Raw genomic sequence first — 57671 nt, 5'->3', positions numbered from 1 at the left:
TGAAGAAATAGGCGAGTGCCGAGATGGCGAAGTCAGAAATGATCTTCGACAAGGCATTGACCTGGTTCTTGTGACGTACCGTCCCCACTTCGAGAAAGGCGAAGCCCGCATGCATGGCCAATACCATGATCGCGCCAAGCAGAATGAACAATGTATTGGAACCGTGAATCAGGGTTGCCACGGCACTGTCGAGATTTTCCATCGTGCTACGCACTCCAGCAGCAGAAAGCACCAAAGCAGTTCAATCGCTCGCCATGCCGCACCACAATGAAGCCAGAAGGACCTGCCTGGTTGGCATGTGGTGACCCGAGCCGGCGCACGGGCGATGGGCAGTCAGAAATCAAAGCTAGGATTTTTCTATGTTTTTCATGTTGTTGGCGCAAAAAACCGGCATCAACCCTCTTCCCTGGAACGCTCGAATAGAGGGCAAGTTGACCGTCCGCGCACCATGAAAATGCAAGCGCTGTACCAGAGATTGGTTTGAACCATCTGCGCTCCGTGGTACTCCTACCGCTAGGAACCCTCAGCAACGCCAAGGAGACATCTCATGCCACGCAAAACCACTTCGGCCGCTCAAGATGAACTGATGGCTGACTTCAAAGCACTGGTCGGCGACACCGAAAAATTGCTGCAACACACTGCGGAACTCGCAGGCGATCAGGCCGACGAGCTACGTGAGCAACTCAGTGCCAATCTCAAACGTGCCCGCGACACCCTGCATAGCACCGAGGAAAGTCTGCGTGAACGTGGTCGCCAGGCTGTCGAAGGCGCCGAAGATTATGTGCAGGAGCACCCATGGCAATCGGTAGGTATTGCTGCCGGCGTCGGCTTTCTGCTCGGCCTGCTTGCTTCTCGGCGTTGATCCCATGAGCCTCGACATGGAGTCGGGCTCGTCCTCGACGGGCCAATCGCCATCGCTGCTGCGTTTGTCAGCAGCGTTCCTGGGCCTGCTGCACGGCCATGTCGAATTGTTCGGCATGGAACTGCAGGAGCAGAAAACCAACAGCCTGCGCCTGCTGCTCTTTGCAGGCCTGGCCTTGCTGTGCAGCTGTCTGCTACTGCTCAGCTTATCGACCCTGGTCCTGATTGCGCTGTGGGACACCTACCGCCTGCACGCGATCCTTGGCCTGTGCCTGTTCTATGCACTGGCCACGTTGTTCTGTGCGGTACGTCTATACAGTGTCCTCAACGACGAATCCTCGCCGTTCAGTGCGACGCTGGAAGAACTCGCCCGTGACCGGGAGCGCCTGTTGCCATGAACCTGCCAGACCTTCCCCGTAACGGTTCTCGCCGCGAGATGCGCAAAGCGCTGATTCGTATGCGCCTGGAACTGCACCGCCAGGAACTGCGCCATGAAACCCAGGTTCTGACCCGCCCCTTGCGCCAGGTTCGCAGCCTGGCCACGGAGTTGCCTCAGAGTCTTGGCCTCAAGCACGCACCACTGTGGGGCATCGCCGGCGTTACTGCAGTGAGCTTTCTGCTGGCTCGCGGCGGCGGTGCCAGTCACTGGCTGAACATCGGCATGCGCCTGCTACCGGCCCTGTTGAAAAACCTGCGCGCTGGAAAAACCTGATCCCGAAGACAACTGGCCACATTCTTGCTATGCCAGAGCGGCTGTCACTTATGTGTCAGCCCTCCTCTGGCTCTTGAAGTAAGGATGTATCCGTGATCGACGGGCACCCGCTTGCCTGCTTCCAACCCTTCATTGACACCGCCACTGGCCGTATTGCCGGTGTTGAGGCGTTGGGACGTCTGCGCCAACCTGATGGTCAGTTGCTGTCGGTTGGCCCCCTGTTCACTGACCCCAAGGTCTCCCCCGCAAGCTTGAGGCGGCTGGACAGGCAGATCCGTGACGATGCCCTCAGTCGCTTGCATGAGGCTCCGGAGGACTGGTTCCTCAGCATCAACATCTCGCCACGCTGGATCAGCAAACTACGACCCAACCAGTTGCTGCCGAGCCTCAAGCAACTGCAGAAATACGGAATCCCACCACAGCGCGTGGTATTCGAGATCACCGAGTTGGGTGGCGGCAGCCAGAAACTGCCTGAAGTCGTCGCGCGTTATCGCGAAGCAGGGGCCCGCATCGCCATCGACGACTTCGGTGCCGGTTACTCCCAGCTTGATCGCGTACTGGCCCTGCAACCGGACATCCTCAAACTGGATATGCGCCTGTTTCAGGAAGCCGCTCGCGGCGGGCCAAGCGGTGAAGTCGTCAAGGCACTTGCGCAAATGGCGGAAAAGACCGGCTGCTGGATCATTGCCGAAGGCGTGGAAACCGAAGCCGAGCTGGATTTCGCCCTGGAATGTGGTGCGCGCTACGTACAAGGCTTTTTGTTCGCCAAACCGGACCTGGCGTTCTTCCCTGCCGACGCGTTCGTTAATCGCTTCGCCAAACTGCGCGACCGCTACGTGCAGTACAAGCTGGCCGAACGGGCCAGGCTGATGAGCCTGCGTTTGCAACTGACCGAACTGATGAACCGTCTGCGGGATTGGGCAGAGCACGAACAACCGCTTAGCGCCCTGCCCGACCCACTCACCTACCCCTGGCTGCTGCGTATTTACCAATGCGATCGCAACGGCACCCAGCTCACACCGAATCTGGAGTGGGACGGCGCTGCCTGGCAGGAGGATGCTCGCTACCTCGGGCACAACTGGTCGTGGCGTCCGTATTTCTACCAGTTGCTGGCCGAGGGCTGGGAGGAACGTCGCCTGACACTTTCCACTACCTACCGCGACGCCACCACCAACCAGTACTGCCTCACGGCAGGCCAGTTCATCGACAACGGCGCGCGCCTGCTGCTATTGGATATCGACGCTGCCGGCCTCTGAGCAATCGCCTCGGTCAGATACGGATCGAGCGCGGTACGGTAGCCATTTCCATACGGTTGCGGCCGTTCTGCTTGGCCTTGTACAGCGCCTTGTCCGCCCGTTCGATCAGGCCGGGAATATTTTCCTGCTGATGATACTGGGCCACGCCAATCGACGCCGTGACGCGAAACCCCTTGGGCAATCCTTCATAGGTCGTCGTCGCCAATCCTTCCTGAATGCGCTTGAGGCAATGCTGAGCCATCTCGATGGAGGTTTGCGGCAGGAACAACAGAAATTCCTCGCCGCCATAACGCGCAAAGAAATCGGTGCTGCGCAGCAGCGGTTGGATGGTAGCGGCAAAGCTCTTCAGCACCGTATCGCCTGCCTGATGACCATGGGTGTCATTGACCCGCTTGAAGTGATCAAGGTCGAGCATGCAGACGCAGAACCCGGCTCCCCCACGGTCTGTCCGGTTCTTCTCGTGGCTGAGCATTTCCAGCAGGTAGCGTCGGTTGTAGACCCCGGTCAGTTCGTCGTGGGTCGCCAGCTCGGTGACCTGCCGCAAGACCTCCTGCAAATGCGCGTTGCTGGTCACCAGCTTCTTGCGTAACTGGTTGATGCTGCCACCCAGCACCGAGATAAACGGCAGGAAGATCGAAAAACTGCACCAGAGCACAGCCTCCACGCCCAGGTTGAATTGTTCGCCTTCGACCTCGCGCACCAGCGGCAGCGTCAATCCATAGGCAAAGATGGTCAGCAGGCTCATCAGCAACAACTGGCGCGTATGCAGCTTGTAGGAGCCAAACACCATAATGATCAGCAATACCACCAGATAGGCTCCACGTGCCTCTCCCGCATAGATCTGGGTAAACAGCACCAGAGCGATGGCCGCTGCCATCTGCGCGATGGTCAGGCTGGGGTCTTTGAAGCGCAGATTGAAGCCGAAGCGGAAGGCCAGGTAGAACGCGAGGTTGATCACGACGGCATACACCGCCCAGACCAGCATCACCCAACCGGGCGAAAGCCCGTTGTACAGCGCTACCGCCTGGGGTACGCCACTGAGGAAATACATGGCCACACTCATCAGGAAACGACGAATGCGCAGTTGCTGGTGCGAATCGGCGGGCAGCAAGGTGCTGGAAATCACGTGCGTTGTTCTCTTTTTTGTAGGTGCATACGCGATATCACGACGATATCACCCCGCCTGAACACTGCATACGCCAGCCCACGCACCGCCCGTCGCCTGCCGGACGGACCTGCAATTACCCCCAACAAGGCGGCGCACTACTTGCAGCCACCGCAACGAAGCCCGAAGCTAGGGCATCTCTACGGCGAGGACAGCCCTTGGACTGGCAAACCCTGCTTACCCGCGAACGCCTCGGCAAACCGGTACACAGCCCTGACGAACTCGGACGAAGCCCGTTCCACAAGGATCATGACCGCATCATCTTCTCGGGTGCCTTTCGCCGCCTGGGGCGCAAGACCCAGGTTCACCCCGTCTCCAGCAACGACCACATCCACACGCGCCTGACCCATTCCCTGGAGGTCAGTTGTGTCGGACGTTCGCTGGGCATGCGCGTGGGCGAGATGCTGCGCGGCGAACTGCCGGAATGGTGCGACCCGGTCGATCTCGGCGTGGTCGTGCAGTCCGCCTGCCTGGCCCATGACATCGGCAACCCGCCCTTTGGCCACTCCGGCGAAGACGCCATCCGCCACTGGTTCCAGCAGGCAGCCGGACGTGGCTGGTTGGATGACATGGCCGATGCCGAACGCGATGACTTCCTCAACTTCGAAGGCAACGCCCAAGGCTTCCGCGTCCTGACCCAGCTGGAATATCACCAGTTCGACGGCGGCACCCGCCTCACCTATGCCACCCTCGGTACCTACCTCAAGTACCCCTGGACGGCACGGCATGCCGAAGCCCTGGGCTACAAGAAGCACAAATTCGGCTGCTACCAGAGCGAACTGCCGCTACTTGAGCAGATCGCCAGCAAGCTCGGCCTGCCGCAACTCGAGGAACAGCGCTGGGCCCGCCATCCGCTGGTCTATCTGATGGAAGCCGCGGATGACATCTGCTACGGCCTGATCGACCTGGAAGATGGCCTGGAAATGGAGCTGCTCGACTACCCCGAGGTCGAGGCGCTGCTGCTCGATCTGGTGGGTGACGACCTGCCGGAAACCTATCGCCAACTTGGCCCCCAGGACTCGCGCCGGCGCAAGCTGGCCATCCTGCGTGGCAAGGCCATCGAACACCTGACCAATGCCGCCGCCAGTGCCTTCGTCGCCCAGCAGGATTCGTTGTTGCGAGGCGATCTGCCTGGCGACCTGGTCGAGCACATGCACGGCCCCGCCCAGCACTGCGTGCAGCAGGCCAAGGCCCTGGCAAGACAAAAGATCTTCCAGGACAAACGCAAGACGCTGCATGAGATCGGTGCCTACACCACCCTGGAAATCCTCCTCAATGCCTTCTGCGGCGCGGCACTGGAACAGCACGGCGGGCGCACGCCATCGTTCAAGAACCGACGCATCCTCGATCTGCTCGGTAACAATGCCCCCGACCCACAGTGGCCGCTGTACCGCTCCTTCCTACGCATGATCGACTTCATTGCCGGCATGACCGACAGCTACGCGACCGAGATGGCCCGGGAAATGACCGGCCGCTCCAGCCCGGTGTAAAACGATGAAGGCCTTGCTACGGCAAATCCTCGGCTGGCACGCCGGCCCACCCGACTGGGCACCGGCCATTGTCGCCGGCCTGGGCTGCGGCCTGCCGCTGATACTCGGTCTGTTCAGTGGCCACTCAGGGTTTCTCTGGGCGTCGGCCGGTGCATTCCAGGCAGCCCAGGCCAGCCCGTTGCACCGCTTCGGCATGCTCCGCCTGTTGCTGCTCACGCTGCTCGGCGCTTGCAGTGCCGGGCTGGGGTTCTGGTCCGGCAGCCACCCGTTACTCAGCCTTGGCCTGTTCGCAGCCTTCGGCTTCCTTCTCGCCTGGCTGCAGCGTTTCGGCACCGAGGCCGGCAAACTGGGCATTGGCCTGGCCGTTTGCCTCTGCCTCGGGCAGGGTCAGTACGGTATTGGCAGTCTGAAAAATGCCGATGCGGTCGCGGCGCTATTCGTCCTCGGCGGCCTCTGGGTCGCCTTGCTCGCCTTCGGCCTGCGTGGCTTGCGTGGCCTACGCATGTGGCCGCACATGCCGCGTTTCGTCAGCATCCTGAAAATACTCAAACGCCACGCCAAACGCCTGCCCGAGCAACGCTGGCGCCTGCATGCACTGCGTTGCACGGTGGCCTGTGCCGCCGCCGGCCTGATCGTCAACCTGGCCTCGCTGCCCCGCGGCTATTGGCTGACCCTCGCGCTGATCAGCACCTTGCAGCTGGAGTTCAAGGGCAGCCTGGTGCGTGCCGTGCAATCGAGCATGGCCAGCCTTGCGGCCGCCGTGTTGCTGATCTACCTCGGCCATACCCTGCAGAGCCCACCGCTGATGGTCGCCACCATCCTGCCGCTGATCGTGCTCAGCCGGGCCTTCCAGGCTCACAACTATGCCCTGTTCGTGCTGCAGGTAACCCTGTGCTTCGTGCTCCTGGCCGAAAGCCTGTCGCAGGACTGGCACCTGGCTCAGGTTCGCCTGTTCAACAGCCTGATCGGCGTATCCCTGGCCATGCTGGTGGCCCTGATGACCTACGGACTCGAGCAGTGGTTGCTACGCCGCCACAAGCAGGATGAAGCCGTGCCATAGATCAATACGGCAGTACCGGTGCAACGCACTATGCTTTTTCCTGCCACTGGATGGACCCAAGGGAGTGAGATGCAATGAACGTGAAAGCCCGCGCCAGAGAACGCCGTTATCCGCTTCACGTTCATATCAGCGCTTTGTTCGCCCTGTTGCTGATCAGCAGCGGTGTAGTACTCGGCCTGTTCAATTACCGACAGACCAGCCAGATCATTCTGACCAGCAGTGATCAGCTGTTCGCGCAGATTCGCCGAGAAGTCGAATCCGACCTGCAGAATACCTATCAGCCTATTCGACACCTGCTCGGCCTGCTGGCCCTCAATGAACAGAACCAGATGGCCGACGGAAACCAGCGCATGGTTCTGCTGCCGCTGTTCGCCCAGGCCCTGCGCGACAATCCCAAACTGGCCTCGCTGTACCTTGGCTATGCCGATGGCGATTTCTTCATGGTAAGGCCACTGCGTACAGCACGGCTCAAGCAGATATTCGATGCACCGGATAACGCCGCCTACCAGGTCTGGAGCATTGATCGCAGCGGGCAGGCGCGCGCGGTGTCCGAGTCGCAGTACTTCGATGCCGACCTGAAGCTGATCAGCCGCCGGCAGAACCTCAACGAACGCTACGACCCCAGCACTCGCACCTGGTACACCAGCGCCCTGGCAGACGGCGAGCAGATCACCACCGAACCTTATGTGTTCTTCTCCAGCGGCGAAATCGGCACCACCCTGGCCCGAACCAGTCACGAGCGAACCGTGATCGCCGCCGACCTGACGCTGGAGGACCTCTCTGCCACGCTGGCCCGGCATGTGGTAACGCCGTCCACCGAAGTGGTGCTGTACCGCCCGGATGGCGCCGCAATCGCCTACCCCGACAGCAGCCGACTGGTCGTACCGGGGGAAAAGGCTCATCTGGTCCAGGTGCAGCAACTCAGCCCGGCCCTGCGTGATCTGTTCGACAGTGCATTGCAGCAGGACAAGCAAGGCAGCATGCAACTGGCCAACCGACGCTGGCAGGTGTCCTATACCGCCCTTGCCGAAGGCGGGCCGAATGGCCTGCGCCTGGCCCTGCTGACGCCCGAAGATGAGCTGCTGGCCGATGCCTACCGCATCCGCTGGCAGGGCGCGATGCTTACCCTGGGAATCCTGCTGCTGTGCATTCCGTTCGGCTGGCTGATGTCGCGTCTGCTCGTTCGTCCGCTACATGGGCTGGTGCAGGAGGTCGAAGCCATCCACCGCTTCGACTTCGATCATCCTGCGGGCGGGCGCTCACCCGTGCTTGAGGTCGACCAACTGGCTGCGGCCATGGCACGGATGAAAAAGAGGCTGTGCGCCTTTCTCGCTATCAACGCCAACCTGTCTGCCGATGCCCGCCTCGATACCCTGTTGCAACGCGTGCTCCACGAAACCCTGGCGCTCAGCGGAGCACGTTGTGGCCTGCTTTACCTGCGCGACGCTAATGACGGCCTGCTGCGACCACGCAGTCTGCTGATTGACGATCAGCCGCGGGATATCAACGAATATCGCATCCCCGGCGATACCACGTCTCTGCCGCACTGGTTGGAACAACCGGCCAACGGCGGTGCCAGCGCGGTGATCTCGCTCGGTTTCGACCAGGCAGGTGCCTTTCAACCACTGCTGCATGCACTGGACAGTCCGCGGGCGCACGTGGTCAGTTGCGGCCTGCACAATCGCCAAGGAGACACCATCGGCGTACTGGTGCTGATACAGCAAGACCAGGGTGAGGAGCGCGACCTCGCTTTGCTACGTCCCGAACGGGTTGCTTATATAGAAGCTGTCGCGGATGTTGCGGCGGTGCGTATCGATACGCTGCAACAGAAATAGGCCAGCGCTGACCGGATGCGCTCAAGAGGGGGAATTCGAGCGGACTGACACAAAGCCGTCCTAGGGAAACAGAGTGGCAGATACTCTGTGGTGGCGCAGTGGAACTAGACGCGACAGACGTCACGTCTGGTCCACACGATGATCAGCTCGGGTTGACCGGATTTTCCGGGTACCAGACGTCCATCAGCGGGCTGAGGGTGAAACCGCTCAGTTCGCTGCGGCTCTTGAGCCACGCTTCAACCTGACCACGTTGCTCGGCATTCATCGAGCCACGTTTGCCCAGGCAGACGAAACCGTAGTCATCGCCACCGACATAACCCAGGCCATTGCCTTCGATGGCATCACCAAGGAACTCTTCGACGAAGGTATCTACCTGTACATCGGACAGGCCTTCGTTGAAGTTCAGGGTCAATTCGCAGCCCAGCTCCTGAAACTCGTCGACGCAGAGTTTCTTGCGCAGACGGCGGGAACGGTTAGTGGCCATGTAACACTCCTCAAATCTTGACGGTAATAACCGGCGGCACTCTAGCAGCTTGGCGCGCAGACTGCTCGCCTACGGCGGTTTTAACCTAAAGCATCCGATATTCAGGCGATGACGAATGGGCGCTTGAGGCATAATGCAGCGCACTTTCAGGTTACCGTGCGGCCAGTCAACGCGTACGTTTCTTCAGCCCTCGACCTCTTTTTCCGGGCCCGCCAATGATCAAATCGCTCCGCAGCATCGCACTCGCCACCCTGCTTCTGCCCTTTTCCCTGCCTATTAACGCCGCTGTCAGTACGGCTCTTCCCGCCAAGGTTCAACAATCGTTGACGGCCAACAAGCTCGGCGCCAACAGCCTGTCGCTGGTCGCCATCCCGCTCAATGGCCCGGGCACCAGCATCGTCTACAACGCCGATGTCTCGGTTAACCCGGCCTCGACCATGAAGCTGGTCACCACTTACGCAGCCCTTGAACTCCTCGGCCCCACGCATCAGTGGCAAACCGAGTTCTACGGCGACGGCGAGCTGAAGAATGGCGTACTCAATGGCAGCCTCTACCTCAAGGGCGGTGGCGACCCCAAGCTGAACATGGAAAAACTCTGGTTGCTGCTGCGCGATCTGCGTGCCAATGGCGTGCAGCGCATCACCGGTGACCTGGTACTGGACCGCAGCCACTTCAACCTGCCGCAACTGCCCGTGTTCGACGACGATGGCGGCGACCAGAACAAGCCCTTCCTCGTCGGCCCCGATTCGCTGCTCGTCAACCTCAAGGCCGTGCGCCTCATCGTGCGTAACGACAAGGGCAAGATCAGTGTGCAGATGGACCCGCCCCTGACCAATGTGCGCATCGACAACCAGATCAAGGCGCTGCCCGCGGCGAAATGCCCGGGCTGGCCGGATGTACGCTTCAACCCGGTGAGCCAGTTCGACGGCACCACGCTGGTGGTCACCGGCAAGCTGGCCGATGGCTGCAGCGGCCAGAGCTACCTGTCCCTGCTCGATCATCCAGCCTATGCCTCGGGCGCCATTCGCGCGATCTGGCAGGAACTGGGTGGCACCATCATGGGCAAGGACCGCAGCGCCGACGTGCCGAAAGGTGCGCGACTATTGGCTCGCGCCTTTTCGCCTGACCTGACGGAAGTCATTCGCGACATCAACAAATACAGCAACAACACCATGGCCCGGCAGCTGTTCCTCAGCATCGGCGAGAAATTCCGCGACAAGGCCGATCCTGACGATGCCAAGGCTGCACAGCGCGCCATCCGCAACTGGCTGGCCCGCAAAGGCATCACCGCGCCGCACCTGGTGATCGAGAACGGCTCGGGCCTCTCGCGTGACGAGCGGGTCAGCGTGCGCGAAATGGCAACCATGCTGCAGGGGGCCTGGCAAAGCCCCTACTCTGCCGAGTTCATCGCTTCCCTGCCGCTGGTCTCGATGGATGGCACCATGCGCAAGCGCCTGCGCAACACCGGCATGGAAGGCCAGGCACACATCAAGACCGGCACCTTGAACAATGTGCGTGCCATTGCCGGTTTCAGCCGCGACATCAAGGGCACCACCTGGGCGGTCGTGGCCATTCTCAACGACCCGAAACCCTGGGGCGCTTCGGCCGTGCTCGATCAGATCCTGTTGAGCATCTACCGCCAGCAGCGCTGACAACCTACCGAGGCGGCCAACAGGTCGCCTCGGTCCGTTTCATCAACGTGCAGTCAGGCGCCAGGCCCGATGGATCTTCGGGTTACGTGCGAAATCCTGGTCGATGGTACTGGCGCTGATCTCTTCCACCGCATAGCGCGCCACCACGCTTTCATCGAGCTGGAACTTGCGGAAGTTGTTGGAGAAGTACAGCACCCCGCCCTTGGCCAGGCGGTTCATCGCCAGATCCAGCAGTTGCACGTGATCACGCTGCACGTCGAACACCCCCTCCATGCGCTTGGAGTTGGAGAAGGTCGGCGGATCGATGAAAATCAGGTCGTACTCACCACGATCCGTCTCCAGCCAGCTCATCACATCACCCTGCTCCAGACGGTTCTTGTCGGAAAAGCCGTTGAGCGACAGGTTGCGCCGCGCCCAGTCCAGGTAGGTTTTCGACAGATCGACGCTGGTGGTGCTGCGCGCGCCGCCCTTGGCCGCATGCACGCTGGCCGTCGCCGTGTAGCAATACAGATTGAGGAAACGTTTGCCAGCCGCCTCACGCTGGATGCGCAGGCGCATCGGGCGATGATCGAGGAACAGGCCGGTGTCCAGGTAGTCGGTCAGGTTGACCAGCAGCTTGATGCCGCCTTCGCTGACCTCCATGAACTGCCCCTGGGTTGCCTGGCGCTCGTACTGTTTGGTGCCGCTCTGCCGCTCGCGGCGCTTGATCACCACCTTGTCCTGAGACACCCCCAGGGCCACCGGAATTGCCGCCAGCGCATCAAGCAGGCGGGTCTGGGCCTTTTCCGGGTCGATCGAACGAGGCGGTGCATATTCCTGCACATGCACCCAGTCGTGATACAGGTCGATGGCCAGGGCATATTCAGGCATGTCCGCGTCGTACAGGCGATAGCAGTCGATGCCCTCGCGGCGTGCCCACTTGCCCAACAGCTTGAGGTTCTTCTGCAGGCGGTTGGCGAACATCTGCCCACCTTCGGACAGTCGCGCCGCCTCGACTACCGGTGCGCTCGGCGTGGCCTTGCGCTCGTTTGAGGTTTCCGCAGCGGCCTTCTGCTCCCGCTGGGCAGTCGAGCGACGCTCGCCAGTGACGAACTGATCGGGCAGGATCTTGAACAGCAAGAGACGGCACGGCAGCGCGCCGTTCCAGAAGGCGTACTGCTTGTGACTGCGCAGCCCCATGCGTTTGCCGAGTTCCGGTGCGCCGGTGAATACCGCCGCCTCCCAGTTCAGGCAAGCCTGGCGCAGGCGCTCGCCGAGATTCTGATAGAGATACAGCAGGCTTGCTTCATCGCCCAGACGCTCGCCATAGGGTGGGTTGCTGACCACCAGACCGGTCTGGTTCTGGTCCGGGCGCGGCTCGAAGGTCGCCACTTCGCCCTGATAGACCTTGATCCAGTCACCCAGGCCGGCACGCTCGATGTTGTTGCGCGCGGGCTGGATCAGACGTGGATCGGCCTCATAACCACGAATCCACAGCGGGGGCTTGGCCAGACCGGCAGCGGCCCGTGCTTCGGCCTCCTGGTGCAGGCGAGTCCAGATCGCCGGCACATGGCCGAGCCAACTGCTGAACCCCCAGCGCTCGCGTTTGAGGTTGGGTGCGAGGTCTGCTGCAATCATCGCGGCTTCGACCAGAAAGGTACCGACCCCGCACATGGGGTCAGCCAGGGCGCCTCCCGCCGCGGCAATTCGTGGCCAGCCGGCACGGAGCAGTACCGCCGCCGCAAGGTTTTCCTTCAAGGGCGCCGCGCCTTGCTGCAGGCGATAGCCACGCTGGTGCAGGCTGTGGCCGGAGAGGTCCAGGGACAGCACCGCCTCGCCACGGTCCAGGCGCAGATGAACCCGCAGGTCCGGATCGATCTTGTCGATCGACGGACGCGCGCCGTCGGCCTGGCGCAGCTTGTCGACAATTGCATCCTTGACCTTCAAGGCGCCAAAGTGGGTGTTGTCGATGCCCGAACCATTACCGCTGAACTCCACGGCCAGAGTTCCGGAAGACTCCAGGTGCTCGGCCCAGTCGACATCCAGCACGCCCTGATAGAGCGATTCGGCGTCCTGCACCGGGAAACGGCGCAGCACCAGCAATACGCGGTTGGCCAGGCGCGACCACAGGCACAGGCGATAGCCGGTTTCCAGAGTACCGAAGCCGCGTACGGCGGCGGTCTGCTCACGCACCTCCTCCAGCCCGAGGCTGGCTGCTTCTTCGACGAGCAGGCCTTCCAGGCTTTTCGGGCAGGTAAGGATCAGTTCATAGCGGTCCGACATGTGTCACCCAGTCAAATAGCAGCGGCTTACTAGCCAAAATATGTGACAGAAAGTCGCAACGCGACCCTTTGTCGGAATAACGACAACCTGCATTCGCAAGTCATTCGCAATGGCAAATTGCCGCTGCGTTTAGCCAAGACTCCCGGCCTATGCGGGGGTCAGTGAAAAAGGCCAAAAAAACATATTGAACCTTATGGCCCACACCGCAAATACGTTACGTGCTTATGACAAAACGATCATTCACAGGGTCGGCTTCATTCGATAGAACTCATCTCAGGCCGACACCGCAACGATGTCGGCAGGTGGTCCGCGACGCCGGCAGCGGCCCCATTTGGCAGTAGCAATTCTGCCTTGGTCCCTACAGGGGACCCACAGGACATAACAGTCAACAAGTGAGGGCAACACCCTATGAGAAGACTTAAGCGTGATCCTTTGGAAAGAGCGTTCTTGCGCGGTTATCAGCACGGCATTCACGGCAAATCCCGCGACCTGTGTCCTTTCACCCATGCTTCCACACGTCAGGCCTGGATCAACGGCTGGCGGGAGGGACGCGGCGACAACTGGGATGGCCTGACCGGCACTGCCGGCATCCATAGACTCAACGAACTTCACGCCGTCGGCTGAACCAGGATCACCCCCCGACTTCACCATACCGCCCCATCCGGGCGGTGGGCGCAAGCCCAAGGGCTCCTTCGGGAGCCCTTTTTTATGGCCTGCCATCCATGGCAGCCACCCCTCCAGAAGATCGCAGATGGGTTCTTATGCGCGCGGCACTGCAGCGATGGCATCGACGGCCTCGCGGATCAACGCCGGCCCCTTGTAGATGAACCCCGAGTAGATCTGCACCAGGCTCGCCCCCGCGGCGATCTTCTCGGCAGCATGGGCACCTTCGGTAATCCCACCCGCGGCGATGATCGGCAAACGGCCCTTGAGCTCGCCAGCCAGTACCTTGACCGTGTGCGTGCTCTTCTCGCGTACCGGCGCTCCCGACAGACCACCCGCCTCTTCGGCGAATGCCAGGCCCTCGACACCTTCACGTGACAACGTGGTGTTGGTGGCGATCACTGCATCCATGCCCGTTTCCACCAGAGCACGGGCGACATCGGCCGTCTCCTCGTCGCTCATGTCCGGCGCGATCTTGATCGCCAGCGGCACACGACGGCCATGCACCTGAGCCAGGTCTTCCTGACGCTGGCGCAGGGACTCGAGCAACTGCTTGAGCGAATCACCGAACTGCAAACTGCGCAGACCCGGTGTATTGGGCGAGCTGACGTTGACCGTCACATAACTGGCGTGGGCATAGACCTTGTCCAGGCAGATCAGGTAGTCATCCACTGCCCGCTCTACCGGCGTATCGAAGTTCTTGCCGATATTGATACCCAGCACGCCTTTGTATTTGGCTGCCTGAACCCGCGCCAGCAAATGATCGACGCCCAGGTTGTTGAAGCCCATGCGATTGATGATCGCGGTGGCTTCAGGGAGGCGGAACAAACGTGGCTTGGGATTTCCCGGCTGCGGCCGTGGCGTCACGGTGCCGATTTCGACAAAGCCGAAACCCAATTGAGCAAACCCGTCGATGGCGTCGCCATTCTTGTCCAATCCTGCCGCCAGCCCTACCGGGTTGTCGAAGGTCAGCCCCATCACCTGGGTTGGCAGACGAGCAGGCGCCTTGCCAATCAGACCATTGAGCCCAAGGCGCCCCCCTGCCCCGATCAGGTCGATGGACAGTTCATGGGAAGTTTCCGGGGACAGCTTGAACAATAAGGTGCGGGCCAGGTCATACATGGGCAATTTGGCTCGGTGGGTACAATGGGAAATAGGCCGCGATTATAGCCATCCCCACTCGCCTACGGCGAGGCAAGCGCGTAATAAGGCCCAGGGGCAAGACGATGGGAGCATGGTTGCATATCGACTCAGCTATTGCAGTTGGCGCAGTTCCAGCAGTTCGCCACTGACACTGAACTCCAACTCGAAGACTCCGTTGATACCATCGTGGCGTAGAAAGGGCTTCAAATGGTGGGCCGGCAAGCTAACCTTGCGACCATCACGACTGAACAGCATGACCCGATTGGCACGTCCTTGGTAAACGGCAAGGAAACGCTCTGCGGGTAGAGCGATATCCAGTACCAGGCTGGGCATGGAGACGACCTCAACAATGTTTCACTCAATTCTGCCACAAGCAGTCCGCTTCTCTGCGGATCAAAAAAACTCACTTCTTGCCCCATCCAGTGCGTACGGGCGTACCATCTGCCACACTGTTCACCATGTTTCCGGGATGTATTGCGGGTCATGAGTCTGTCCGATTCCACTACCAGTCTGGCGTCACGTTTTTCCGCTCTGGCCCAACGCCTTGGCCTGAGTGGCCGTGGGTCACGTCTGGTGTTCGAGCGCGCTCGCAAGCTGCGCCTGCCTTTCATCGCCATGCCGGTTCCACGACAAAGCATCTGGTGGCAGGACGGCCCTCCACTGCAACGCCTGGTCGACCTGCCGCGCGACGCGTTCTCCGGCCCGGTGCAGGAAGACAAGGCCGCCGCCAGGGCGGCCTTCATGCAGGTGGTGGAACATCAGCACGAACAGCTCGCTCACTTCGACCTGCGCCAGATTGATGGGCTCTTCGGCCAGCCTCTCGAACGCGGCGGCACCCACAGTAATTTCGAAGAGTTGGCCGCCAGCCCAGCATGCCGCAACCTGCGCATTATCAGCTACAAGGATTTCCTCAGGACCATCAGCCGCGCCCTGCCGCGCTTTCTCGCGGGTGACCCCATCGAGCTATGCCAGGCGAGCTGGCATGGCAAACGCATTTTCTGGACCGGTGAACAGCACGTCGAAGATTTTGCCAGTGCAATTGCCTACGCTCGCCTTCGCGGGCTGGAAGTCAATCTACCCGCCAAACTGACCCGTTATCACCTGAGTACATCCGGCCTGAGTCAGCTCAAGCAGCAGTACCACTCCCTCGGCATGCCCTCCCAGGCCTGGAGTGATCCGGCCTTCATGGGGCTGCTGCTGGACAACCGCTTGCCCTACGCACGCCTGTCACTGCTGCGTATTGCGGGCGCGCCTGAAGTATTGATGTTGCCGAAGGCTTCGGCCGAAGCCAATGCGCTGGGTGAAGGCCTGCGATTAGCAGGGGCGCCTGATGTGGTGACCTACCTGGAACACCTGCAACGCCGCGAACTCGCCTGAGAACCTAGAAATATGAAACGCCGGCTGCCACCCAGGCAGCCGGCACACTCCGGGCAGATCATTCAACTGCCCCGCAGATGTACCTCCTGCGTCACGCCCCAGCCATCCAGCACACCACCCAGAGGCCCGACCAGCGATTCGAGGTTCTGCTCGAAATCATCGATCCCCGAATGCGTGGCATACATCACCTTGCTCACCAGCAGGTGCCAGGCACCGTCCTCACGGACGCTGACCTGGGCATTGAGTGACTCACCGCGAAATGTACGTGCAGCCAGACGTGCCCGGTCCTCATCCGGGAAAATCGCGTGAAACTCGATGGGATGAACGCGGGCGAAATCGAAACCGCCCTCTTTCATACGGCGCAGAACGTTACCGCTGACATCATCTTGGAAGGTTGTACTCATGAAACGACCTCCTCTCAGGCGATTGATAGGCCGCAACCAATGGCAGTGGCGGCCTTGCGACACCTTGTGGTGCCGCCCGAGAGCCGGACAACGATCGTGTCCGACCTTAATGCGCCAGGCCGCTGCGCTGACCTGGCTGGCGACACCCCTGCAAACAGGCAGGCCATGTCGTTAGCCCTCAGAGTAGCGCCTGAGACGTGCCCGTGTCGCGGCGATACATCATTGGCAATACACCTGACGACAGGTGGCCCGTGCCGGAATCCGCAGTTCTACAGATATGACAAGGCCGGCAATCGCCGGCCTTGTCATCAGCTACGCGGCACCCTCAATCCGCTTTGCCGCTGACCGCTCCAGAGCGGTTGTTCAGCAAGCTCTGCGTGGCGCTCTGCAGGAAGGCTTCCAGGCGCTTGTGCAGGGCCGCCTCGTCTGGATCGTCCTGCAGGACCTTCACCTCGGCATCAGCGCCCAGACGGTACTCGTACAGGCGAGCAGGCAGTTCCTTCGGCTGGATGAGGATCTTCCCGCCATCGATGATTGCCACCGTCTGATCGCTGCCCGACGGCTTGATCACGCCCGTGCCCTGGTCACCTTCCGGCAGGCTCAGCAAGTCGCGCCCCCAGCATTGATGCTGCACATCGCCGCCCAGTCGACCCATGATGGTCGGCACCACGTCGACCTGGGTACCCACAGTTTCCCGACTGGTGCCGAACTGATCCTGAATGCCCGGCGCGATAAGCAGCAACGGCACGTTGAAACGGAACAGGTCCATCTCGGTCAGTTGTTTCGAGCTGACAAAACCATGATCGCCCAACACTACAAACAGAGTGTTTTTGTAATACGGCTGTTGTTTGGCCTTTTCGAAAAACTGCCCTAGCGCCCAATCCGCATAACGCATGGCAGTCAGGTGTTCATTGTACGAGCCATGGCCCGTTACCGGCTCTACAGGCAGATCCTTGGGCAAGGCATATGGCGTGTGGTTGGACAAGGTCTGCAGCAATGCATAGAACGGCTTCTGCTGATCCATTTTCGCCAGTTCCTGCGCGCCACGGTCGAACATGTCCTGGTCCGATACGCCCCAGGTCGGGTCGATGTACACCGGATCGACGAAGTCTTCCCGGCCGATGAAGCGACGCATGCCCTGGTTGCTGAAGAATCCCGACTGGTTGTCCCACTGGAAGTTGCCGTTGTAGACGTAGACGTCGTCGTAATCACGGGCGCTGAGCAACTGTGGCAGACCGGAGAACTGGTGCCCGCCTTCCGGTGTGCGCATCAGGTACTCGAAGCTCGGCAGATTGGGGAAGCAGGCCATGGTGGCGAACATACCCTGGTGGGTGTGCGTGCCATTGGAGAAGAAGCGCTTGAACAACAGCCCTTCCTTGCTCAGGCGGTCGAAGTTGGGCGTGATATTGGCATCGCTGCCCAAGGCACCGACCCAGCGACCGGCAAAGCTTTCCATCAGGATCACCACCACATTGCGCACGGGTAGCGTATTGGCCTGCGGTGGTTGATAGATCCGGCGCACGGCCGCCTTGTCCGCATCGACCAGGGTGTCATGCTCCCCGAGCAACATGCCACGCACCACTTTCAGCGCCTCGTCTTCCGGCAAGGTCGACTTCCAGGCGTGGTCGCGGTGATCGGAGAAACTGTTCTTCGCCGCATCCACCAGCGTCAGCGTGCCATTCAGGCCCAGGTGGTTGGCGAACATCGAATCCGTGGTGTAGGCATCGCCCCAACGCAGTGGCGGCCCCTGTTTCAGCGTGCCACGCGCGGCGATCACCGCAACCAGCAGGCACAGGATGAATACCACCACACGCCAGTACCAGGCCGAAGCGAGCTGCCCGTCTCTTGGCCGGGTAGAACGCTCGATGCGGATAAACAGCCAGGCCAGGACCAGGGTGGCCAGCGCCCAGGCGATCAGGTAGCGCACCACCGGGAAGCCATACCAGATCATGCTCAGGACCGTGTTCAGGTCCTCTTCCAGGTACTGGAACACCAGGCTGTTCAGGCGCTGGTGAAACTCACGGTAGAAGTCCAGCTCACTGACACCGAGAAACAGGGTCAGGCTGGCGAACAGGGTCAGCCAGATCACGTGCAGCCGGCGCGCGCGCATGGCATGCACGCTCAGGACGGACAGCAGCAACGGCGCACAGGCGTAGACCACCAGACGCAGGTCGAAACGCAGGCCATTGAAGAAGGCCTCGGCAAACACCGATGCCGGCGTAGTGCCGATCTGCTCATGGTTATAGAGAAGCAGCGCCAGGCGCAGCAGGGAATACATCACCATCAGCAGCGCTGCGCTGCCCAGGGTGAAAGCAAGGTGACTGGCGAGTGTGGGCTGGAGACGGCGCACAGCCCCGGGCCGATGACTCAGAACATCCGCTGAAGACATGGTGAAGGGAATCCACGTGAGTAGGGAGATAACGTCGGGAAACAGCCAGGCCAGAGAATACGGACCTGTCGAGCGAATGCATCATGCGGTAATCGATGTGAAATTTGTGTCGAATTCCACCTTTGCGCAAGAAAAAAACAAGCCAATTCCGCCGTTTATGCTGGCTCTTTTGCCATGGCATTTTTCCGGATCTTCGCTATAGCCCGCCAGGGCCGGGGCTTTTCAGCATCGCTGGCCATTGGCTGACCTGCCAGCGGGGTACTATGCCAGCCATCTCTTTGCCATCATCCCCTGCATATCTGCTGCCTTCTGCCGATAGATGAGGCACGCCTGGTACATCGACCCAGTTGTCGACCAGAACAACAAGAATGGAGCCCAAACCATGCAACAGGGTCTTTTGGCGGCCTTCATCCCGCCAACCGAACAGGACAACAGCAACCTGCTGCTGAGCCGCATGCTGGTATTTTTTGCCTTCTGCGGCCTGGTCATCGGCCTGTACAGCGGCATCAAATGGGGTCGATTGGGAAATGGCGCACTCATGCAGGGCTCATTCCTGCTGATCATCGGCATGCCGTTGGTACTGCTGGTTCTGCGCAACGCCTGGCTGCCAGCCCGAGGCATCGCCAACCTGGCCATGGCGTGCATCAGCAGTTACGCGATGATCCTCATCTACCACCTCGGGGGGCTGCATTCGGCACACATCTTCTGGCCTGTGGTGGTGATCTGCTTCGCCTACCTGTTGCTGGGTGGGCGCAGCGCCGCCTTCTGGAGCCTGTTGCAGCTGATCTTCGTTTTCTGGCTGATTCGCCTGGACCGCTCCGGCGCCATTCTGCCGGCCTTCGAGCTGAGCCCCCGCGATGCGATGGTCAACGAGTACTCCGGTTTCCTCTTGCCGGTGGTGACCATCTGGTTCGCGCAGTGGACCAGCGCCAAAGTCCGCCAGCAGGCGCTGGATGATGCCCAACAGCACCTCGATGCCGCACAGGCAGTAGGACGTGAAGCCACCCAGAGCAGCCAGCAGCTGGCGGCCTTGCTGGGCGAGATCCGCCTGAGTGCCGGCGACCTGCGCCAGCTTTCCCAGCAGTTGTACAAGACCCTCGACAACATCCGCCTGCGCTGCCAGAGCATCGACAGCGACGTCCAGCAGCAGGCCGACGCCATGCTGCTGCTCGACCAGGCCTTGAACACGGTGCTGGAAAGCCTGGCCGACAGCACCCGGCACATGCAGCGCCTGAGCCAGGACACTCAGCACAGCAGCAGCCAGGTCAACAGTTGCGCCCAGCATATGCAGGAAGCCCAGCAGAGCATGCAGGCCATCCAGTCGAGCAATCAGCGCATCGCCGAATCCATGCAGATGATCAGCGCCATCGCCCAGCAAACCAACCTTCTCGCCCTCAACGCAGCCATCGAGGCCGCCCGCGCCGGCGAACATGGCCGAGGCTTCGCCGTGGTGGCCGACGAAGTACGCAACCTGTCGCAGCGCAGCAACCAGACTGCCGAGACCGTGCAGAGCGTACTCACCCAGTCCCAGCAGATTGTCGATACCGGCGCCAACCAGGTCAGTGACGTTGGAGCCGCGCTGAGCAGCAACGCCACGGCGACCGAAGACCTGTCCAGTTCGATCCTGCAGCACAGCCAGGCGCTGGATGAGGCCCACCAGCAACTCGCCGATGTTCGCCACAACAGTGCCGCTCAGCGCGAAGCCAGCCTGCGTCAGCGCGAGGCCAGTGCCGAACTGCTGGCCGCCCAGGAATCCTTGGTGGCTCTGGGCGAACGCCTGGAGCAACTCGCCCAACAGTTGCACCAACGCGTTGCCGGACAATCCTGACCAGCCCCCCCTCGCACACAAACCTCCCAGCCACTGCTCACCAGGCCGCCTCAGGCCAGGTGAGCAGCGTGCCTGACAAGCCCGCCTGACGAATTCGTACGCCACAGCAGGCAATCTGCCAGTGCAGACACTTCCCTGAGACAGAGCCGAGCCAGGGCTGCCCCTTCAGCAACGCCCACGCTCCTCCTGCCTGGAACCTGATCGACACGTCATCGGGTCCTGGTCCGCATATGGGAATAAAAGTCGAAACTTTCTTCTCGTCAGCCCAGTCATCACAAGACTGAGGATCAATCCCTGCTGCTCGGCGCTGTGCTTTTCCAAGGGCATTGAAACCTGACGGTCCGAACCCTGGGCATGGAATTCAAATGACTGGAGGACGTATGAGAAATGCTGCTGTGACTGCTCACTTCGATGGAGTCTCAACGCTGGCGATTCGCCAACAACCGCCCCTCCATCTCCAATGTCAGCAGAGTCCGAAGAAGAAAATTCTATTCGTCACCTCCGAGTTCGCCGATCTGGTCAAGGTCGGTGGGTTGGGCGACGTTTCAGCAGCCCTGCCTCGCGCCCTCATGCCCCGCTATGACATTCGTGTGCTGATTCCCGGCTATCGGATGATTGTCGACAGCAGCCAGCCGATTCGCATCGTCGGCGAACTCGGCGGCCACGCCGCCCTGCCCGCCTGCCGCATCGGCCGCATGGACCTGGAAGACGGCCTCATCGTCTACGTGGTGCTCTGTCCCGAGCTGTATGAACGCGAAGGCAACCCGTATGGCGACGCGAACGGCAGGGACTGGCCCGACAACCACATCCGCTTCGCTCGCCTGGGCCTGGCCGCGGCGGATATCGCTGCCGGCACCGCGTGCATCAACTGGTGCCCGGAACTGCTGCACGCCAATGACTGGCCCGCAGGCCTGGCGCCGGCCTACATGGCCTGGCGCGAGCAGACCACGCCCTCGGTGTTCACCATCCACAACCTTGCCTACCAGGGGCTGTGCGCGCCCGAGTGCCGGCCTGAGCTGGGTCTGCCGGAAGCGGCACTCAGCTCGGAAAGCATGGAGTTCTACGGCAAGCTGTCGTTTCTCAAGGCCGGCCTGACCTACGCCAACCACATCACCACGGTGAGCCAGACCTACGCCCGGGAAATCACCACCGCCGATTTCGGCTACGGTCTGGAAGGCATGCTCAAGCTCAAGGCCGATGCCGGACTGCTCAGTGGTATTGCCAACGGCATCGATGAAAGCTGGCAGCCAATGAGCGATCCGCACCTGATCACCGGCTTCTGTGCCCGGCAATGGCAAGGCAAGCGCGCCAATGCCCGGTACGTGGAACGGATCTTCGGCCTGGACCCGGATGCCGGCCCGCTGTTCGCCGTGGTGTCGCGCCTGGTCCAGCAGAAAGGCATCGACCTGACCCTGCAGGTCGCCGAACGCATCGTCGCCGGTGGCGGACGCATCGCCATCATCGGCCGCGGCGAACCGGAACTGGAGGCTGCCGTTGCCGAGCTGAGCGAGCACTATCCAGGACGGATCGGCGTGAATGTCGGATTCAACGAGACCGATGCCCGGCGCATGTTTGCCGGCAGCGACTTCCTGCTCATGCCCTCGCGCTTCGAGCCCTGCGGCCTGAGCCAGATGTACGCCCAGCGCTTCGGCTCACTGCCCATCGCCCGGCGCACGGGCGGCCTGGCCGACACCATCGAGGACGGCGTCACTGGCTTCCTCTTTCGTGAGGCAACCGCCGAAGCCTATTTCGAGGCAATCGAGCGAGCGCTGAACGTGTTCAAGTACCCGGAACTGCTCAATGCCATGCGCTGCAAAGCCATGGCCTCGCCGTTGTACTGGGAGCAGTCGGTCGCACCGTACGACCGCCTCTACACGGAACTGGTCGACGAACTGGAACGTAATGCCAGCCAGCAACAGGTCAGGAGATCGCGCTAATGCCCCTCCGGGTGCGTACCCACGGCGCCCAGGTGCAACAGAATGGAATCACGCGTTTTGCGCTCTGGGCACCCGATTGCCGAGAGGTTGCCGTCGAACTGACGAGCGAGGCGGTCCATTGCCTGGAGGCACAGGCTGATGGCTGGTTCGTTGGCACCTGCGAATGCGTGGCAGGCACTGGCTACCGCTTCATCATCGATGGCCGCCTGCGTGTGCCGGACCCGGCCTCGCAGGCGCAACTCGATGACGTACACGGCTTCAGCCAGGTGGTCGATCACGCCACCTACCGTTGGCAGCATCGCGACTGGCAGGGTCGCCCCTGGCATGAAAGCGTGCTCTATGAGCTGCACGTCGGCCTGCTGGGCGGCTTTAGCGGTGTCGAGCAACGCCTGCCGGCACTCAAGGCGCTGGGCATCACCGCCATCGAGCTGATGCCCCTGGCCGAGTTCCCCGGCAGTCGCAACTGGGGTTATGACGGTGTGCTGCCCTTTGCGCCTGAATCCTCCTACGGCACGCCGAAACAACTGAAAAGCCTGGTCGACAGTGCCCATGGCCTGGGTCTGATGGTTTTCGTCGACGTGGTCTACAACCACTTCGGCCCGGATGGAAACTACCTCAGCCACTACGCCAGCGATTTCTTTCGCAGCGATGTACAGACGCCCTGGGGTGCCGCCATCGACTTCCGCCGGCGCGAAGTGCGGGACTACTTCTGTGAAAACGCCCTGATGTGGCTGCTCGACTACCGCGTTGACGGCCTGCGCCTGGACGCGGTGCACGCCATCGGCGAGACGGACTTCCTCGTCGAACTGGCCAGCCGCGTACGCGCTGCCGTGGAGCCGGGCCGCCATGTGCATCTGGTGCTGGAGAACGAGGACAACAACGCGCAGCTGCTGCAGCATGGCTTCGACGCGCAGTGGAACGACGACGGCCACAATGTCCTGCACGCCCTGCTTACCGGCGAGCATGAGGGCTATTATGCCGACTTCGCCGAGGATGCCACCGCCAAGCTGGCTCGCTGCCTGGGTGAAGGCTTCATCTATCAGGGGCAGCCGAACCGTCACGGTCGCGCTCGCGGCGAACCGAGTGCACACCTGCCGCCCACCGCCTTCGTGCTGTTCCTGCAGAACCATGACCAGGTCGGCAACCGGGCCTTCGGCGAGCGACTGATCGAACTGGCCAACGAGGACGCACTCAAGGCCGCAACCGCCCTGTTGCTGCTTTCACCCATGGTTCCGTTGTTGTTCATGGGCGAGGAATGGGGCGCACGCCAGCCCTTCCTGTTCTTTACCGACCACCACGCCGAGCTTGCCTGCCAGGTACGTGAGGGTCGACGCAACGAGTTCGCCGACTTTGCCCTGTACGCCGATGCCAGCGTGCGCGAGCGCATTCCCGATCCCAACGCCCTCCACACCTTCAGCCGCTCACAGTTGCCAGAAAACATCGCCAGCCTGGTCGAACACCAACATTGGTACGCGTTGTATGAGCAGCTACTGGATATCCGCCATCGCCTGATCATCCCGCGCCTGCCGGGCGCGACGTCGCTGAAAAGCGAGGTGCTCGGCGACGGTGCGGTGAGCGCCCATTGGACGCTGGGCGATCGCAGCCTGCTGCGCATCGACCTGAATATCGGCGAACGCGACCTGCGCATCAGCCCGCCACCGACCCGCGCTGCGGTGATCTTTGTCCTCGGTGTGGACAGTGCCGGCTACCAGCTCGGCGCCCTGCCGGCACGCAGCGTCGCAGTCAGCCTGGAGGCCGCGGCATGAGCGACGAGCGCCTGGCACAACTGGCCGAAACCGCCGGCCTCAGCCAGCACTGGGTCGATGCCAATGGCCGGGCGCAGCATGTGGCGCCGGACGCCCAGCGTGCCCTGCTCGAAGCGCTCGGCTTTCCCGCGCAGACACCCCAGCAGATCGCCGCCAGCCTGGCCGTCCTGCGTCAGCAACAACATGGCGCGAGCCTACCGCCGCTGCTTACCGCCGATCAGGGCCGGGCACTGCGCCTGAACGGGCATTTTTCCGCACACAGCGCCTTCCAGGTGATTCTCGAAGATGGCAGGCGGATCGATGGCCACCTCGATGGCGAAGGCAACCTGCCGGCGCTGGCCGATTGCGGCTACCAGCAACTGCACATTGGCGACCGGCAGATCACCCTGGCCGTGGCGCCACCCGCTTGCTGCAGCGTGCAGGAGTTGACTGGCCGTGCACGCAGCTGGGGCGTCACCGCGCAGCTCTATGGCTTGCGCCGCCCCGGCGATGCCGGCCTGGGCGATACCCAGGCGCTGGAGACCCTGGCTCGCCGTGCCGGAGACAAAGGTGCCGATGCCCTGGCCATCAGCCCGGTGCATGCGATGTTTGCCGCCAAACCCGAGCAGTACAGCCCGTACTCGCCCTCTAGTCGGGTGTTCTTCAATGTGCTGCATGCTTCGCCGGCCACCATTCTCGGCGATGCGGCGGTCGCCTCAGCGGTGACCAACAGCGGCCTGCTGGCCGAGCTGCAGCGCCTTGAAACCTTGCCGCTGATCGACTGGCCGGCTGTCGCCAACAGTCGCCAGCGCCTTCTGCGTCAGCTTCATGATGATTTCGCCAACAGCGCAACCCAGGGGCTGCGCGATGATTTCGCCCGTTTCCGTACGCAAGGTGGCGATGCGCTGACCCAGCATTGCCGCTTCGAAGCCCTCCACGGCCACATGCTCAGCAACGCCCTGCCGGGAGACTGGCGCCTGTGGCCCGCGCAATACCGCGACCCACGGCACATAGAGGTGGCGCGCTTCGCCAGCACACATGCCCATGAAGTGGCCTTCCATGCCTTCGGCCAGTGGCTGGTCGCTCGCGGCCTGCAACGGGCGCAGCAGGCCGCACGCGATGCCGGCATGGGTGTGGGCCTGATTGCCGACCTCGCAGTGGGCGCTGACGCCAGCGGCAGTCAGGCCTGGTCGCGTCAGGCCGAATTGCTACAGGCGGTCAGCGTCGGTGCGCCCCCCGACATTCTCAACCGCGCGGGGCAGAACTGGGGCATCTCGGCTTTTTCGCCCACCGGTCTGCAACAACAGGGTTTCCACGCGTTCATCGAGATGCTCCAGGCCAACCTGGCCCATGCCGGCGGTATCCGCATCGACCACGTGATGGGCCTCCAGCGCCTGTGGGTGATTCCCGAGGGCGCTCCAGCCGATGCCGGCGCTTACCTCAACTATCCACTCACCGACCTGCTGCGCCTGCTGGCTCTGGAATCCTGGCGCCATCGCGCCCTGATGATCGGCGAAGACCTCGGCACCGTGCCTGCGGGCCTGCATGAGGAACTGGCACGGCGCAATATCCTTGGCATGCGCGTGCTGCTGTTCGAACAACGACATGGTCGTTTCATCCCAGCCCAACAATGGCCACGGGATGCCCTGGCGACCACCACCACCCATGACCTGCCGAGCATCAGCGGCTGGTTGCGAGGCAAGGACATCGACTGGCGCCAGCAGGCCGGACACAGCGATGCCGAACGGGCTGCCCACGATCATGTGGAACGCGAGCGCGAGCGCAGCGCATTGATCGACGCGCTGGCCGACAGTGGCCAACTACCCAGCGCCACCCGCAGTGACGAAGCGTGCCTGGAGGCCAGCATCGGTTTCCTCGGCAGTACACCCGCGCCACTGGTGCTGCTACCGCTGGAAGACATCACCGGCCAGCGTGAACAGCCGAATCTACCCGGCCCTGGCGACATCCACCCCAACTGGCGCCGACGCCAGCAACACCCGGTAGAAACCCTGCTCGACCAGCCAGATGCCGCGCGCCGCCTGGCCCGCCTGCACTCGACTCGGCAAGAGGCTGGTCATGAATGATCTGCGTGCCACTCTGCGTCTGCAATTTCACCAGGGTTTCACCCTGGACGACGCCGTCCCTCTGGTGCAGTACTTCTCGCGCCTGGGCATCAGCCATATCTATGCATCACCGCTGCTGACTGCCCGCCCCGGATCGATGCATGGCTACGACGTGATCGACCCGACCCGAATCAACCCCGAGCTGGGTGGCGAGCCGGCTCTGGTGCGCCTGGTCGAGGCCTTGCGGAGCTATCGCATCGGCCTGATTCTCGACATCGTCTCCAATCACATGGCCGTCGGTGGTGACGGCAACCCCTGGTGGCTGGACGTGCTCGAATGGGGCGCGAGCAGCCCCTATGCGCAATTCTTCGATATCCAGTGGCAGTCTCACGACCCGGCCATGTACGGCCAGCTCCTGGTGCCGTTCCTGCGTTGCGACTACGGCGAAGCACTGGCCGCCGGCGATATCGTCCTGCACTTCGATTGCAGCAGCAGTGCCTTTCACGCCCAGCACTTCGAACACCGCTTGCCCATCAGTCCACCCAGCTACGGCGATATCCTGCGCAGCAGCGGCGACGCCACCCTCAGCGCCCTGGCACGCCGCTTCGACAGCCTGCGCGACGACCCGCAGGCCTGGTACAGTGCCCAGGCGTTGCGTGCCGAGCTCCAGCAACTGGGCCAGCCAGAAGCATGCGGCGCGGCGATCCAATATGCCCTGCAGCAATACCGCTGCGACGACGAAGCCTGCCTGCAACGCCTGCACAACCTGCTCGAGCGTCAGCACTACCGCGTGGCCAACTGGCGTACGGCGGCGGACGATATCAACTGGCGGCGTTTTTTCGACATCACCGAGCTGGGTGGCCTGCGGGTGGAACAGGCCGCCGTGTTCGAGGCGACCCACGAAAAAATCTTCGGATTGATCGCGCTAGGCCTGGTGGATGGTCTGCGCATCGACCACGTCGACGGCCTGGCCAACCCGCGCGCCTATTGCCGGCGCCTGCGCCGCCGCGTCGACAGCCTGCTCGACAAGCGCCCACCGCTGCTGCAGGACCAGCCCTTCCCCATCTACGTGGAGAAGATCCTCGGTCACGGCGAGCAACTGCCTGACGACTGGGGCGTCAACGGCACGACCGGCTACGAGTTCATGAACCAGCTATCGCTGCTGCAGCACGACCCACGCGGCGAAGCACCGCTGAGCGAGTTGTGGAGCGAAGCCAGCGGACGCAGCGCCGACTTCCTGGACGAAGCGCGCACCGCGCGGCAACTGGTGCTGACCAGTTCCCTGGCCGGCGATGTCGAGGAAGTCGCCCAGGGCCTTCTGCAGATCGCCCGCCACGACCTGTATACCCGCGACCTGACCCTGGGGGCGATTCGCCGGGCGCTGATCGAACTGATCGTGCACTTCCCGGTATACCGCACCTACGCTGGCGCCTGCGGGCGCTCGGCGCAGGACCAGGCGTTCTTCGCCCAGGCCCTGGAAGGTGCCCGTACTACCCTGGCCGAAGCCGACTGGCCGCTGCTCGATCACCTCGACCACTGGCTCGGTGCCCAGCCACTGCGCGAGCTGCCACCCGGCCCCGCGCGGCAGTTGCGGGAAAAGGTGCTGATCCGCTTCCAGCAACTGACCTCGCCCGCAGCCGCCAAGGCCGTCGAGGACACCGCCTGCTATCGCTCCGGCGTGTTGCTCTCACGCTACGACGTGGGTTTCGATCCCCAGCACTTCAGCGCGCCTATCGAGGCCTTCCATACGCGGTGTGCCGAACGCGCCAAGCACTTCCCGGACAACCTGTTGGCCACCGCCACCCATGATCACAAGCGTGGCGAGGACAGCCGTGCACGCCTGGCCGTGCTCAGCGAACGGGCCGCCTGGTTCGTCGAGCGCAGCGCACACTGGCGCGAACTTGGCGCCGCACTGCGCGACGCTCACGATGAGCAGCCCGCCCCAACCGTGGCGGATGAACTGCTGCTGTACCAGACCCTGCTCGGCAGTTGGCCGCTGGAACTGTCCGCGGATGATAGCGATGGCCTGCGCGGCTACCTCGAACGCTTGATGCGCTGGCAGGAGAAAGCCTTGCGCGAAGCCAAGCTGGCGAGCAGCTGGAGCGCACCGAACAGCCAGTACGAGGCCGGTTGCCGAACCTTTCTCGAACGCCTGCTGAGCAGCGCAGAAGGCTATGAGCTGCGCTGCGAGATCGCCGCGGCGGCAGCCCGGATCGCCCCCGCCGGCGCCCTCAACAGCCTGGCCCAGAGCCTGTTGCGCATGAGCACGCCGGGCGTACCCGATCTGTACCAGGGCGCCGAATTCTGGGACTTCAGCTTGGTCGACCCGGACAACCGCCGCGAGGTCGACTACTCCGCCCGCATCGCTGCCATTACCGCCCTGCCGACACTCGACGAACTGCTCGCACGCTGGCAGGACGGGCATATCAAGCAATGGGTGATCAGCCATGTGCTGGCCATCCGCTACGCCCGCCCGGAGCTGTTCCGCGATGGCGACTACCAGGCGCTGCGCGTCGAAGGCCAGGCTGCCGGGCACGTGCTGGCTTTCTCACGCAGCCTGGGCAACACGCACCTGCTGGTCGTGGTGCCGCACCTGGCCAGTGAGCTGCTCGGCGACAGCAGCCTGCCGCACATCCCCGCCGAGCGCTGGGGCGATACCCGCATCGTCCTGCCCCAGGCGCTGGCCAGCGACAGCCTGAGCAGCATTTTCAGCACCCGCGCCCTTCACGCGCACCAGGGCTCCCTGGCGCTGAGCGATGTGCTCGCGGAATTTCCCGTCAACCTGCTGCTGCTCAAGCCAGCCACTCAGGAGGCATCACCATGAACATCGAAGCGCGTATCCGTGAGTTCGCTTACCAGATCTGGGAATCCGAGGGCCGCCCCGATGGCCAGCAGGCGCGCCATTGGGAAATGGCCCGCAAGCTTGCCGAAGCCGAGGCGGCAAGTGCCTCCCAGGCCACTCCACGCAAGCGCAGTGGCAAAGCCAAGGGCGTGACGCTGGCCGATGTGGAGGCCGAAGTGAACAAGCCCGAACTGCTGAAGAAGCCGCGCCCACGCAGCAGCACTGCCAAGGCACCCACTGCGCCCAAGGCACCGAAGACTCCGAGAGCCTGATGAATGGGCCGCGTGCCCGATTGAGGACCGACCATGACCAAGCGGCACGATTCGAGTACTTGCGCAACCACGCCCAGCGGGCACGCAGAGGTAACACAGGTATCACGCATTACCGAGGGCCAGCCATTCCCGCTCGGTGCGACCTGGGACGGCCTTGGCGTCAACTTCGCCCTGTTCTCCGCGCATGCCACCAAGGTCGAACTGTGCCTGTTCGACAGCAGCGGCGAGCATGAGCTGGAACGCATCGAGCTGCCCGAGTACACCGACGAGATCTGGCACGGCTACCTGCCCGATGCCCATCCCGGCCTGGTCTACGGCTACCGGGTACATGGCCCTTACGAGCCCGAGGCCGGTCACCGTTTCAACCCCAACAAGCTGCTGATCGACCCCTACGCCAAACAGCTGGTCGGCGCGTTGCAATGGTCGGAATCGCTATTCGGCTACACCATTGGCCACGCCGACGGCGACCTCAGCTTCGACGAGCGCGACAGTGCGCCGTTCGTGCCCAAGTGCAAGGTCATCGACCCGGCCTACACCTGGGGCAATCACCAGTCCATCCGCGTGCCGTGGGACAGGACGGTGTTCTACGAAGCCCACCTGCGCGGCCTGACCATGCGCCACCCGGCAGTGCCCGAAGACAAGCGCGGTACCTTTGCCGGATTGATGAATGCGGATGTGATCCGGCATATCCGCAAGCTCGGCGTAACCTCCGTCGAGCTGCTGCCGGTGCATGCCTTCGTCAACGACCAGCACCTGCTGGAAAAAGGCATGAACAATTACTGGGGCTACAACAGCATTGCCTTCTTCGCCCCGCACCCGCGCTACCTGGCCAACGGCCATATCAACGAGTTCAAGGAAATGGCCGCGCACCTGCATGATGCCGGCCTGGAGCTGATTCTCGACGTGGTCTACAACCACACCGCCGAAGGCAACGAGCTGGGCCCCACGCTGTCCATGCGCGGCATCGACAACGCCAGCTACTACCGGCTGATGCCCGACGACAAGCGCTTCTATATCAACGATTCGGGCACCGGCAACACGCTGGACCTGAGCCACCCCTGCGTGCTGCAGATGGTCACCGACTCGCTGCGCTACTGGGCCACGGAGATGGGCGTGGACGGCTTCCGTTTCGACCTGGCGACCATCCTCGCCCGCGCCCATGACGGCTACGACGAGCGCCACAGCTTTCTCGTCGCCTGCCGCCAGGACCCGGTACTGAGCAAGGTCAAGCTGATCGCCGAGCCCTGGGACTGCGGCCCCGGCGGCTACCAGGTGGGCGGCTTTCCACCGGGTTGGGCGGAGTGGAACGACAAGTTCCGCGACAACGTGCGCGCGTTCTGGAAAGGCGACGAGGGCCAACTGGCCGAGCTGGCCAGCCGCCTGACGGCCTCGGGCGACCTGTACAACCAGCGTGGCCGGCGACCGTTCACCTCGGTCAACTTCATCACCGCCCACGACGGTTTCACCCTCAACGACCTGGTCTCGTACAACGACAAGCACAACGAGGCCAACGACGAGAACAACCAGGACGGCAGCAGCAACAACCTGTCGTGGAACCATGGCGTGGAAGGCCCCAGCGATGATCCCGAGATCGTCGAACTGCGCTTGCGGCAGATGCGCAACTTCATGGCCACCCTGCTGCTCTCCCAAGGCACACCCATGCTGGTGGCCGGCGACGAGTTCGCCCGAACCCAGCACGGCAACAACAACGCCTATTGCCAGGACAGCGAAATCGGCTGGATCGACTGGAACCTGGGCGAGTCGGGCAAGGCCCTGCAGCGGTTCGTCAGCCGTCTGATCCAACTGCGCATGAACTACCCCATCCTGCGCCGGGGACGCTTCTTCGTCGGAGCCTACAACGAGGCGCTGGGGGTCAAGGACGTGACCTGGCTATCGCCCAACGGCGAAGAGATGACCGAGGAGAACTGGCACGACCCGCATGCCCGCTGCCTGGGCATGCTCCTCGACGGCCGCGCCCAGCCGACCGGCATTCGCCGCAGCGGTGCCGACGCCACCCTGCTGCTGGTGATCAACGCCCACCACGACGTGGTCAACTTCCACATGCCGGAAGTGGCCCAGGGCAATCACTGGAGGTGCCTGCTCGACACCAACCGTGTCGACGAAGAGCACGAGGAAGACTTTGCCTTCGGCAGCGAATTCACCGTGACCCACCGCTCGCTGCTGCTGTTCGAGCTGCACAAGGACGCCCAGGCATGAACGACTATTCCCTGGAGCCCCTCGACGCCACGCTGCGCGCACTGACGCTACCAGCACCGGTCACCGCGCACGCCCTGGCCGAGGTCATGAAGGCGCTCTGCGGCGCGGGGCTCGATCAGTTGCCTCTGCCGGGCTCAGGCCAGACCTTGCAGCGCTGGCAGGCCCTGGCCTGCGTCGCGGCCTTCGACCTGAGCCTGTGCAAGCTTTACGAAGGCCATACCGATGCCCTGGCGATCATGCAGGAATGGCAGGCGCCCCAACCGCCAACCGGCAGCACATGGGGCATGTGGGCGGCCGAGCCGCCCCAGGCGAAGGTGACCCTGAACGCGCAACAGCAGGATGGCGGCGTGCGCCTGCAAGGCCTCAAAGCCTGGTGTTCCGGTGCCGCCACCCTGAGCCATGCGCTGATCACCGCCTGGAATACGGCCGGCGAACAGCAACTGGTCGCCGTCGCCCTCGATCAGCCCGGCGTACAAATTACGAACGACGGGTGGCAGGCGGTGGGCATGGCCGCGACCCAGAGTGTCGAGGTGCTGTTCGACGGTGCCCATGGCCAACTGGTCGGCCCAGCGGGCGGCTACCTGGCGCGGCCGGGCTTCTGGCATGGCGGCGCTGGCATCGCCGCCTGCTGGTATGGCTCGGCCCAGGCCATTGGCGACGCGTTGCGCGCCCACTGCCTACGCCGGGAAGACAGCCATGCCCAGGCTCATCTGGGGGCGGTGGATTGCGCTTTGCACAGCGCCGCCAGCCTGCTGCGCGCCACCGCCCGCTGGATCGACCAGCAGCCCACCGCCGATGCCCAACTGCCCATCCGCCGGGCACGCGCCCAGTGTGAAAGCAGCGCCGAGCAGGTGATCCGCCACGTCGGCCGGGCCCTTGGCGCACTGCCCTACTGCCGCGATGCCTACCTGGCCCGCCACCTCACCGACCTGCCGGTCTACCTGCGGCAAAGCCATGCCGAACGTGACCTCGCGGCACTGGGGCTGATGACCACACAGGAACGTCAAGGGAGCTGGATGCTATGAGAACCAATCCGATCGTTGGCAGCGGGACGTCGCTGCAGGCCTGGAATACCTCGCATCACCTCGCCGCGGTCGAGACCATCAGCTGTGCGGAACTGGTGCCGCCAGGCGCACGGGCGGTGATCATCTCACCGCACCCGGATGATGAAATCCTGGGCTGCGGGGGCCTGCTGCAACTGCTGGCGCGCGAGCAGCGGCAGATCCTGTTGATCTCGGTGACCGATGGCAACGCCAGCCATCCCGACTCCCGCTATTGGACACCACGGCGTTTGAGCATCACTCGTCCGCAGGAAAGCGCCGCAGCCCTGAAGCGCCTCGGCCTGCCCCTCAACGAGATGAAGTGGGTCCACGGCGGCTTCCCCGATACCGCCGTGGCCAACCACGAAGCCAAGCTGCAGGACTTCCTGCTGACCTACCTGCACCACGACGACGTGGTCTTCACCACCTGGCGCGAAGATGGCCACAGCGACCATGAGGCAGTGGGTCGTGCCAGCGTCGCCGCAGCGCATCAGGTCGGTGCCAGGGTGCACGAGATTCCCGTGTGGGCCTGGCACTGGGCCAGCCCGGAAGACCCTCGTATTCCCTGGCAACGCGCTCGCAAGCTGCCCCTCGACCAATGGACCCAGGCGCGCAAGCGCCACGCCGTGCAGGCCTTCGCCAGCCAGATCCATCCCGACCCAGTCTCCGGGCACGCCCCGGTGCTCGCACCGGAGGCCCTGGAACGGCTGCTGCGGGCCTTCGAAGTGGTGTTTGTATGAGCAGTGCTTGCGGCAGCGTTACCGATGCCTACTTCGAGGAGCTGTTCAGCCACAGCAGCGACCCCTGGTCGATGCGCCAGCGCTGGTACGAACAACGCAAGCGCGACCTGACCCTTGCCGCCCTGCCGCTTCCTCGTTATGGCCGGGGCTTCGAGGCCGGCTGCGCGAATGGCGAGTTGAGCCTGCGCCTGGCCGAACGTTGCGACGACCTGCTGTGCTGCGACACCTCGGCAACGGCCGTAGAGCTGGCCAGCCAGCGCCTGCAGCAGGTGCCTCATGCGCGCGTGCAGCAGGCTCGCCTGCCCGAACAGTGGCCGTCCGGCGAGTTCGATTTGATCGTCATCAGCGAACTGGGCTACTACCTGGACCCGCAGGACTTGCATCGCCTGATCGGCAAGGCACGTGCCGCCCTGAGCCGGGACGGCATCCTGCTCGCCTGCCATTGGCGGCACCCCATCGCCGAATGCCCGCAGAGCGGCGATCAGGTACACGCCTGCCTGCACGAGCGCCTGCATCTGGAGCCTGTGTTGCGTCATGAGGAAGCTGACTTCCTGCTGGAAGTCTGGGGCACGCTGGCGACCTCGGTCGCCGCACGCGAGGGTCTGCTCGGGAGCGCATCATGATCGGTGTAGTGGTACCCGCACACAACGAAGAAGCCCTGCTCGCCACCTGCATCCGCGCCATCCAACAGGCTGCCGCCCATCCCGGCCTGGCCGGTGAACCGGTGCAGATCCTGCTGGTACTCGACAGCTGCGACGACAACAGCGCGGCGATTGCCGCCCTTGCCGGCATCGACTACCTGAGCGTGAGCGCACGCAACGTCGGCTATGCCCGCGCAGTAGGCGTCGAACACCTCGTCGCCCTGGGCGCACGCTGGATTGCCTGCACCGATGCCGACAGCGAGGTCGCCACGGACTGGCTGGTGGCGCAGCTGGCGCTGGGCGCCGATATGGTCTGTGGCACGGTGCAGGTACGGGATTGGGGCGATATCCGTCTGTCCGTGCAGCAGCGTTATGCCGATGCCTACACCCAGGCCGATGGCCATCGCCATATCCATGGCGCCAACCTGGGGTTCTGTGCGCAGGCGTATCGACGATCCGGTGGTTTCCAGCACCTGTCCGTGGGCGAGGACGTGCACCTGGTACGTGCCTTCGAGCAACAGGGTGCCTGTATTTCCTGGAGCCATATGCCGCAGGTGACTACCAGTGCGCGACTGCAAGGCCGGGCGAGTGGTGGCTTCGCCGACTATCTCAGGAACCTGCTACGGACGGATGAGGCGCGCTCCTGATAGCAGTCTCGCTGGCTGTTGCAGGCAGGTTCAGTCCTTGTGGGAGCGAGCCGCGCCCGCGAATGGGCGCTGGCCAGGATTCGCGCTGCCATGACACGCCGAGTGGGCAACGCTGACGAGATGGTGCCCCGGCCGCCCGATGGTTATTTGCTGTGGTGAAAGCAAAACCCTCAGGCAACACCAGGTCCCCTCCAGAAGGGGGAACGGAGTCGTCGCGCAAGGGATTGAGCGGCATCCCTCATCGCTATTGGTCACATAAAGGGCCAATAACCTGAACCGTCCTCCCACCCTCCAGTCGGAATAGTAAGTGCCCTCGGCACGCCCCCATTCACGCAACTCGGGAGGACAGGATGAACACGACCCACCACGACGGCAGCACCTGCGTCGACACCCCACCGGTTCGTTGATCCTCATTGTCGGCGTCAGCAGACGCCGCGTCTGTTTCCCCCTCACGAGGATCTGCTATGAAAGCCATTGTGTTCCATGGCGTGGGTGATATCCGCCTTGACGACGTCGCCGAACCCACCCTGCTCGCCCCGACCGATGCCATCATCCGCCTGACCGCCTCGGCCATCTGCGGCACCGACCTGCACTTCGTGCGCGGTACCGTCAGCCCGATGAAACCGGGCACCATCCTCGGCCATGAAGGTGTTGGCATCATCGAACAACTGGGCAGCGACGTGCGCAACCTGCAGATCGGTGATCGCGTGGTGGTGCCCTCGACCATCGCCTGTGGCAACTGCGCCTACTGCCGCGCCGGTTACTACGCCCAGTGCGACGACGCCAACCCCAACGGCAAGGAAGCCGGTACGGCCTTCTACGGCGGCCCCGAGATGACCGGCCCGTTCCACGGCCTGCAGGCGGAAAAGGCCCGTATCCCTTTCGCCCATATCGGCCTGATCAAACTGCCCAGCGAAATCAGCGACGATCAGGCCATCCTGCTCTCGGACATTTTCCCCACCGGCTACTTTGGTGCGGAAATGGCCGAAGTCACCGATGGCGACACCGTGGCCGTGTTCGGTTGCGGGCCGGTCGGCCAGTTCGCCATTGCCAGCGCCAAGTTGCTCGGCGCAGCCCGTGTATTCGCCATCGACCACCTCGACGACCGCCTGCAGATGGCCCGCCAGCAAGGCGCCGAGACCATCAACTTCGACCAGGAAGACCCGGTCGCAACGCTGAAACGCCTGACCGGCGGTATTGGTGTCGACCGTGCCATCGATGCCGTTGGTGTCGACGCCGAGCATTCCTGCCAGGCTGACGAGGCCCATATCGCCAGCTTCCGCCAGGAAATGGCCGAGGTCACGCCCCAGACCCACCCCGATGGCGCCAACTGGCACCCCGGAAACGCACCAAGCCAGGCGCTGCAATGGGCCGTCGAAGCGCTGGCCAAGGCCGGCACGCTGTCGATCATCGGCGTATATCCGCAGCAGGCGCGCAGCTTCCCGATCGGTATGGCGATGAACAAGAACCTGACCATCAACATGGGCAACTGCCATCACCGCAAATACATCCCCATGCTGATCGACATGGTCATGAACAAACGCATCGACCCGGCCAAGATCCTTACCCAGATCAAACCGATGAGCGACGCCATTGCCGCCTTCAAGGCCTTCGACCGTCGCGAAAGCGGCTGGATCAAGGTCGAGCTGCATCCGCAACAGCTGGCCCACGCAGCCACGGGCAGCGAGGAAAAGATCATCAGCGAGGCGCAGCTGGACGAGGCTATCCAGGGTTCGAGCCACGACAGGCCGGCAACGCCGAAACCCTCGTGAAGACAGGAACAGCCATGAGCAGCGATGTGCGCATTGGCATCTCCGGCTGGCGGTATGCGCCGTGGCGTGGGGATTTCTACCCCGAGGGACTGACGCAGAAGCGCGAGCTGGCCTTTGCCTCGCGGGCGGTCAACAGCATCGAGATCAATGGCTCGTTCTACGCCCTGCAAACGCCCCAGCGCTACGCGAGTTGGGGCGCGGACGTGCCCGATGACTTCGTCTTCAGCATCAAGGCTCCGCGCTTCATTACCCACGTCAAACGCTTGCGCGAGATCGAAGAGCCGCTGGCCAACTTCCTCGCTTCGGGCCTGTTCCAGCTGCGCCACAAGCTCGGGCCGATCCTCTGGCAATTCCCGCCGAGCTTCACCTTCGACGCCACCCTGTTCGATGAATTTCTCCGGCAATTGCCGCGCGACAGCAGTGGCGCCAAGCGCATCGCCCGCCATTGCAGCGCGCGCCTGCAGCAGGAGGGTTACCTGGATATCCCCTCCGGGCAACCGATGCGCCACGCGGTAGAGATCCGCAACGTCAGCTTCCTCACACCCGCCTTCATCGAGCTGTTGCGCCACTACGACGTGGCCCTGGTGGTAGCGGACACCGCCGGCAAATGGCCCTGTGTCGAGGACCTGACCGCCGACTTCGTCTACATGCGCCTGCATGGCGACAAGAAGCTCTACAGCAGCGGCTACTCGGATGCCGCCCTGGAGCGCTGGCGCGAACGCATCGAGCTGTGGCGGCACGGCAAGCAGCCGGGCGACGCCCATCTGGTCAAGCAGCGCGGCGGCAGCGGACGTCGCTCGCGGGATATCTACTGCTACTTCGACAATGACGTGAAGGTTCGGGCGCCCTACGACGCCCGCCATCTGCTGGAAAAACTCGGCCTGGCAGATGCACTCGACGCAGTGCCCGGCCGCTTGCAAGAAGGAATCCCGGGATGAGTACATCGCCCCTTCTGCGCCTTGCCGAAGACCCGGCGGTCACCACGCTGAAAGTGCTGACGGTGAACACCCACAAGGGTTTCACCTTCTTCAACCGGCGCTTCATCCTGCCCGAGCTGCGCGATGCGGTACGCACCACCGGTGCCGACGTGGTGTTCCTGCAGGAGGTGCTCGGCGCCCACCAGCGCCACGCCAGGCGCTTCGATAACTGGCCGCAGACCCCCCATTACGAATTCCTCGCCGACAGCATGTGGACCGAGTTCGCCTACGGGCGCAACGCCGTGTATCCCGATGGCGACCACGGCAATGCCCTGCTGTCGAAATTCCCCATCCTGCATCACGAGAACCTCGACGTTTCGGTGGGCGGCAACGAGGAACGCGGCCTGCTGCATGCGATCCTGGATGTGCCCGGTCGCGAGGTGCATGCGATCTGCGTGCACCTGGGCCTGCGCGAATCCCACCGGCAACTGCAGCTGCAACTGCTCTGTGACGTGGTCGCCCTACTGCCGCAGGATGCGCCGGTGATCGTTGCCGGGGACTTCAACGACTGGCGCCTGCGCGCCGATGCCGTTCTTGCCCGCCAGGGCCTGCATGAGGCCTTCGTGCGCGAATTCGGCACGCCAGCGAAGAGCTTTCCCGCCCGCTGGCCGCTGCTCTACCTGGACCGCATCTATGTGCGCAACGCGCGCACCCGCAACCCTGTCGTGCTGTCCACCCGGCCCTGGTCGCACCTGTCGGACCATGCGCCGCTCGCCGTGGAGATCCACCTATGAGCTATGCCTGGCACGACGGCAACCAGGTCGAGTTGCTGATCAACGGTGAAGCCTTCTACCCCCGTGTATTCGAGGCCATTCGTGCGGCGCGCAAGGAAGTGCTGCTGGAAACCTTCATCATCTATGAGGACAAGGTCGGCACCGAGCTGCAGCAAGTTCTGATCGACGCCGCCACGCGCATCGCGCGTGTGGAGATCACCGTCGACGGCTATGGCACTGCGGACCTGAGTGAGCCATTTCTGGCCCAGATGATCGAAGCCGGCGTCAAGATTCACATGTTCGACCCGCGCCCCCGCGTGCTCGGCATGCGTACCAACCTGTTCCGCCGCCTGCACCGCAAGGTTGTGGTGGTGGACGCTGAACTGGCCTTCATCGGCGGCCTGAATTACTCGGCAGACCACCTCGACGATTACGGTCCCATGGCCAAGCAGGACTATGCCGTGGTCGTGCGCGGACCGGTCGTCGCCGACATCCACCACGATACCCTGCAGATGCTCAGCCCCGCCGCCCGCAACAATAGCCGGCTGACACCCGTGACACGCCACGCCGGCTCTGCGCGCATTCGCCTGTCGATACGTGACAACGACGACCACCGCGACGACATCGAGACCCAGTACCTGGAGGCCATCCGCAAGGCCCAGCAGCGTCTGGTGATCGCCAACGCGTATTTCTTTCCGGGCTACCGGCTGATCCGCGAACTGCGCAATGCCTCGCGCCGCGGGGTCAAGGTCACCCTGATTCTCCAGGGCCAGCCGGACATGCCCTGGGCCCGTGGCTTTTCGCGTCTGCTCTACAACTACCTGCTGCGCGAAGGCGTGACCATCTGCGAATACTGTCAGCGCCCGCTGCACGGCAAGGTCGCCCTCGCGGACCATGAATGGTCGACCGTGGGTTCGAGCAACCTCGACCCGTTGAGCCTATCGCTGAACCTCGAGGCCAACCTGATCATCCGCGACCCGGCGTTCAACCACTACCTGCACGACCACCTCACCGCCCTGGCCGCCGCCCACTGCAAGCAGATCAGCCTGGAGCGCGTGCTGCGCGGCTACTGGTGGCGCGGGCCGATCATCTTCTTCTACTTCCACTTCCTGCGGCACTTCCCGGCCATTGCCGGCTGGTTACCTGCCCACACGCCCAAGCTCAGATCGCTGAAGACCGTCGCGGTTGGCGATACCAACGAAGTGTGTTTCGACCAGGAGAATATCTCATGAACGCCGCCGCGCATGACGACCCCAAGCGCAGCCGACGCAAGGCGCAGCTACGTTGGGCCAAGCGTGCGCTGAACCTGCTGTTCCTGATCCTCGTGCCGGTGCTGCTGTTCATGCTGGTGAAGAACCTGGAATGGAACGAGGTCAAGGATGCGATCCAGGGCTACAGCACCTCGATACTGCTGATCTGCGTCGGCATCACCGTGCTCAGCTTCCTGATCTTCAGCACGTACGACCTGCTCGGCCGTGCCTATGTGAAACACACGCTGCCAGCCAGGCAGATCCTGCCGGTGGCCTTCGCCGCCTACGCGTTCAACCTCAACCTCAGTTCCTGGGTCGGCGCCATCGCCCTGCGCTATCGCCTCTACTCACGTCTCGGCCTGGACGTGGCCACCATCACCAAGGTGCTGACCTTCAGCCTGGTGACCAACTGGCTGGGCTACCTGATCATGGCCGGTGGTGTTTTCTCCCTGCGCCTGGTGAAGCTGCCGGAAGGCTGGGCCATCGGTGTCACCGGCCTGCAGCTGATCGGCTTCGTCCTGCTGGCGATATCGGCCATCTACCTGCTCGCCTGTCACTTCGCCAAACGCCGCGCCTGGCACTTCCGTGATCAGCAACTGACCTTGCCCTCGACCCGCCTGGCACTCAGCCAGGCCGGGCTGTCGATGCTCAACTGGTCGCTGTCCTCGCTGCTGGTCTTCCTCCTGCTGCCCGAGGGCGTCACCTACCCCACCGTGCTCGGCATCATGTTGATCAGCAGCATCGCCGGGGTCATCACCCATATCCCCGCCGGCCTCGGTGTGCTGGAAGCGGTGTTCATCGCCATGCTCCACCATCAGGTATCCAAAGGCGCCGTACTGGCCGCCCTGATCGGCTATCGGGCGATCTACCTGCTGCTGCCGCTGGCGGTAGCGGTCGGCGTCTACCTGGTGCTGGAGAAGCGCGCAAAGAAACTGCGGGCGCAGCAGGACTCGAGCAAAGCGGGCGAAAAGCCTGATAGCCAAGACAGCAAGGCCAAAGCGGTGGAAGCCTGAGCTGATCCTCGAATGATGTGTCCAGATGCGACGAGGCTGGTGGGCCAAAGCCCGCCAGCCCCCACAGAAGCTCGCGCTTATTGCACTCGTAGCCACCCACTGATCGCTCCCACGCTCCGCGTGGGAGCGCCACACGCTGCCGGACGTTATGGACGCAGAGCGTCCTCGGATGCATTCCCACGCGGAGCGTGGGAACGATCAATGCAGAACGTGGCACCAACCAGAAATCCAGAGTGGTCACAGCGCCTCGTTTCAGCCAACGTTGAGCTGCATTGGTGGGCTGAAGCCCACCCTACCCACGGCGCAGCCGACCAATTGCACACAGCACAACGCCCCCTGGCCATCCTCAGCCATCCACCGGCCGCAGGATCAGCGCACCCAGTGGCGGCAGGTCGAGGACCAGCGAATGACTCTCACCATGGCTGATCAGTTCTTCGGCCTGCACTTCGCCCTGGCTACCGGCATTGGAACCGCTGTACTGCTCGGCATCGCTGTTCAGCGCGACGTTCCAGATGCCGCTCAGGGGCACGCCGATGCGATAGCCGATACGGGGCTCCGGGGTGAAGTTGTGCACCACCAGCAACGGTGAGCCGTCTTCACCGAGGCGCAGCCAGGCATAGACGCTGTTGTCCTGGTCATCACCAATCAGCCAGCGAAAGCCTTCAGCGCGACCATCCTGCTGGTACAGCGCCGGTTCGTGGCGCAGCAAATAGTTGAGGTCGCGCAGCAGGCCCTGCACGCCCTGGTGTTCCGAGTAGCGCAGCAGGTACCAGTCGAGCTGGGCGTCGTGGTTCCACTCGCGCCATTGGCCGAACTCGCAGCCCATGAACAGCAGTTTCTTGCCCGGATGGCTCCACATGAAGCTGAAGTACAGGCGCAGGTTGGCGAACTTCTGCCAGCGGTCGCCGGGCATCTTGTCCAGCAGCGAGCGTTTGCCGTGCACCACCTCATCGTGGGAGATCGGCAGGATGAAATCCTCCGAGAAGGCGTAGAGCAGGCCGAAGGTCAGTTGATGATGGTGATGGCCACGGTGCAGCGGGTCTTCGCTGGCATACTTGAGGCTGTCGTGCATCCAGCCCATGTTCCACTTGTAGGCGAAACCCAGGCCGCCCTCGCGGGTTGGCCGGCTCACGCCTGGCCAGGCGGTGGATTCCTCGGCGATGACCAGTGCGCCCGGCACCTCGGTGGCGACCACGTCGTTGAGGTGGCGGATGAAGTCGATGGCCTCGAGGTTCTCGCGGCCGCCATGGCGATTGGGAATCCACTCGCCGGCCTTGCGCGAGTAGTCGCGGTAGAGCATCGAGGCCACCGCGTCCACGCGCAGGCCATCAACATGGTAGGCGCGCAGCCAGTGCAACGCCGAAGCCAGCATGAAGCCATGCACCTCGGTGCGGCCAAGGTTGTAGATGTAGGTATCCCAATCCTGGTGAAAACCTTCGAACGGGTGTTCGTACTCATAGAGCGCGGTGCCGTCGAAGCGACCCAGGCCGTGGTCATCCGTGGGGAAATGCGCCGGTACCCAGTCGAGGATCACGCCGATACCGGCCTGGTGGCACTCATCGACGAAGGCGGCGAAATCGTGCGGGCTGCCGTAGCGCGAGGTCGGTGCGAACTGTGACAGCGGCTGGTAGCCCCAGGAGCCGCCGAACGGGTGCTCCATGATCGGCAGCAGCTCGATGTGGCTGAAGCCCATGTCCAACACATAGGGAATCAGTTGTTCGCTCAGCTCGTGCCAACTCAGCGGGCGGGAATTGTCGTCCTCGCCGGCATGGCGCCAGGAACCGACGTGCACCTCGTAGATCGACAATGGCCGATCATGCCCCTGACGCTCGCCACGACTGTCCATCCATTCGCTGTCGTGCCAGTCGAAGTCCAGCGGCTCCGAGACCACCGAGCCGGTGGCGGGTGGCAACTCGGTGGCCAGGGCGAGCGGGTCGGCCTTGAGCGGCAACAGGCCGTGCCGGCCAAGGATCTCGTACTTGTACACCTCGCCCGCCGCCAGGCGCGGGATGAACAGCTCCCACACACCGCTGGGAATACGCTGGCGCATCGGATGGCGACGGCCGTCCCAGCCATTGAAATGGCCGACCACCGACACCCGCCGGGCATTCGGTGCCCACACGGCAAAGCGCACGCCGTCTACCCCCTCGTGGTTTGCCAGCTGCGCGCCGAAGCTCTGGCCCAGTTCACGGTGATTGCCTTCGGCGAACAGGTACAGGTCCATCTCACCGAGCAGTTGGCCGAATGCATAGGGGTCTTCGGTTTCCTGGGTGCCCTCGCCCCAGTGGATGCGGTAGCGATACGGCTGCGGGTGATCGAGGTGCAGGCTGAACAGCCCCGGTGCCTCGCTCTGGGTCATCTCGCCCAATGCCGCGCCGCTGCCGGCGCTGAGCACTTCGATGCGCAAGGCACCAGGCTGATAGGTACGCACCCAGACACCCTTGCCGTCGGCATGCGGCCCCAGGAACGAGAACGGGTCGAGGTGTTCGCCCCTGAGCAGTGCCTCGATATCGGCCCGCGGGCTGCCTGCAACACTCATGCGCTACTCCCAAGAAGAGGCACGCTCAACTCCATCAGCCCGGCCAGCGGTACTTCCAGCCAGTCGGGACGGTAGCGAGCTTCATAAAGAATTTCGTAAGCCGCTTTCTCGATGCATAACAGTGCCAGGGCCATGCCCTCGCCTTCACGCTCGTGCCAGGCATGCGGCAGGTTGGCCGCCGCCAGGCGGTAGCTGTCGTAGAACGCGGTACGCACCTGGTGCAGGTACTGGTTGGCGATGGCCTGCCGGGCCTGCTCGGCTTCGCTGGATGCATCCGCACCCTGGCTGGTGCGGCGCGCCATGGCGGCGGCGTAATCGAACGAGCGCAGCATGCCGGCGACATCCTTCAACGGGCTGTAGCGGGCGCGGCGCTGTTCCAGGCTGCGCGCCGGCTCCCCTTCGAAATCGATCAGGTAGGCATCGCCCTGCACGATCAGCACCTGCCCCAGGTGCAGGTCGCCATGCACGCGCATGCTCACCCCGCCACTGGCCCGCACGGCCAGGCGCTTGACCAGCGCCAGCAACTGCGCGCGACGTTGCAGTAGCCAGTCAGCCTGCCCGGCAGCGACCTCGCCCAGCCCGGCACGCACGCTGCTCACGGCATCCAGGGCTTCGTCGACCTGCGCGGCAATGGCCACGCCCCAGGCCTCGGTATCGGCGCGGCTGGTTTCGCGCCAACCGAAGTCGACGTTGTCCGAATCCTGTGCCAGCACCCCGTGCATCTCGCCCAGTCGGCGACCGAGCATCTGGGCAAACTGCTCCAGCTCGTGCAGTGCCAGGTACTGGTTTTCAGCGCTGGACAGGCCACCCGCCAGCTCATCGCGGATCGCCCGTTCCAGGGTGTTCTGCGTCCAGGTCCAGGCATCGCCCTGGTTGCTCAGGTAGCCCTGCAGGATCATCAGTGTATGCGACACGCCATCGGCATCGATCCGGCGTACCTCGCCGAGCAAGGGCGCGATATGGGCAAAGCCCCTGGCAGTCAGGTAACCGCCGACCTCGGCCTCCGGGTGCACACCGGGGAACACCCGACGCACCAGCTTGAGCACCATGCGCCCGCCGATCACCGCCGAGCTGTTGGACTGCTCGGCCGAGATCAGGCGGATCTCCTCGCCGGAGACTGCCTCCATCTCGCTGAACTGCGCGGTTGGCAGGAACTGCACCTCGTTGCCCTGCCATTCCAGCACCTTGCGGCTGTGCAGGTGGTTGAGCACCTCGTAGGTGAACGCCGGCAAGGTGAAGGCATCGGTCAGCAGGCCGACCTGGCGGCCACGGCGCAGGCGTGCCAGGGCCATCTGCTGCGGCAACGGGTTGCCGGGCTGGTGCTCGTCGACGTAGCCGAGGGGAATCTGGTAATGGTCGTCGCCCACCGCCACTTCGCACAGTACGCGCAGATCGCCGAACGGCATGCTGTAGAGCAGGCGCGGCGACGGCGCTTCGGCCTCCGCCGAGAACCAGCGGCGTTTGGGCAGGTAGGCCTGCAAGGACTCGCGTTCGAGGATCTGTTTGTTCGGCGCCTGCAACAGCTCCTGCAGGTCACGCTTGATCACCAGGGTGGTCAGTTCCGGCAAACGCTCCACCGGCGGCACATGCCAACTGGGCATCTGCGCCTCGTCGGCCAGCAGGAACCAGTAGAAGCCATACGGCGGCAGGGTCAGCAGGTAGTTGAGCTGGCCAATTGGCGGAAACGAAGTGCCGCCGACCATTTCCACCGGTACCTTGCCGGCGAAGGCCGACAGCTCCAGCTCCGCCGCCTGCGCGGCACGCGACACGTTGGCCACGCAGAGGATCAACTCGTGCTTGCCGTCCACGCCGGTGTACTCACGCACATAAGCGAGAATGCGCCGGTTGCTCGGCGCGAGCATTTTCAGGGTGCCGCGACCGAAGGCCTTCTGCTGCTTGCGAATCGCCAGCATGCGTCGCGTCCAGTTGAGCAGCGAATGCGGGTCGCGCGCCTGGGATTCGACATTGATCGTCTGGAAGCCGTACAGCGGGTCCATGATTGGCGGCAACACCAGGCTGGCCGGGTCGGCGCGGGAAAAACCACCGTTACGGTCGATGGACCACTGCATCGGCGTGCGCACGCCGTCGCGGTCGCCGAGGAAGATGTTGTCGCCCATGCCGATCTCGTCGCCGTAGTACAGCGTCGGCGTGCCCGGCATCGACAGCAGCAGGCTATTGAGCAGTTCGATACGCCGCCGGTCACGCTCGACCAGTGGCGCCAGGCGCCGGCGGATACCCAGGTTGATGCGTGCGCGGCGGTCGGCGGCGTAGTAGTTCCACAGGTAGTCGCGTTCGTGGTCACTGACCATTTCCAGGGTCAGCTCGTCGTGGTTGCGCAGGAAGATCGCCCACTGGCAGTTGTCCGGAATATCCGGGGTCTGGCGCAGGATGTCGGTGATCGGGAAACGGTCTTCCTGGGCGATGGCCATGTACATGCGCGGCATCAGCGGGAAGTGGAAGGCCATGTGGCACTCATCGCCCGGCCCGCCGTTCTCGCCACCAAAGTAGAGCTGAGTGTCTTCCGGCCACTGGTTGGCCTCGGCCAGGAGCATGCGGTCCGGGTACGTGGCGTCCAGCTCGGCGCGGATCTTCTTCAGTACCTGATGGGTCTCCGCCAGGTTCTCGTTGTTGGTGCCGTCGCGCTCGATCAGGTACGGGATGGCATCCAGGCGCAGGCCATCGACGCCCAGGTCGAGCCAGAAACGCATGACGCCGAGCACTTCCTTGAGCACCTGCGGATTATCGAAGTTGAGGTCCGGCTGGTGCGAATAGAAACGGTGCCAGAAGTACTGGCCGGCGACCGGGTCCCAGGTCCAGTTGGACTTCTCGGTGTCGAGAAAGATGATCCGCGTGCCCTGGTACTTCTGGTCGGTATCGGACCAGACGTAGAAATCGCGCGCCTTGGAGCCCTTCTTCGCCTCGCGGGCGCGCTTGAACCAGGGGTGCTGGTCCGAGGTGTGGTTGATCACCAGTTCGGTGATGATGCGCAGGCCGCGCTTGTGCGCCTCGGCGATGAAACGCTTGGCGTCGGCCATGCCGCCATAGTCGGGATGGATGCCACGATACTCGGCAATGTCATAGCCATCGTCGCGGCGTGGCGAGGGATAGAACGGCAACAGCCAGATGGTGTTCACACCCAGGTCGGCGATGTAGTCGAGCTTGTCGATCAGCCCCGGAAAATCGCCAATACCATCGTTGTTGGAGTCGAAATAGGACTTCACATGGACCTGATAGATGACCGCGTCCTTGTACCAGAACGGGTCATCGATGAAGGCAGCCGGTCTACGTTTCTTCGCCATCTGTGACTCCTGAGTCTGCCGGCACTGCGCGCAGAGCGATGCCTGTGTAGGAGCGAGCTTGCTCGCGATGCGGGCTGGCAGGCCGCTGATCGCCAGGATGCCGGCCCACGGCAAGCTCACTCATAAAGGGTTCATCCGGGCGTTCACACCGCCGGCACACTGATGCGCCAGATGCCAAACGGCAGGTGCCAGGGCTCGATGCGCATCCATTGCGTCTTGCCGTGCCAGGTCCAGGTATGGCCGCTCATCAGATCTTCGCCGTGCATCGCTGCATCGTCGGGCAAGCCCAGTTCCCACAGGGGCAGCTCGAAGTGCGCTTCCTGGGCATTGACCGGGTCGAGGCTGATGGCGACCAGGATGAAGTTGCTGCGGTCGTCGGTGCGTTTGCCGAAGTAGAGGATGTTGTCGTTCCACGCCGTGTAAGCCTGGAAGCCGAGGTGGGTCTGCAGCGCCGGGTTCTGCCGGCGGATGCGGTTGAGCTGGGCGATCTCGCCGACGATGTTGCCGGGGGCGTGGTAGTCGCGTGGGCGGATCTGGTACTTCTCGGAGTTGACGTACTCTTCCTTGCCCGGCACCGGCTCGGCCTCGCACAGCTCGAAGCCTGAATACATGCCCCACAGCCCGGAGCCCATAGTTGCCAGCGCGGCGCGGATGAGAAAACCGGGACGCCCGCTGTTGTGCAGGAAGAACGGGTTGATGTCCGGCGTGTTGACGAAAAAATTGGGCCGGTAGCAATCGCGCCACGGCGGCTGGTTAAGCTCAGTGAAGTAGCTTTCCAGCTCCGCCTTGGTATTGCGCCAGGTGAAGTAGGTGTAGCTCTGGCTGAAGCCGAGCTTGCCCAGGCGCGCCATCATCGCCGGGCGGGTGAAGGCCTCGGCGAGGAACATGACCTTGGGATGGTGCGCACGCACATCGGCGATCAGCCATTCCCAGAATGGCAGCGGCTTGGTGTGCGGGTTGTCAACACGGAACAGACTGACGCCCTGCTCCACCCAGCCGATCACCACGTCACGCAGCGCCAGCCACAGGTCGGGAATCGACGCCTCGGCGTAGAAGTCGACGTTGACGATATCCTCGTATTTCTTCGGCGGGTTCTCGGCGTGACGAATCGTGCCGTCAGGGCGCCAGGTGAACCAGCCCGGATGTTGCTGCAGCCAGGGATGGTCGGGCGAGCACTGGATGGCGAAATCGAGGGCGATTTCCAGGCCCTGGGAGCGCGCGGCATCCACCAGCTCGCGAAAGTCTTCCAGGCTGCCAAGCTGCGGATGCACCGCCTCGTGTCCACCCTCGGCGCTGCCGATGGCATACGGACTGCCGGGATCGTCCGGGCCAGCCTCGAGTGAATTGTTCGGCCCCTTGCGGTGAGCGCGGCCAATGGGATGGATCGGCGGGAAATACAGCACATCGAAGCCCATGGCGGTTATAGCGGGCAGGCGCTTGGTCACATCACGGAAGGTGCCGTGGCGTGATGGATCGTCGGTCTCCGAACGCGGGAACAGTTCGTACCAGCTGGCGAACTGTGCCAGCGGCCGCTCCACCTCAACCGGGAACAGCCGACTGCGGGTCAGGTGCGGGCGGCCATCGGATCGCGCCATCAACGCAACGGTGGGCTCGGCCAATAGCAGCTTGACGCGCGCCTCGACCGCCTCGCTTCCCTCCAGCTGCGCGCGCAGGGCCTGCAGCTCCTCCACCTGCTCGCCACCAGCGGTGCGCGCCAGCGCCTTGTCCAGCAGCAACGCGCCCTCCTGCAACTCCAGGGTGAGCGGCACACCCGCGGAGAATTTCTTCATCAGCTCGTAGCCGTAGGTGGCGTACTCGTCCCACCAGGCTTCGATGACGAACACCACACGGCCCACCTGGGTCGGCACGAAGCGTCCCTGCCAGTGATCATTGCCGAGGTTTTCCAGCGGCACCGCCGTCCAGTGTTCCTGGGCAACCAGGCGCCACAGCAGGCGTGCGGCGAGCCTGTCGTGGCCATCGGCGAAGATCACCGCATTGACCAGCACCTCGCCGCCGACCACGCCCTTGGCAGCGAAACGGCCATCCTCGACTGCCGGCTCCACAGCCTCGATAGCGATGCGCGGCAGTGCGACGGCCTCCTCCAGCCGTACTTCGCCAACCAGATGGCCAGTGGGCTTGTGGGGGATGTCTGGCTGCATTGAAGCGGACTCCTTTACGGCGCGATGGCACACAAGCGGGACCCGGGAGAAAACCCTCGGGCGAGCGGCAGGGAGCAGGAAGATCATTCCGCTCCCCCTGGGCTACTAGTTCCGAACGACCCCGATAGGCAAAAGTTCAGCCCCATTCGCCAGCTGAAGCGACGTCTGGCGATTAGCCATTAACCGAAACATGCAGCACCTCGGGCATAGACGCAGGCCGCATAGGAACAACCGAGATAGACGAAGACCGGCACCACCTCTGCCGGTTTCCCGGGCCAGCCCGTTGGGGCTCGGCGCCAAGCCTGGCCACCTGTCAGCGGTGAAAATCGAGGGCATTAGCGACGCCAGATCGGATGCCGGCATTGACGCTCTCCGTAGGGACCCCGTGCGCACCGCAGACCAATCGATGCGCGCGGCACGCTACGCAGCAGTGGACTGGGCTTGTTCACACCGGCTCCGCGCCCAGTCGTTTCCACATCGCCTTGGTAATGCGTTGACGGTTGCTGTACCCCGTCCAGGGATCATTCTTGAGCGCGTCCAGGCGCTCCTGCAGGTTGGCCACGTTCCATTGATTGGAAGCACGCAGGCCATCCAGCTCGTCGCGGGCAATCGGTACCGATACCGGTAGATCGGGCCTGGCGCGTACCGAGTAGGCGGCAACGGTGCTGGCGCCACGGCCATTGCGCAGGTAGTCGACGAAGATCTTGCCGACCCGGTTCTTCGGTCCCGAGGTCGCCGTGAACCGCTCCGGCAACTGCTGGGCAAGAAACTGGGCGATGGCCTTGGCGAATGCCTTGACGGTCTCCCAACCAGCCTGGCGTGCCAACGGCACGATGATGTGCATGCCCTTGCCGCCACTGGTTTTCAGGTAGGCATCCAGGCCCAGCTCATCGAGCACGCTGAGGGTCAACCGCGTGGCTTCGAGCATGCTGCGCCACGGCAAGGCGGTGTCCGGGTCGAGGTCGAGGACGAAGTGATCGGGCTTTTCGATGCTCGAGCTGGTCGCGCCCCAGGTATGCAATTCGATCATGCCCATCTGCACCGCGCCGACCAGTGCCGCCAGCGAATCGATCTCCATCAGCCGGTCATGGCCGGGATCGAGAATCGGGTCCAGGTGCTTGATATGGGGGATGGCCAGGCGCTCGGCGTGCTTCTGGAAAAACAGCTCACCGCCGACACCGTCCGGCGCCCGCACGAGGGACACGGGCCGCTGCCGCAGGAACGGCAGTAGCCAGTCGGCGATCGCACAATAAAACCGCGCCAGGTCGACCTTGCGCGTGCCACTTTCGCTGTCGATCACCCGCTCCGGATGGCTGATGGGCACGCCCGCCACGCTTTCGCGGCCCTTGCTGTCACGCTTGGGTGTGGACGTGCCGGCACTCGCCGCACCGGCGGTTTTTTTTCCTGGCCTACGCGGCAGTTCATGGACAATCTCGCTGGCGGGTTTGTCACTGCGCAGCGCGATAAAGGCGGCCTGACGCACGATACCCTCGCGGGTCCACTCGGCGAACTCCACTTCGCCCACCAGCGTGGGTTCGATCCACTGCACGCCGCGTGCCTGTGCGCCGGTCAGTTTGCCGGCCAGCGGGCTATCACGGCGCTGCAGCTTGCTCATCCGCGCATGCAGCTGTTTCAGGGTCGCCTCGTTGAAACCGGTGCCGACGCGGCCAGCGTAAACCAGTCCGCTGTCGTCATTGACCGCCAGTAGCAAGGCGCCGAAACCACTGCGGCTGCCCTGTGGCGCGGTGTAGCCGACGATGACGAACTCCTGGCGCAAACGGCACTTGAGCTTGATCCAGTCATCGCTGCGCCGCGACACGTAGCGGCTGCCGGCACGCTTGCCGATCACGCCCTCCAGGGACATGGCACAGGCGCTTTCGACGATATCGCCATGCGCTGCGGTAAAGGCTTCGGAGAAACGCAAAGGACCGCTGCGGCGACGGCCAACCAACTTCTTCAGCTCGCCGCGGCGTTGCTCCAGTGGCAGGTCGCGCAGGTCGTGCCCATCGTGGAACGGCAGGTCGAAGACGAAGTACAGGATGTCGTTGCTGCGACCGACGTCGAAGGCATTCTGCAACGCCTGGAAATCCGGCAGGCCATCCTCGTTGAGCACCACCACCTCGCCGTCCAGCCAACCGTCCTGCATGTCCAGCGCGGCAATGGCCTTGGCCTGTTGCGCCAGCTTCTCCGTCCAGTCATGGCCATTGCGGGTGAACAGCCGAACCTCGCCGTCGAGCACGCGGGCGAGAATGCGGTAGCCGTCGAACTTGATCTCATACAGCCACTCGCCTTCCGGTGGGCGTTCAGCCAGGGTCGCCAGTTGTGGCGAAAAGGTGTGGGGGATACTGATTTGCGCCTGGCTGGCGGCTATTTTTTGCGTTTTCCTGCTCGCTGCCCTGGCAACGGGTTTGGCTTTGTCCGCCTTGGCCTTGGCGGCAATCACCGCGCCGCTGATCACGCTTTGCGGCAGTGCCTGTACGACGTTGTAGTCGCTGGCTGCGCGCGCGGTTTCATCACGCTCCTTGATCAGCAACCACTGCTCCTTGTCGCCACTGCCACGCAGGTGGGTGCGTACCAGGTTCCAGTCACCGGTGAGCTTCTCGCCGATCAGGGTGAATTTGAGCTTGCCGGCCTTGTAGGCGGTCGCCGGATCACCCTGGGGCTGCCACACGCCCTGGTCCCAGACGATCACATCCCCCGCGCCGTACTGGCCCTTGGGAATGCTGCCCTCGAACGTGGCGTAGCCCAGCGGATGGTCCTCCACGTGAACGGCCAGGCGTTTGTCCTTGGGGTCCAGACTCGGCCCCTTGGGGATCGCCCAGCTTTTCAAGGTGCCGTCCAGCTCCAGGCGAAAGTCATAGTGCAGGTGGCTGGCATCATGCTTCTGGATCACGAAACGCAGCGAGCCGGCTTGGCGCTTGCCTGCTGGTTTCTCGGCAGGTTCGGATGTGATATCGAAATTACGCTTGCGGGCGTATTCGCTTTGCGGCTTGGCCATCGGTCACCTCGGCGCGCTCACTTTCGCGTGGCGCTCTTCTTGGTTGCAGGGCTGGCACTCTTGGCCGGTGTCTTCTTGCTGCTCGACTTGGCCGGCGCGGGCTTTTTCTCCTTGGCCTTGCCACCCAGGCTGCGCTTGAGCAGCTCGGTAAGGTCGATGATGTCCGCGCTGCGCCGCCCCTCCTCCTCGCCGACACCTTCCACGTTGGCGATCTTGCCCTCGCGGGCCTTCTGCTCGACCAGCTGCATGATCTTTTCCTCGAAGGTGTCGCGGTATTCGTCAGGCTGCCAACTGCCACTCATGTCCTTGACCAGGCGCTTGGCCATGTCCAGCTCACGCTTTTCCAGTTTCGCGGAGGTCACCGCGCTCGGCAGTTCCAACTGATCGATGCTGCGCACCTCGGAGGGCCAGCGCAGCATCACCAGCGCCAGGGCCGCGTCCATGGGCAGCAACACTGCCAGGTGCTGCTTGGTGTGCAGGATGACGTTGGCCAGCGCGACCTTGCCGGTACTGACCAGCGTCTCGCGCAACAGCGCGTAGACCTTCTCGCCGCGTTTGTCGGGAGCCAGGAAGTACGGAGTATCGATGTTCTGCAGCGGTACCTCGTGGCTGTCGACGAAGGAAAAGATGTCGATGGTCTGGGTCGAGGCTGGATGTGCCGAGCGAATTTCCTCTTCACTGAGCACCACATAGCGGCCTTTCTCGTATTGCACGCCCTTGGCGATATGTTCCTTGCTGACCTCCTTGCCGGTGACCTTGTTCACGCGCTTGTAGCCCACGGGCTCCATGCTGCGCTGGTCCAGCCAATCGAAGTCCACACCCTGGCGGGTGGTGGCCGAAACCAGGGCCACGGGGATGTGCACCAGCCCGAAGCTGATCGCCCCTTTCCAGATTGCTCGAGCCATGGCGGCGTTTCCTTGTGCGTTTGCTGTATTGGCCGACCGAGGGGCCGGTCGATGCATCGCGACAACGCTTGCGCAATACGTACGGCAGCGCTAGAGCGCCACGTCGTCACAGTAGATGACCCGGCCTTCGGCAGTGATATCGCGGATCTGGTCGAGCAGGTTGTCGGCGGCGGTTTCCGCCTCGCTCTCGCAGACATAATCCACCCCGAGTACCCAGAGGACCTGGACGTTGGCACCCGGCCGCTTGGGTTGGTACTCGATCAGGCCGACATAGCGTCGGCCATCGTTCATGGCGTCAGTCCAGGCAATGTGATGCTGGAAGGTCTTGAACATGGCAGGCTCCCGTCCAATGCATGTATCAGGCAGCTACCTGAGTTCTGAGCCGCACGCGGCGCAAAGAGTTTCAGTCTTCTTGCACCTGCCTGGATGAAAGGACGACCTTTGCGCTGGCCTGCCGGTCTAGATGTTCAAGAAGGTACTGCGATGACGTCAGGGCCGATCATGCACCAGCACGAGGTGAAGCAGATGACCAGGCAACCAGACCACCCGACCGACACCAACTTCCAGCGCCACCTGGAACTGCATCTGCGCGGCCCGGTTCTCGCTTATCTGGAGGAAGCCTGCAGCTATGCCAATGCGCATGGCTACAGGGCGACCCTGGCCGCGGTTGCCGATACGCAACTGCAACTGTCGTTACACGATAAACAGGGCGCCAACAGCACCTACCGAATTACCGGGGACGTGCCCAACCAACGGGTCGTATTGGAGCAGCAATACGCCAACGGAGACACGCATCGGCAAGAGATCAGCCTGGCGGCGTTGAACGAGACCGTTATCGACACCGAGCTGGCCGCCTTCTGCACCAAGGCTGCTGGTTTACGCCTCGGTTATCTGGCCAGGCGTCATCCCGCCGGGTTCTGGTGATCAGTGCCCGGTTGGGCGATCCCCCAGATGTCGTTGGCGTATTCACGAATGGTCCGATCCGAGGAAAACCACCCCGTGCGGGCGGTGTTCAACACCGCCGAACGCCACCATTTGGTCGGCGTCTGCCACAGGGCATCGACCTTGCGCTGGGCTGCCCAGTAGGCATCGAAGTCGGCGCATACATGGAAGCGATCATGACGTAGCAGGCCATCGACCAGAGCGACGTAGCGGTTCGGATCGTCAGGCGAGAATACCCCGTTGCGGATGGCCTCCAGGGCCGAGGACAAACGTCCGGAGCCCGCCACCAGGGCCAAGGTATCCGCCTCGCTGGCGTGCTTGCGCGCCTCCACTTCCTGCACAGTCATGCCGAAGATGAACATGTTCTCGGCGCCGATCAGTTTGCACATCTCGACGTTGGCGCCATCGAGGGTACCGATGGTCAGCGCGCCATTGAGGGCGAACTTCATGTTGCTGGTCCCCGAGGCCTCAAGGCCAGCGGTGGAGATCTGCTCGGACAGATCCGCCGCCGGGATGATCACCTCGGCCAGGCTGACGTTGTAGTTGGGCAGGAACACCACCTTGAGCAGGCCGCGTACGGTTGGATCGTCATTGATCGTGCGGCTGATGTCGTTGGCCAGTTTCACGATCATCTTGGCCTGCTGGTAACTGGCCGCCGCCTTGCCAGCGAAGATCTTCACCCGCGGCACCCAGTCGGTGGCCGGGTCGTTACGGATCGCCTGGTACAACGCCACGGTATGCAGCAGGTTGAGCAACTGGCGCTTGTACTCGTGGATGCGTTTGACCTGTACGTCGAAGATCGCCTGGGTATCCAGGGTAATGCCCAGCCGCTCGTATACCAGCCGGGCCAGTACCTCCTTGTTGTGCTGGCGGCATGCGGCGAAATGCTTGCGGAAGGTAGCCTTCTCGGCGAACGGTTCGATGCGGTGCAGCGCGGTTTCCGGCGCATCCAGCAGGTCCGGCCCGGCGGCGTCGACCAACAGTTCGGTAAGCTGTGGATTGACCTGAAACAGCCAGCGCCGGAACGTCACGCCGTTGGTCTTGTTGTTGATCCGCTCTGGATACAGGCCATGCAGGTCGCTGAATACGGTTTTGCGCATCAATTCGGTGTGCAGCGCCGACACGCCGTTGACGCTGTGCGAACCGAGGAACGCCAGGTTGCCCATGCGCACGCGACGGCCGTGATCTTCCTCGATCAGGGAAACGCCGCGCAGCAGGTCGAAGTCATGGATGTCGCGCGCGCGCAACGAGTCGATGTGATACGCGTTGATCAGGTAGATGATCTGCATGTGCCGTGGCAGCAGGCGCTCCATCAGCGACACCGCCCAGGATTCCAGCGCTTCGGGCAGTAGCGTGTGATTGGTGTAGGCCAGGGTGGCGACCGTCAGCTCCCAGGCCTCGAACCAGCTCAAGCGGTGCTCGTCGACCAGCAGGCGCATCAGCTCGGCGACGGCAATCGAAGGGTGTGTGTCGTTGAGCTGGATCGCAACTTCCATGGGCAACAGGCGGATATCGCCATGCAGGTCCATGTGGCGCTTGAGCAGGTCCTGCAGCGAGGCGGAAACGAAGAAGAACTCCTGGCGCAGGCGCAGCTCCTGACCCGCCTCGGTGCTGTCGGCCGGGTACAGCACGCGTGAGATGCTTTCTGCACGTACCACGTCGGCCACGGCACCGAAGTGGTCGCCCGCGTTGAAGCGTTCCAGCTGCAGGTCTTCCTCGGCACGCGCACGCCACAGGCGCAGGGTGTTGACGCTGGAGCGACGCCAGCCCACCACCGGCGTGTCGTAGGCGATGGCCCGAATGGTTTCGGCAGGCTGCCAGGTCTGGTGAGGAACTTCGTCGATATTGCCGTGGCTCGCCACGCTGCCACCAAAGCCAATGCTGTAGCTGACCTCCGGGCGTTCGAACTCCCACGGATTACCGAAATCCAGCCAGGTTTCGGTGTGCTCCTGCTGCCAGCCATCGACGATCACCTGGCGGAACAAGCCATGCTCGTAACGGATGCCGTAGCCATGGGCCGCCAGGTTGAGCGTGGCCATGCTCTCCATGAAGCACGCGGCCAGACGCCCCAGCCCGCCGTTGCCCAGCGCCGCATCCGGCTCCCAGCCACGCACCGCCTCGAAATCCACACCCAACTCGGCCAGGGCCTGGCGCGCCACATCGAGCAAGCCGAGGTTGCTCAGGTTGTCGACCAACAGGCGACCGATAAGGAACTCCAGCGACAGGTAATACACACGCTTGCGCTTCTTGCCCTTGACGTGAGCCGACGCCTCTTCCCACTCGTCGACGACATGGTCGCGTGCGGCGAGGGCAACGGCTTCGAACCAGTCATGACCGAACGCGTTCTGCGGGTCCTTGCCGACGGCATATTTCAGTTTGGCCAGAATGCTGTTCTTGAAGGCGTCGACTTGATCGACTGGCGAGCCGGTATCGCTGGGCATGAACGGTCCCCTTGCGGTGAATGGCCGGGTGAAACAGGAAACAGCTACTTGAAGGCAGCGCTGCCATTGAGTGCAGCGGTGCGCTGCTGCCGACTGGCGAGACTGAATTGCATGAGGGCCTCGTAGGACACACCGCCCAGACGCTCCTGCAGTTGTGCCTTGCAGGTCGACCAGATATCGCCGTCGCGAATGATGTCGAGCAAGTCGTGGCCGGCCAGCGTGAGGCTCTTGGCAATCACGACCGGCTCACCATTCCAGGGATGGTTGGCCCACTCGATCAGACCGGCCTGGCCCATCAGGTGGATGTGGTACGTCACCGCCTCGCTGCTGTGTCCGGCAAAATCGTGCGGGGTGAAATGCTGGCCAATGCCCAGTCCCTCGATTTCCACCAGGAGCGTGCGGATCAGGTCCCAATCTCGTTTCATGCTTAGCCCTCCTCGTCCTTTCCCACTGCGCCTCGCATCACCCGTGGTGATGGCGCTGGCAGGCGGCGCGGCGGCAGCCAGCGCGGAGCTGGCCACGACACGTGGCCAGCTCCCATGAAAGTGAGTCTGCGATTGCCGGAGGAGGTTCCATCTTTGTACGCCCATTGCCTGCATCACGCTCGGCACCACTCATCAGAAAGGCCGAACCACGGATTCAGCGCCCCTTCCAACATGAAGACGGCCGCAATCGACGGCAACAGCAGAGGAGATGTCTCCATGCCACGTGGAAGCAAAGACAAATACACCGACGCGCAGAAGCGCAAAGCCGAACATATCGAAGCCAGCTATGAGGATAAAGGTGTCCCGAAAGACCAGGCCGAAGCCCGCGCCTGGGCCACAGTGAACAAGCAATCTGGCGGCGGTGAGCGTGCCGGTGGCTCTGGCCGTGCGACCAGCGAAGGCCGCAAGAGCCAGGCCCGCAAAGACTCGGCGAAGCGTGCCGTTGCCACCAAACATGGCGTGCCCCGTGGGCAATCGCTGGGTGAAGAAAGCAAGGCATCGCTGATGCAGAAAGCACGGGCGAAGAACATTGCCGGGCGTTCCAGCATGCGCAAGCAGGAACTCGTCGAGGCCCTGCGCAAGGCATCCTGAAGCCCATACGGGCATGGAGACTCCACATGGACAGCAACTACCTGATGGTGCTCGCTTGCCTGCTCGCCTCACCTGGCGTGTTCGCCGAGGCGTGCCATGTACACAACCAATCCTCCAGCGCGCAGGTAGCAACGGTGGAAACCGAAAGCTGCTACGAATACCGTGGCATGCCCTCCGGCGCGATCGACTGGTCATGCAGCAACGAGAGCAAGGAAATGGTCGCCAGCGAGAAAAGCAAGGTGGCCACATGTAAGGCCGGCTACTTCGGCCAGTGCACAGCCAGGCTGACTCCGGAAGCCCTGGCGAACCACAGTGCCTCCGGCGAAAGCGGCAGCGAAGACAGCCTGAGCGTGCCGGATGACGCCAAGGTCATCACTTACTTCTACACCGCCACGAACCGCCCGCAAATCAAGATCGACTGCGAGAACGGCGGCGGTAAATGGGCGGACAAGTAGGCGCCAGGTGTTGACGTCTCGCCTGAATGACCGGTTCGAGGCAGTTGCAGGCACCACAGTGGGTGGGCTTCAGCCCAGCAATCAGCACATCATGAAACGCAAGAGTCGATTGCCCGCAATTGCCTCAAGGATAGAGATCATCTGATCGGCGCCCCACTCCACTTATCTCGACGATGGCGCGCCGAAGCTCAATCGTTGCTTGGCTTGTTCACGGCCTGCAACACGTATTGCGGCAAGGCGAATGCGCCGATGTGAATCTCCGGGTTGTAGTAGCGGGTAACGATACCGCTGCCGGCAAAGCGTTGGCGCAATACATCCAGCGATTGTTTGCGGTAGCTGCCATCGGTGCTACCCCAGGCGAACGTCATGCTGCCACCGATATAGGTAGGCACGGCCGCCGTGTAGAA

Annotated in this window: 46 protein-coding genes (2 of these 46 running past the window's edge); 29 read left to right on the top strand and 17 right to left on the bottom strand. The window is 63.1% G+C overall.

What is annotated here, in order from left to right:
* On the bottom strand, positions 1 to 202 hold the beginning of the coding sequence (locus ACWPW0_RS10545; RefSeq protein ID WP_454255299.1) for an ammonium transporter. The gene continues 1007 nt to the left of window position 1, outside the view; only the first 202 of its 1209 coding nucleotides appear in the window; the start codon lies at positions 200 to 202; its stop codon lies beyond the left edge, outside the window.
* Positions 203 to 547: 345 nt separating this feature from the next.
* Between ACWPW0_RS10545 and ACWPW0_RS10540 the strand changes: the two genes are divergently transcribed.
* From ACWPW0_RS10540 to ACWPW0_RS10525, 4 genes are all read left to right on the top strand, one after another.
* Complete coding sequence (locus ACWPW0_RS10540) at positions 548 to 862, top strand: DUF883 family protein (protein ID WP_447591994.1); 315 nt, start codon at positions 548 to 550, stop codon at positions 860 to 862.
* A 16-nt stretch (positions 863 to 878) separates the two neighbouring features.
* The gene (locus ACWPW0_RS10535) at positions 879 to 1259 is read left to right on the top strand and encodes a phage holin family protein (RefSeq protein ID WP_447595660.1); all 381 of its coding nucleotides are present in this window, start codon (positions 879 to 881) and stop codon (positions 1257 to 1259) included.
* On the top strand, positions 1256 to 1573 hold the full coding sequence (locus ACWPW0_RS10530; protein ID WP_447591995.1) for a hypothetical protein: 318 nt from the start codon (positions 1256 to 1258) through the stop codon (positions 1571 to 1573). The genes ACWPW0_RS10535 and ACWPW0_RS10530 overlap by 4 nt, the downstream gene beginning before the upstream one ends.
* 92 nt (positions 1574 to 1665) lie before the next feature.
* Positions 1666 to 2829, top strand: a complete 1164-nt coding sequence (locus ACWPW0_RS10525) for an EAL domain-containing protein (RefSeq protein WP_447591997.1) — start codon at positions 1666 to 1668, stop codon at positions 2827 to 2829.
* Positions 2830 to 2842: 13 nt separating this feature from the next.
* Here the strand turns inward: ACWPW0_RS10525 and ACWPW0_RS10520 are convergent, their stop codons facing one another.
* Positions 2843 to 3955: a GGDEF domain-containing protein gene (locus ACWPW0_RS10520; protein ID WP_454255298.1), complete on the bottom strand. Its 1113-nt coding sequence runs from the start codon at positions 3953 to 3955 to the stop codon at positions 2843 to 2845.
* Positions 3956 to 4152: 197 nt separating this feature from the next.
* On the opposite strand from ACWPW0_RS10520, the gene ACWPW0_RS10515 reads away from it, so the two are divergent.
* The 3 genes from ACWPW0_RS10515 (at position 4153) to ACWPW0_RS10505 (ending at position 8379) form a co-directional block, all read left to right on the top strand.
* Complete coding sequence (locus ACWPW0_RS10515) at positions 4153 to 5484, top strand: deoxyguanosinetriphosphate triphosphohydrolase (protein WP_447722264.1); 1332 nt, start codon at positions 4153 to 4155, stop codon at positions 5482 to 5484.
* 4 nt (positions 5485 to 5488) lie between these two features.
* Positions 5489 to 6544 (top strand): FUSC family protein, encoded by a 1056-nt coding sequence (locus tag ACWPW0_RS10510; RefSeq protein WP_447592001.1) that lies wholly within the window; start codon positions 5489 to 5491, stop codon positions 6542 to 6544.
* Between the two features lie 74 nt (positions 6545 to 6618).
* Positions 6619 to 8379 carry a GAF domain-containing protein gene (locus tag ACWPW0_RS10505; protein WP_454255297.1) on the top strand — a complete coding sequence of 587 codons (1761 nt, stop codon included), beginning with the start codon at positions 6619 to 6621 and terminating at the stop codon, positions 8377 to 8379.
* Between the two features lie 142 nt (positions 8380 to 8521).
* On the opposite strand, the gene ACWPW0_RS10500 is transcribed toward ACWPW0_RS10505, so the two are convergent.
* On the bottom strand, positions 8522 to 8863 hold the full coding sequence (locus ACWPW0_RS10500) for a YggL 50S ribosome-binding family protein (protein WP_447592005.1): 342 nt from the start codon (positions 8861 to 8863) through the stop codon (positions 8522 to 8524).
* A 215-nt stretch (positions 8864 to 9078) separates the two neighbouring features.
* Between ACWPW0_RS10500 and dacB the strand changes: the two genes are divergently transcribed.
* Positions 9079 to 10515, top strand: coding sequence for a D-alanyl-D-alanine carboxypeptidase/D-alanyl-D-alanine endopeptidase (gene dacB, locus ACWPW0_RS10495; protein ID WP_447592007.1), 1437 nt, complete (start codon positions 9079 to 9081; stop codon positions 10513 to 10515).
* A 42-nt stretch (positions 10516 to 10557) separates the two neighbouring features.
* Here the strand turns inward: dacB and rlmKL are convergent, their stop codons facing one another.
* Complete coding sequence (gene rlmKL / locus ACWPW0_RS10490; protein ID WP_454255296.1) at positions 10558 to 12777, bottom strand: bifunctional 23S rRNA (guanine(2069)-N(7))-methyltransferase RlmK/23S rRNA (guanine(2445)-N(2))-methyltransferase RlmL; 2220 nt, start codon at positions 12775 to 12777, stop codon at positions 10558 to 10560.
* 408 nt (positions 12778 to 13185) lie between these two features.
* On the opposite strand from rlmKL, the gene rmf reads away from it, so the two are divergent.
* Positions 13186 to 13401: a ribosome modulation factor gene (rmf, locus tag ACWPW0_RS10485; RefSeq protein WP_447592011.1), complete on the top strand. Its 216-nt coding sequence runs from the start codon at positions 13186 to 13188 to the stop codon at positions 13399 to 13401.
* Between the two features lie 135 nt (positions 13402 to 13536).
* On the opposite strand, the gene ACWPW0_RS10480 is transcribed toward rmf, so the two are convergent.
* Both ACWPW0_RS10480 and ACWPW0_RS10475 read right to left on the bottom strand, forming a co-directional pair.
* A complete protein-coding gene (locus tag ACWPW0_RS10480; RefSeq protein WP_454255295.1) occupies positions 13537 to 14562 on the bottom strand; it encodes a quinone-dependent dihydroorotate dehydrogenase in 1026 nt (341 codons plus the stop codon).
* A 132-nt stretch (positions 14563 to 14694) separates the two neighbouring features.
* Positions 14695 to 14916: a DUF2835 domain-containing protein gene (locus ACWPW0_RS10475; protein WP_447592014.1), complete on the bottom strand. Its 222-nt coding sequence runs from the start codon at positions 14914 to 14916 to the stop codon at positions 14695 to 14697.
* Positions 14917 to 15066: 150 nt separating this feature from the next.
* Here ACWPW0_RS10475 and ACWPW0_RS10470 point away from each other — a divergent pair, with 150 nt between their 5' ends.
* Positions 15067 to 15960, top strand: a complete 894-nt coding sequence (locus ACWPW0_RS10470) for a DUF6685 family protein (RefSeq protein WP_454255294.1) — start codon at positions 15067 to 15069, stop codon at positions 15958 to 15960.
* A 62-nt stretch (positions 15961 to 16022) separates the two neighbouring features.
* Here ACWPW0_RS10470 and ACWPW0_RS10465 read toward each other — a convergent pair whose 3' ends face one another.
* The gene (locus ACWPW0_RS10465) at positions 16023 to 16364 is read right to left on the bottom strand and encodes a ribonuclease E inhibitor RraB (RefSeq protein ID WP_447592017.1); all 342 of its coding nucleotides are present in this window, start codon (positions 16362 to 16364) and stop codon (positions 16023 to 16025) included.
* Between the two features lie 325 nt (positions 16365 to 16689).
* Entirely contained in the window at positions 16690 to 18753 is a 2064-nt protein-coding gene (locus ACWPW0_RS10460; RefSeq protein WP_454255293.1) for an LTA synthase family protein, read from the bottom strand.
* Between the two features lie 319 nt (positions 18754 to 19072).
* On the opposite strand from ACWPW0_RS10460, the gene ACWPW0_RS10455 reads away from it, so the two are divergent.
* The 16 genes from ACWPW0_RS10455 to ACWPW0_RS10380 all read left to right on the top strand — a co-directional run bounded on the left by ACWPW0_RS10455 (position 19073) and on the right by ACWPW0_RS10380 (position 40450).
* Positions 19073 to 20581: a methyl-accepting chemotaxis protein gene (locus tag ACWPW0_RS10455; RefSeq protein WP_454255292.1), complete on the top strand. Its 1509-nt coding sequence runs from the start codon at positions 19073 to 19075 to the stop codon at positions 20579 to 20581.
* A 380-nt stretch (positions 20582 to 20961) separates the two neighbouring features.
* Complete coding sequence (gene glgA, locus ACWPW0_RS10450) at positions 20962 to 22518, top strand: glycogen synthase GlgA (protein WP_454255291.1); 1557 nt, start codon at positions 20962 to 20964, stop codon at positions 22516 to 22518.
* On the top strand, positions 22518 to 24284 hold the full coding sequence (treZ, locus tag ACWPW0_RS10445; RefSeq protein ID WP_454255290.1) for a malto-oligosyltrehalose trehalohydrolase: 1767 nt from the start codon (positions 22518 to 22520) through the stop codon (positions 24282 to 24284). Before glgA ends, treZ begins: the two co-directional genes overlap by 1 nt.
* A complete protein-coding gene (gene malQ, locus ACWPW0_RS10440) occupies positions 24281 to 26347 on the top strand; it encodes a 4-alpha-glucanotransferase (protein ID WP_454255289.1) in 2067 nt (688 codons plus the stop codon). Before treZ ends, malQ begins: the two co-directional genes overlap by 4 nt.
* On the top strand, positions 26340 to 29150 hold the full coding sequence (locus tag ACWPW0_RS10435; RefSeq protein WP_454255288.1) for a malto-oligosyltrehalose synthase: 2811 nt from the start codon (positions 26340 to 26342) through the stop codon (positions 29148 to 29150). Before malQ ends, ACWPW0_RS10435 begins: the two co-directional genes overlap by 8 nt.
* Positions 29147 to 29440 carry a DUF2934 domain-containing protein gene (locus tag ACWPW0_RS10430; protein WP_454255287.1) on the top strand — a complete coding sequence of 98 codons (294 nt, stop codon included), beginning with the start codon at positions 29147 to 29149 and terminating at the stop codon, positions 29438 to 29440. Before ACWPW0_RS10435 ends, ACWPW0_RS10430 begins: the two co-directional genes overlap by 4 nt.
* 33 nt (positions 29441 to 29473) lie before the next feature.
* Entirely contained in the window at positions 29474 to 31657 is a 2184-nt protein-coding gene (glgX, locus tag ACWPW0_RS10425; protein ID WP_454255286.1) for a glycogen debranching protein GlgX, read from the top strand.
* Between the two features lie 86 nt (positions 31658 to 31743).
* A complete protein-coding gene (locus ACWPW0_RS10420; RefSeq protein WP_454256724.1) occupies positions 31744 to 32682 on the top strand; it encodes an acyl-CoA dehydrogenase in 939 nt (312 codons plus the stop codon).
* Positions 32679 to 33437, top strand: a complete 759-nt coding sequence (locus ACWPW0_RS10415) for a PIG-L deacetylase family protein (protein WP_454255285.1) — start codon at positions 32679 to 32681, stop codon at positions 33435 to 33437. The genes ACWPW0_RS10420 and ACWPW0_RS10415 overlap by 4 nt, the downstream gene beginning before the upstream one ends.
* Entirely contained in the window at positions 33434 to 34060 is a 627-nt protein-coding gene (locus ACWPW0_RS10410; protein ID WP_454255284.1) for a class I SAM-dependent DNA methyltransferase, read from the top strand. Before ACWPW0_RS10415 ends, ACWPW0_RS10410 begins: the two co-directional genes overlap by 4 nt.
* Entirely contained in the window at positions 34057 to 34725 is a 669-nt protein-coding gene (locus ACWPW0_RS10405) for a glycosyltransferase (RefSeq protein WP_447592037.1), read from the top strand. Before ACWPW0_RS10410 ends, ACWPW0_RS10405 begins: the two co-directional genes overlap by 4 nt.
* A 464-nt stretch (positions 34726 to 35189) precedes the next feature.
* A complete protein-coding gene (locus tag ACWPW0_RS10400) occupies positions 35190 to 36497 on the top strand; it encodes a zinc-dependent alcohol dehydrogenase (protein ID WP_454255283.1) in 1308 nt (435 codons plus the stop codon).
* A 14-nt stretch (positions 36498 to 36511) separates the two neighbouring features.
* Complete coding sequence (locus ACWPW0_RS10395) at positions 36512 to 37435, top strand: DUF72 domain-containing protein (RefSeq protein WP_454255282.1); 924 nt, start codon at positions 36512 to 36514, stop codon at positions 37433 to 37435.
* Positions 37432 to 38208 (top strand): endonuclease/exonuclease/phosphatase family protein, encoded by a 777-nt coding sequence (locus ACWPW0_RS10390; RefSeq protein ID WP_447592042.1) that lies wholly within the window; start codon positions 37432 to 37434, stop codon positions 38206 to 38208. Before ACWPW0_RS10395 ends, ACWPW0_RS10390 begins: the two co-directional genes overlap by 4 nt.
* Positions 38205 to 39419 (top strand): cardiolipin synthase ClsB, encoded by a 1215-nt coding sequence (gene clsB / locus ACWPW0_RS10385; RefSeq protein WP_454255281.1) that lies wholly within the window; start codon positions 38205 to 38207, stop codon positions 39417 to 39419. Before ACWPW0_RS10390 ends, clsB begins: the two co-directional genes overlap by 4 nt.
* On the top strand, positions 39416 to 40450 hold the full coding sequence (locus ACWPW0_RS10380; protein ID WP_454255280.1) for a lysylphosphatidylglycerol synthase domain-containing protein: 1035 nt from the start codon (positions 39416 to 39418) through the stop codon (positions 40448 to 40450). Before clsB ends, ACWPW0_RS10380 begins: the two co-directional genes overlap by 4 nt.
* A gap of 346 nt (positions 40451 to 40796) precedes the next feature.
* Here ACWPW0_RS10380 and glgB read toward each other — a convergent pair whose 3' ends face one another.
* From glgB to ACWPW0_RS10350, 6 genes are all read right to left on the bottom strand, one after another.
* Entirely contained in the window at positions 40797 to 42989 is a 2193-nt protein-coding gene (gene glgB / locus ACWPW0_RS10375; protein WP_454255279.1) for a 1,4-alpha-glucan branching protein GlgB, read from the bottom strand.
* Positions 42986 to 46288: a maltose alpha-D-glucosyltransferase gene (gene treS, locus ACWPW0_RS10370; protein WP_454255278.1), complete on the bottom strand. Its 3303-nt coding sequence runs from the start codon at positions 46286 to 46288 to the stop codon at positions 42986 to 42988. The genes glgB and treS overlap by 4 nt, the downstream gene beginning before the upstream one ends.
* A gap of 143 nt (positions 46289 to 46431) precedes the next feature.
* Entirely contained in the window at positions 46432 to 48447 is a 2016-nt protein-coding gene (locus tag ACWPW0_RS10365) for an alpha-1,4-glucan--maltose-1-phosphate maltosyltransferase (protein ID WP_454255277.1), read from the bottom strand.
* Between the two features lie 445 nt (positions 48448 to 48892).
* Positions 48893 to 51445 (bottom strand): DNA ligase D, encoded by a 2553-nt coding sequence (gene ligD / locus ACWPW0_RS10360; RefSeq protein WP_454255276.1) that lies wholly within the window; start codon positions 51443 to 51445, stop codon positions 48893 to 48895.
* A 17-nt stretch (positions 51446 to 51462) separates the two neighbouring features.
* Positions 51463 to 52350 (bottom strand): non-homologous end joining protein Ku, encoded by an 888-nt coding sequence (gene ku / locus ACWPW0_RS10355; protein ID WP_454255275.1) that lies wholly within the window; start codon positions 52348 to 52350, stop codon positions 51463 to 51465.
* Positions 52351 to 52440: 90 nt separating this feature from the next.
* On the bottom strand, positions 52441 to 52683 hold the full coding sequence (locus ACWPW0_RS10350; protein WP_447592055.1) for a hypothetical protein: 243 nt from the start codon (positions 52681 to 52683) through the stop codon (positions 52441 to 52443).
* A gap of 192 nt (positions 52684 to 52875) precedes the next feature.
* On the opposite strand from ACWPW0_RS10350, the gene ACWPW0_RS10345 reads away from it, so the two are divergent.
* Positions 52876 to 53274: a hypothetical protein gene (locus ACWPW0_RS10345; protein WP_454255274.1), complete on the top strand. Its 399-nt coding sequence runs from the start codon at positions 52876 to 52878 to the stop codon at positions 53272 to 53274.
* Here ACWPW0_RS10345 and ACWPW0_RS10340 read toward each other — a convergent pair.
* Both ACWPW0_RS10340 and ACWPW0_RS10335 read right to left on the bottom strand, forming a co-directional pair.
* Positions 53253 to 55733 carry a glycogen/starch/alpha-glucan phosphorylase gene (locus tag ACWPW0_RS10340; protein ID WP_454255273.1) on the bottom strand — a complete coding sequence of 827 codons (2481 nt, stop codon included), beginning with the start codon at positions 55731 to 55733 and terminating at the stop codon, positions 53253 to 53255. The two genes, ACWPW0_RS10345 and ACWPW0_RS10340, sit on opposite strands and share 22 nt — an antisense overlap.
* Before the next feature lie 44 nt (positions 55734 to 55777).
* The gene (locus tag ACWPW0_RS10335) at positions 55778 to 56158 is read right to left on the bottom strand and encodes a DUF2513 domain-containing protein (protein ID WP_454255272.1); all 381 of its coding nucleotides are present in this window, start codon (positions 56156 to 56158) and stop codon (positions 55778 to 55780) included.
* A gap of 276 nt (positions 56159 to 56434) precedes the next feature.
* Here ACWPW0_RS10335 and ACWPW0_RS10330 point away from each other — a divergent pair, with 276 nt between their 5' ends.
* Positions 56435 to 56809: a Rho termination factor N-terminal domain-containing protein gene (locus ACWPW0_RS10330; RefSeq protein ID WP_447592063.1), complete on the top strand. Its 375-nt coding sequence runs from the start codon at positions 56435 to 56437 to the stop codon at positions 56807 to 56809.
* A gap of 26 nt (positions 56810 to 56835) precedes the next feature.
* Positions 56836 to 57264: a hypothetical protein gene (locus ACWPW0_RS10325; protein WP_454255271.1), complete on the top strand. Its 429-nt coding sequence runs from the start codon at positions 56836 to 56838 to the stop codon at positions 57262 to 57264.
* Between the two features lie 188 nt (positions 57265 to 57452).
* On the opposite strand, the gene speE is transcribed toward ACWPW0_RS10325, so the two are convergent.
* On the bottom strand, positions 57453 to 57671 hold the 3' portion of the coding sequence (gene speE, locus ACWPW0_RS10320; protein ID WP_454255270.1) for a polyamine aminopropyltransferase. It continues 642 nt past the right edge of the window; only the last 219 of its 861 coding nucleotides appear in the window; the start codon falls outside the window, past its right edge — the gene reads right to left on this strand; the stop codon is at positions 57453 to 57455.

The sequence above is a fragment of the Pseudomonas sp. Marseille-Q8238 genome (genome assembly GCF_965111915.1).
The sequence above is the reverse complement of the archived record's forward strand: the minus strand, read 5'-3'. Positions and strand labels throughout refer to the sequence as shown.

What these genes read in the sequence shown, in the direction of transcription:
- ACWPW0_RS10540 (WP_447591994.1), top strand. Translation starts at nt 548, where the DNA reads ATGCCACGCAAAACCACTTCGGCCGCTCAAGATGAACTGATGGCTGAC.
- ACWPW0_RS10535 (WP_447595660.1), top strand. Translation starts at nt 879, where the DNA reads ATGGAGTCGGGCTCGTCCTCGACGGGCCAATCGCCATCGCTGCTGCGT.
- ACWPW0_RS10530 (WP_447591995.1), top strand. Translation starts at nt 1,256, where the DNA reads ATGAACCTGCCAGACCTTCCCCGTAACGGTTCTCGCCGCGAGATGCGC.
- ACWPW0_RS10510 (WP_447592001.1), top strand. Translation starts at nt 5,489, where the DNA reads ATGAAGGCCTTGCTACGGCAAATCCTCGGCTGGCACGCCGGCCCACCC.
- ACWPW0_RS10505 (WP_454255297.1), top strand. Translation starts at nt 6,619, where the DNA reads ATGAACGTGAAAGCCCGCGCCAGAGAACGCCGTTATCCGCTTCACGTT.
- ACWPW0_RS10500 (WP_447592005.1), bottom strand. Translation starts at nt 8,863, where the DNA reads ATGGCCACTAACCGTTCCCGCCGTCTGCGCAAGAAACTCTGCGTCGAC.
- dacB (WP_447592007.1), top strand. Translation starts at nt 9,079, where the DNA reads ATGATCAAATCGCTCCGCAGCATCGCACTCGCCACCCTGCTTCTGCCC.
- rlmKL (WP_454255296.1), bottom strand. Translation starts at nt 12,777, where the DNA reads ATGTCGGACCGCTATGAACTGATCCTTACCTGCCCGAAAAGCCTGGAA.
- rmf (WP_447592011.1), top strand. Translation starts at nt 13,186, where the DNA reads ATGAGAAGACTTAAGCGTGATCCTTTGGAAAGAGCGTTCTTGCGCGGT.
- ACWPW0_RS10480 (WP_454255295.1), bottom strand. Translation starts at nt 14,562, where the DNA reads ATGTATGACCTGGCCCGCACCTTATTGTTCAAGCTGTCCCCGGAAACT.
- ACWPW0_RS10475 (WP_447592014.1), bottom strand. Translation starts at nt 14,916, where the DNA reads ATGCCCAGCCTGGTACTGGATATCGCTCTACCCGCAGAGCGTTTCCTT.
- ACWPW0_RS10470 (WP_454255294.1), top strand. Translation starts at nt 15,067, where the DNA reads ATGAGTCTGTCCGATTCCACTACCAGTCTGGCGTCACGTTTTTCCGCT.
- ACWPW0_RS10465 (WP_447592017.1), bottom strand. Translation starts at nt 16,364, where the DNA reads ATGAGTACAACCTTCCAAGATGATGTCAGCGGTAACGTTCTGCGCCGT.
- ACWPW0_RS10460 (WP_454255293.1), bottom strand. Translation starts at nt 18,753, where the DNA reads ATGTCTTCAGCGGATGTTCTGAGTCATCGGCCCGGGGCTGTGCGCCGT.
- ACWPW0_RS10455 (WP_454255292.1), top strand. Translation starts at nt 19,073, where the DNA reads ATGAGGCACGCCTGGTACATCGACCCAGTTGTCGACCAGAACAACAAG.
- glgA (WP_454255291.1), top strand. Translation starts at nt 20,962, where the DNA reads ATGAGAAATGCTGCTGTGACTGCTCACTTCGATGGAGTCTCAACGCTG.
- treZ (WP_454255290.1), top strand. Translation starts at nt 22,518, where the DNA reads ATGCCCCTCCGGGTGCGTACCCACGGCGCCCAGGTGCAACAGAATGGA.
- malQ (WP_454255289.1), top strand. Translation starts at nt 24,281, where the DNA reads ATGAGCGACGAGCGCCTGGCACAACTGGCCGAAACCGCCGGCCTCAGC.
- ACWPW0_RS10435 (WP_454255288.1), top strand. Translation starts at nt 26,340, where the DNA reads ATGAATGATCTGCGTGCCACTCTGCGTCTGCAATTTCACCAGGGTTTC.
- ACWPW0_RS10430 (WP_454255287.1), top strand. Translation starts at nt 29,147, where the DNA reads ATGAACATCGAAGCGCGTATCCGTGAGTTCGCTTACCAGATCTGGGAA.
- glgX (WP_454255286.1), top strand. Translation starts at nt 29,474, where the DNA reads ATGACCAAGCGGCACGATTCGAGTACTTGCGCAACCACGCCCAGCGGG.
- ACWPW0_RS10420 (WP_454256724.1), top strand. Translation starts at nt 31,744, where the DNA reads ATGAAGGCGCTCTGCGGCGCGGGGCTCGATCAGTTGCCTCTGCCGGGC.
- ACWPW0_RS10415 (WP_454255285.1), top strand. Translation starts at nt 32,679, where the DNA reads ATGAGAACCAATCCGATCGTTGGCAGCGGGACGTCGCTGCAGGCCTGG.
- ACWPW0_RS10410 (WP_454255284.1), top strand. Translation starts at nt 33,434, where the DNA reads ATGAGCAGTGCTTGCGGCAGCGTTACCGATGCCTACTTCGAGGAGCTG.
- ACWPW0_RS10405 (WP_447592037.1), top strand. Translation starts at nt 34,057, where the DNA reads ATGATCGGTGTAGTGGTACCCGCACACAACGAAGAAGCCCTGCTCGCC.
- ACWPW0_RS10400 (WP_454255283.1), top strand. Translation starts at nt 35,190, where the DNA reads ATGAAAGCCATTGTGTTCCATGGCGTGGGTGATATCCGCCTTGACGAC.
- ACWPW0_RS10395 (WP_454255282.1), top strand. Translation starts at nt 36,512, where the DNA reads ATGAGCAGCGATGTGCGCATTGGCATCTCCGGCTGGCGGTATGCGCCG.
- ACWPW0_RS10390 (WP_447592042.1), top strand. Translation starts at nt 37,432, where the DNA reads ATGAGTACATCGCCCCTTCTGCGCCTTGCCGAAGACCCGGCGGTCACC.
- clsB (WP_454255281.1), top strand. Translation starts at nt 38,205, where the DNA reads ATGAGCTATGCCTGGCACGACGGCAACCAGGTCGAGTTGCTGATCAAC.
- ACWPW0_RS10380 (WP_454255280.1), top strand. Translation starts at nt 39,416, where the DNA reads ATGAACGCCGCCGCGCATGACGACCCCAAGCGCAGCCGACGCAAGGCG.
- glgB (WP_454255279.1), bottom strand. Translation starts at nt 42,989, where the DNA reads ATGAGTGTTGCAGGCAGCCCGCGGGCCGATATCGAGGCACTGCTCAGG.
- treS (WP_454255278.1), bottom strand. Translation starts at nt 46,288, where the DNA reads ATGGCGAAGAAACGTAGACCGGCTGCCTTCATCGATGACCCGTTCTGG.
- ACWPW0_RS10365 (WP_454255277.1), bottom strand. Translation starts at nt 48,447, where the DNA reads ATGCAGCCAGACATCCCCCACAAGCCCACTGGCCATCTGGTTGGCGAA.
- ligD (WP_454255276.1), bottom strand. Translation starts at nt 51,445, where the DNA reads ATGGCCAAGCCGCAAAGCGAATACGCCCGCAAGCGTAATTTCGATATC.
- ku (WP_454255275.1), bottom strand. Translation starts at nt 52,350, where the DNA reads ATGGCTCGAGCAATCTGGAAAGGGGCGATCAGCTTCGGGCTGGTGCAC.
- ACWPW0_RS10350 (WP_447592055.1), bottom strand. Translation starts at nt 52,683, where the DNA reads ATGTTCAAGACCTTCCAGCATCACATTGCCTGGACTGACGCCATGAAC.
- ACWPW0_RS10345 (WP_454255274.1), top strand. Translation starts at nt 52,876, where the DNA reads ATGACCAGGCAACCAGACCACCCGACCGACACCAACTTCCAGCGCCAC.
- ACWPW0_RS10340 (WP_454255273.1), bottom strand. Translation starts at nt 55,733, where the DNA reads ATGCCCAGCGATACCGGCTCGCCAGTCGATCAAGTCGACGCCTTCAAG.
- ACWPW0_RS10335 (WP_454255272.1), bottom strand. Translation starts at nt 56,158, where the DNA reads ATGAAACGAGATTGGGACCTGATCCGCACGCTCCTGGTGGAAATCGAG.
- ACWPW0_RS10330 (WP_447592063.1), top strand. Translation starts at nt 56,435, where the DNA reads ATGCCACGTGGAAGCAAAGACAAATACACCGACGCGCAGAAGCGCAAA.
- ACWPW0_RS10325 (WP_454255271.1), top strand. Translation starts at nt 56,836, where the DNA reads ATGGACAGCAACTACCTGATGGTGCTCGCTTGCCTGCTCGCCTCACCT.